Origin of the sequence: Candidatus Chloroploca asiatica, assembly GCF_002532075.1 — a bacterium.
Classification (GTDB): Bacteria; Chloroflexota; Chloroflexia; order Chloroflexales; family Chloroflexaceae; genus Chloroploca; species Chloroploca asiatica.
On sequence record NZ_LYXE01000090.1, the window covers coordinates 1 to 57,671 of the forward strand.

At 57.8% G+C, this 57,671-nt stretch carries 36 protein-coding genes (1 of these 36 running past the window's edge); 19 read left to right on the forward strand and 17 right to left on the reverse strand.

Annotation, left to right across the window (positions count from 1 at the left end):
• Positions 1 to 157 precede the first annotated feature (157 nt).
• From A9Q02_RS10785 to A9Q02_RS10805, 5 genes are all read right to left on the reverse strand, one after another.
• Entirely contained in the window at positions 158 to 1,228 is a 1,071-nt protein-coding gene (locus A9Q02_RS10785; protein ID WP_172450870.1) for a GNAT family N-acetyltransferase, read from the reverse strand.
• A gap of 162 nt (positions 1,229 to 1,390) precedes the next feature.
• The gene (purD, locus tag A9Q02_RS10790; protein ID WP_097652992.1) at positions 1,391 to 2,635 is read right to left on the reverse strand and encodes a phosphoribosylamine--glycine ligase; all 1,245 of its coding nucleotides are present in this window, start codon (positions 2,633 to 2,635) and stop codon (positions 1,391 to 1,393) included.
• Between the two features lie 15 nt (positions 2,636 to 2,650).
• Positions 2,651 to 6,370, reverse strand: coding sequence for a CHAT domain-containing protein (locus tag A9Q02_RS10795; protein WP_097652994.1), 3,720 nt, complete (start codon positions 6,368 to 6,370; stop codon positions 2,651 to 2,653).
• Positions 6,360 to 7,598, reverse strand: a complete 1,239-nt coding sequence (locus tag A9Q02_RS10800) for a diguanylate cyclase domain-containing protein (protein ID WP_097652996.1) — start codon at positions 7,596 to 7,598, stop codon at positions 6,360 to 6,362. Before A9Q02_RS10800 ends, A9Q02_RS10795 begins: the two co-directional genes overlap by 11 nt.
• Before the next feature lie 241 nt (positions 7,599 to 7,839).
• Positions 7,840 to 10,494, reverse strand: a complete 2,655-nt coding sequence (locus A9Q02_RS10805; protein ID WP_141508846.1) for a winged helix-turn-helix domain-containing protein — start codon at positions 10,492 to 10,494, stop codon at positions 7,840 to 7,842.
• 373 nt (positions 10,495 to 10,867) lie between these two features.
• Between A9Q02_RS10805 and A9Q02_RS10810 the strand changes: the two genes are divergently transcribed.
• The 7 genes from A9Q02_RS10810 to A9Q02_RS24220 all read left to right on the forward strand — a co-directional run bounded on the left by A9Q02_RS10810 (position 10,868) and on the right by A9Q02_RS24220 (position 19,627).
• Positions 10,868 to 12,544, forward strand: a complete 1,677-nt coding sequence (locus A9Q02_RS10810) for an MFS transporter (RefSeq protein WP_097652999.1) — start codon at positions 10,868 to 10,870, stop codon at positions 12,542 to 12,544.
• 15 nt (positions 12,545 to 12,559) lie between these two features.
• Complete coding sequence (locus A9Q02_RS10815; RefSeq protein WP_097653001.1) at positions 12,560 to 13,942, forward strand: dipeptidase; 1,383 nt, start codon at positions 12,560 to 12,562, stop codon at positions 13,940 to 13,942.
• Positions 13,943 to 13,954: 12 nt separating this feature from the next.
• On the forward strand, positions 13,955 to 15,199 hold the full coding sequence (gene pepT, locus A9Q02_RS10820; protein ID WP_097653002.1) for a peptidase T: 1,245 nt from the start codon (positions 13,955 to 13,957) through the stop codon (positions 15,197 to 15,199).
• 6 nt (positions 15,200 to 15,205) lie between these two features.
• Positions 15,206 to 16,666, forward strand: a complete 1,461-nt coding sequence (locus A9Q02_RS10825; protein WP_097653004.1) for a leucyl aminopeptidase — start codon at positions 15,206 to 15,208, stop codon at positions 16,664 to 16,666.
• A gap of 174 nt (positions 16,667 to 16,840) precedes the next feature.
• Positions 16,841 to 18,505, forward strand: coding sequence for an AbgT family transporter (locus tag A9Q02_RS10830; protein WP_097653005.1), 1,665 nt, complete (start codon positions 16,841 to 16,843; stop codon positions 18,503 to 18,505).
• Positions 18,506 to 18,721: 216 nt separating this feature from the next.
• Positions 18,722 to 19,453, forward strand: a complete 732-nt coding sequence (locus tag A9Q02_RS10835) for a ZIP family metal transporter (protein ID WP_097653007.1) — start codon at positions 18,722 to 18,724, stop codon at positions 19,451 to 19,453.
• A 9-nt stretch (positions 19,454 to 19,462) separates the two neighbouring features.
• On the forward strand, positions 19,463 to 19,627 hold the full coding sequence (locus A9Q02_RS24220) for a hypothetical protein (RefSeq protein WP_172450872.1): 165 nt from the start codon (positions 19,463 to 19,465) through the stop codon (positions 19,625 to 19,627).
• Between the two features lie 134 nt (positions 19,628 to 19,761).
• On the opposite strand, the gene A9Q02_RS10840 is transcribed toward A9Q02_RS24220, so the two are convergent.
• From A9Q02_RS10840 to argS, 4 genes are read right to left on the reverse strand one after another with little or no spacing between them, the layout of a single operon-like run.
• Positions 19,762 to 20,898 carry a methanobactin export MATE transporter MbnM gene (locus A9Q02_RS10840; protein WP_216361501.1) on the reverse strand — a complete coding sequence of 379 codons (1,137 nt, stop codon included), beginning with the start codon at positions 20,896 to 20,898 and terminating at the stop codon, positions 19,762 to 19,764.
• Between the two features lie 9 nt (positions 20,899 to 20,907).
• Positions 20,908 to 21,768, reverse strand: a complete 861-nt coding sequence (locus tag A9Q02_RS10845; protein ID WP_097653009.1) for a hypothetical protein — start codon at positions 21,766 to 21,768, stop codon at positions 20,908 to 20,910.
• A 29-nt stretch (positions 21,769 to 21,797) separates the two neighbouring features.
• Entirely contained in the window at positions 21,798 to 22,592 is a 795-nt protein-coding gene (locus A9Q02_RS10850) for an HAD-IIA family hydrolase (protein ID WP_097653011.1), read from the reverse strand.
• Between the two features lies 1 nt (position 22,593).
• Positions 22,594 to 24,321 carry an arginine--tRNA ligase gene (gene argS, locus A9Q02_RS10855; protein ID WP_097653012.1) on the reverse strand — a complete coding sequence of 576 codons (1,728 nt, stop codon included), beginning with the start codon at positions 24,319 to 24,321 and terminating at the stop codon, positions 22,594 to 22,596.
• A gap of 123 nt (positions 24,322 to 24,444) precedes the next feature.
• Between argS and A9Q02_RS10860 the strand changes: the two genes are divergently transcribed.
• Positions 24,445 to 25,548 carry a DUF4351 domain-containing protein gene (locus A9Q02_RS10860; protein ID WP_097653014.1) on the forward strand — a complete coding sequence of 368 codons (1,104 nt, stop codon included), beginning with the start codon at positions 24,445 to 24,447 and terminating at the stop codon, positions 25,546 to 25,548.
• 99 nt (positions 25,549 to 25,647) lie between these two features.
• Here the strand turns inward: A9Q02_RS10860 and A9Q02_RS10865 are convergent, their stop codons facing one another.
• From A9Q02_RS10865 to A9Q02_RS10880, 4 genes are all read right to left on the reverse strand, one after another.
• Positions 25,648 to 28,605, reverse strand: coding sequence for an ATP-binding protein (locus tag A9Q02_RS10865; protein ID WP_097653015.1), 2,958 nt, complete (start codon positions 28,603 to 28,605; stop codon positions 25,648 to 25,650).
• An 83-nt stretch (positions 28,606 to 28,688) separates the two neighbouring features.
• The gene (gene carB / locus A9Q02_RS10870; protein WP_097653016.1) at positions 28,689 to 31,970 is read right to left on the reverse strand and encodes a carbamoyl-phosphate synthase large subunit; all 3,282 of its coding nucleotides are present in this window, start codon (positions 31,968 to 31,970) and stop codon (positions 28,689 to 28,691) included.
• A 186-nt stretch (positions 31,971 to 32,156) separates the two neighbouring features.
• Positions 32,157 to 34,361, reverse strand: coding sequence for a Gmad2 immunoglobulin-like domain-containing protein (locus A9Q02_RS10875; RefSeq protein WP_172450874.1), 2,205 nt, complete (start codon positions 34,359 to 34,361; stop codon positions 32,157 to 32,159).
• A 96-nt stretch (positions 34,362 to 34,457) separates the two neighbouring features.
• A complete protein-coding gene (locus A9Q02_RS10880) occupies positions 34,458 to 36,803 on the reverse strand; it encodes a S9 family peptidase (RefSeq protein WP_097653019.1) in 2,346 nt (781 codons plus the stop codon).
• A 572-nt stretch (positions 36,804 to 37,375) separates the two neighbouring features.
• Between A9Q02_RS10880 and A9Q02_RS10885 the strand changes: the two genes are divergently transcribed.
• Entirely contained in the window at positions 37,376 to 38,719 is a 1,344-nt protein-coding gene (locus A9Q02_RS10885; RefSeq protein WP_172450876.1) for an LCP family protein, read from the forward strand.
• 43 nt (positions 38,720 to 38,762) lie between these two features.
• Here the strand turns inward: A9Q02_RS10885 and A9Q02_RS10890 are convergent, their stop codons facing one another.
• Entirely contained in the window at positions 38,763 to 39,800 is a 1,038-nt protein-coding gene (locus A9Q02_RS10890) for a phosphodiester glycosidase family protein (RefSeq protein WP_097653022.1), read from the reverse strand.
• A gap of 66 nt (positions 39,801 to 39,866) precedes the next feature.
• Between A9Q02_RS10890 and A9Q02_RS10895 the strand changes: the two genes are divergently transcribed.
• From A9Q02_RS10895 to proS, 4 genes are all read left to right on the forward strand, one after another.
• Positions 39,867 to 42,110, forward strand: coding sequence for a CapA family protein (locus A9Q02_RS10895; protein WP_172450878.1), 2,244 nt, complete (start codon positions 39,867 to 39,869; stop codon positions 42,108 to 42,110).
• A gap of 117 nt (positions 42,111 to 42,227) precedes the next feature.
• On the forward strand, positions 42,228 to 44,006 hold the full coding sequence (gene accC / locus A9Q02_RS10900; RefSeq protein ID WP_097653026.1) for an acetyl-CoA carboxylase biotin carboxylase subunit: 1,779 nt from the start codon (positions 42,228 to 42,230) through the stop codon (positions 44,004 to 44,006).
• Between the two features lie 168 nt (positions 44,007 to 44,174).
• Entirely contained in the window at positions 44,175 to 44,807 is a 633-nt protein-coding gene (locus tag A9Q02_RS10905) for a GNAT family N-acetyltransferase (protein ID WP_097653028.1), read from the forward strand.
• Positions 44,808 to 44,821: 14 nt separating this feature from the next.
• Positions 44,822 to 46,264, forward strand: coding sequence for a proline--tRNA ligase (gene proS, locus A9Q02_RS10910; protein ID WP_097653031.1), 1,443 nt, complete (start codon positions 44,822 to 44,824; stop codon positions 46,262 to 46,264).
• Positions 46,265 to 46,309: 45 nt separating this feature from the next.
• Here proS and A9Q02_RS10915 read toward each other — a convergent pair whose 3' ends face one another.
• From A9Q02_RS10915 to A9Q02_RS10925, 3 genes are read right to left on the reverse strand one after another with little or no spacing between them, the layout of a single operon-like run.
• Positions 46,310 to 47,485 carry a methyltransferase gene (locus tag A9Q02_RS10915; protein WP_172450880.1) on the reverse strand — a complete coding sequence of 392 codons (1,176 nt, stop codon included), beginning with the start codon at positions 47,483 to 47,485 and terminating at the stop codon, positions 46,310 to 46,312.
• Positions 47,475 to 48,341 carry a fructosamine kinase family protein gene (locus A9Q02_RS10920; RefSeq protein ID WP_245860495.1) on the reverse strand — a complete coding sequence of 289 codons (867 nt, stop codon included), beginning with the start codon at positions 48,339 to 48,341 and terminating at the stop codon, positions 47,475 to 47,477. The genes A9Q02_RS10915 and A9Q02_RS10920 overlap by 11 nt, the downstream gene beginning before the upstream one ends.
• Before the next feature lie 14 nt (positions 48,342 to 48,355).
• Positions 48,356 to 48,847: a low molecular weight protein-tyrosine-phosphatase gene (locus A9Q02_RS10925; protein ID WP_097653040.1), complete on the reverse strand. Its 492-nt coding sequence runs from the start codon at positions 48,845 to 48,847 to the stop codon at positions 48,356 to 48,358.
• A 336-nt stretch (positions 48,848 to 49,183) separates the two neighbouring features.
• Here A9Q02_RS10925 and A9Q02_RS10930 point away from each other — a divergent pair, with 336 nt between their 5' ends.
• From A9Q02_RS10930 to treS, 6 genes are all read left to right on the forward strand, one after another.
• Positions 49,184 to 50,416 carry a 30S ribosomal protein S1 gene (locus A9Q02_RS10930; RefSeq protein ID WP_097653041.1) on the forward strand — a complete coding sequence of 411 codons (1,233 nt, stop codon included), beginning with the start codon at positions 49,184 to 49,186 and terminating at the stop codon, positions 50,414 to 50,416.
• 115 nt (positions 50,417 to 50,531) lie between these two features.
• On the forward strand, positions 50,532 to 51,524 hold the full coding sequence (locus A9Q02_RS10935; protein ID WP_097653044.1) for an ornithine cyclodeaminase family protein: 993 nt from the start codon (positions 50,532 to 50,534) through the stop codon (positions 51,522 to 51,524).
• Between the two features lie 11 nt (positions 51,525 to 51,535).
• A complete protein-coding gene (locus A9Q02_RS10940) occupies positions 51,536 to 52,882 on the forward strand; it encodes a UDP-glucose dehydrogenase family protein (RefSeq protein WP_097653047.1) in 1,347 nt (448 codons plus the stop codon).
• A 154-nt stretch (positions 52,883 to 53,036) separates the two neighbouring features.
• Complete coding sequence (nadC, locus tag A9Q02_RS10945) at positions 53,037 to 53,885, forward strand: carboxylating nicotinate-nucleotide diphosphorylase (protein ID WP_097653048.1); 849 nt, start codon at positions 53,037 to 53,039, stop codon at positions 53,883 to 53,885.
• Between the two features lie 173 nt (positions 53,886 to 54,058).
• The gene (locus tag A9Q02_RS10950) at positions 54,059 to 56,092 is read left to right on the forward strand and encodes an alpha-1,4-glucan--maltose-1-phosphate maltosyltransferase (RefSeq protein WP_097653051.1); all 2,034 of its coding nucleotides are present in this window, start codon (positions 54,059 to 54,061) and stop codon (positions 56,090 to 56,092) included.
• A gap of 34 nt (positions 56,093 to 56,126) precedes the next feature.
• Positions 56,127 to 57,671, forward strand: the 5' portion of a protein-coding gene (gene treS, locus A9Q02_RS10955; protein ID WP_097653052.1) for a maltose alpha-D-glucosyltransferase. The gene runs 1,836 nt beyond the window's last position; the window shows 1,545 of its 3,381 coding nt (coding positions 1-1,545); the start codon lies at positions 56,127 to 56,129; its stop codon lies off the right edge, out of view.

Sequence of the window (57,671 nt, forward strand, 5' to 3'; positions counted from 1 at the left end):
GGATGCGGCCTCGCCCCGGTACGGGCACCCCTTGCGGGTGCCCCGCCCCGGTACGGGCACCCCTTGCGGGTGCCCCGTTGTATCCGATTTCGTATGATGCAATCGCCCTAGTGGTGGAATAGACACTCCTATGGCCTATCCAGATAGGAGTGCGATATTACACTACTGGATTGAGAACCTGCGCCTGCACGGGCTGGTCGAGCGGTGCGCCAAAGGTGGCTGACGTCAACGGAATGGCAGGAGCAACAGAACGCTCAAGCAGGACAAGACCAGGCTGTCGCTCGAAGCCGTGGTTGAGGTTAATCGCGAGCATCCCGGCATTCGTATTTTCTACCCAGGTGACAATGCGGCGAAAGCCATGCCGCTGGGCGTAGTCAATGGTCAACAACTTCATCACGCGGGCCAGACCCTTGCCACGATACGCGGGCAATGTCCCGGTCAATTCCTGATAGAGCGTATCGGGGGTATCGGCGCGACCTTGGAGAAAACTGAGGCCAACATACTGGTCGCCATCGCGAATGACAAAGAAGGCATCAAAGAGTGCCTGGGGTGATTCAATCGCAAAGGCCGCGAACTCCTCACGCGTCGTAAAGATTTTTTCAGGGATTGGCACCTCGCGGGTTAAGGCAGCGTGGAGCGTATAGATCTTCTCGAGCCAGTCGGGATCCTCAGCACGACACTCGTCCAGGGTCATCATCCGCAAACCATGGTCGGCCTGCAGGCGTTCAAGACGCGGGGCGAGAGCGACCGGTGCGGTGTGCGCAACCTCAAGCACAAAGGGATTGCTGCGCATCTGCTCGGTGAAGCCATGCCGCTCAAAAGCTTCGCTCAATTCAGGGGCTTGTTCAGGCACAAAAATCCAGAGCGCACGCCCGCCAAGTTCCGCCAGATCCGCCTCCATCTGACGAAGGAGCGCGGTACCGATCCCACGGCGACGCAGGGCGTGGTGTACCCGAATCACAATCCAGTAGGTCCCAGGGTTTTGCAGCCAGGTCACGGGGAAGAAGTGGCCGACGCCGATGGTGGCGCCGCTTGCATCCTGGGCGAGGTAGCGCCACGAATGGGCACCGCTGCGCTCGCAGGCGCGGTCGAAGGCGTGCAGATCATCAAGGCTCGGGGCCTCGTTGTCAAAGGGCTGTTCAACACCTGCCAGCCGATAGAGATCGGCAAACGCTTCATAGTCGGCAGGGGTCATCGTTGCACGCCGGATGGTCAAGCCAGGTAACATATAAGGCCTTTCTCGCTTTGACTGGGCGCGCCAACCGGCAAGCGGGTGAGGGTCGCACTCCCTTCCGCACATCAGCTGACACATCACGGCGACCAGTTCACAGAATAGGTGTGATGTCCACCCATACAGTAGCATGCGCACGCACGTCTGGCAAGAGGGTTTTTACTCTGCACCAATATCAGTGCGATAGTATTTGCCGTCAAACTTGATTCGTTCGGCATATTCATACGCACGTTTGCGCGCTCGGGCCAGGGTGGTACCTACACCAGTGACGCCAAGCACGCGCCCGCCATTGGTGCAAAGCCCGCGCCCACCCAGGGTCGTGCCCGCGTGAAAGATGATGACCTGATCATCGTCAATTGCTTCGACCCCGCTGATCTGGTCGCCCTTACGTGGTTTGCCGGGGTAGCCCTCGGCACAGAGCACAACACAGACGGCATAGCCCCGTCGGCGCCGTAGTTTCTCGGGGTTGAGCCCGCCCACCGCACAATCGTAAAGCACCTCAAGAAAATCGCCTTCAAGCAGCGGCAGGATCGCCTGAGCTTCAGGGTCACCAAAACGTGCGTTGAACTCGAGCACCTTTGGACCAGCATCGGTCAGGATCAGGCCACCATAGAGGACACCGCGGAAGGGAATTTCACGGGCAGCCAGTTCGTTCACCACCGGCTGCAAGCATTGCTGCACGATCTGATCAAGCAGCGCTGGTGGCACATCATCAACGGGGGCCATCACACCCATCCCCCCGGTATTTGGGCCTGTGTCGCCCTCACCAAAACGCTTGTAGTCACGGGCTGACGGTAGGGGCAAGAGCCGTTGCCCATCACAGAGGGCCATTACCGACACTTCCCGCCCAAACAGGCGCTCTTCAAGCAATAAATGGCTGCCCGCCGGTGTTGCGGCGAGGTGATGGATCGCATCAATTGTTTCGCCAATCGTTTCAGGCACGATGACACCCTTGCCCAAGGCAAGCCCATCAGCCTTGACGACCCAACTTCGCCCGCTCGCGAAGACAAAAGCCTCGGCATCGGCGGGGTTGGTAAAGACGTGCGACGCCGCTGTTGGCACACCAGCTGCCGCCATAATTTCTTTGGCAAACGCCTTGCTACTCTCGATGCGCGCCGCAGCGGCTGTTGGCCCAAAGGCCGGAATGCCCGCAGCAAGAAAACGATCAACAATACCATCGGCAAGCGGATTATCTGGACCGACAACGAGCAGATCAATGCCTTCGCGTTCGGCAAGATCAACGAGTGCCCCAATGTCGGTCAGTGGAAAGGGGACGTTTTTGCCATAGACGCCTGTGCCAGCATTGCCAGGCACACACAGCAGCCCGCGCAGATGTGGTGACTGGGCAATCTTCCAGGCCAGGGCATGTTCGCGCCCCCCCGAACCAATGAGCAAAACCTTCATAGCACAACCTAAGCCCTATAGACGTGAGCCTGAGCCAAGTATAACATACTGGCGTTGTTGGATCGTGGCAACGGTCTGATACCAATGTTCGCGTAGTTCGAGCGGCCAGCTAGGTACGCGATGGCCCAGATCACGCATGGTCGTCGCATCACCGATCCACGCAAGCGCCTCGATGGCTTTGCGTCGTAAGTAGAGGTCATGGTCGGCACGGTCTGGTCGACGCGCTGCCACGGTAAAGTCGCCCAGCGCCAGTGGTGGAACTGGCTCGGCAGCAGCAAGGGTCTGAATGAGTTGTTTGAGTGTAGGCCCCTGGCTGCCATCAACCAGCGGCACATGGCGTTCGGCAATGCCAACCCCGATCCAGGCCAGTGATTGCAAGGCTTTCGCTTTGATCACCTGCCCCGGATTGGTAATAAGCAAGCGGATCAACCAGTCGACAACCTCGCTGTCGGTCGCCCGTAGACGCCCCGCAAGATAGGCCAGTTGCTGTGCGGCACTGTCGGCAACCGTCGGGTTGTACCGAATCAAGACCCGGAGGAGCCTGATAACATCCTGTGGGTGAAAGAGGGTCAGCGCATCAGCCGCAGCCCACATCGTATCCTGCCAATCCTCGCTGATGACCTGCTCGGCGGTGTCGTCAGGGCTCAGAATAACCCGCAGCAAATGTCGCGCATCAAGCATCCGCTTTAGGCGGGTGTCAATCATGTCACCGAGCGCAAAGGCCGCCAGCGCCCGTTCTGGGGCCGAGGGCGAGGTATGCAACAAGGTATGCAACTCGTTGCGACCGGCACTCCCCTGTCGCCAGATCCCCATAAAACGGAGCAAGGTCTGGTCGTCACGCAACTCACGCAACGTCGGAGGGCTGACGCCTGCCCCAGGCAAGGCATTGGTGAACGATCCTGCTACGGTTGGCAACCCGGCTGAACGTGGCACAGCCGGTTCGCCCGCCACATTGGACGGTGCTTTGGCTTCATCAGCGAGCGCGGCAAGATAGATCGTGCGCAGGGCGCGCGCGGCGGCAATGCGAACATTTGTATACTCGTAGCGCGGCCCCGAGGCGCTCGGGCGTACCCGTTCAATCACGAGACGATGCAACTCGTGACGCACCTGGGGGTACTGCAAGCGTCCCAGCGCCACCACCAGTTGCTCGCGCCGCTCGGCTGACGGCTCACGCGTACTGCGTAACCTGAGCACACACGCATCTAGCAACTCCGAGCGCAAGGCCGGATCAAGCCGTGCCTCTTGCTGCGGCGCAAGCGCTTCGAGGCAACGTGCCGCCATGAGCGCATGGCCGTCACTGCCAGCGCGAATGGCCGAGGCAAGCAACCTGAAGAGTGGGGTGAGATCGTTGAGCATCCCAACTAGGGCATAGATGACCTCTTCCCACCAGAGCATAAGCTCCTGGTTGGCACACATCGCGATGATATCAGCGAGGCGTTCCTGGCGATCCGCACGGTTCGCCAGGGCGACGGCGGCACAGTAGGCTTGCAGGTGACTATTGACAAAGCGAGCGGCACTGCTGCCGACGCCGGTCAACAGACGCGCCGCCCGCAACAGGTCGTACAACTCTTCGAGGCTATAGTCGCGCTGATGGCGCACGCGTGCCAGCGTGCGAAAGATTGTTGCCAGACTCAGGTGCTCGCGATGCTCCCAGCAACTCTGCCAGGCCAGGGCGATCAGGCTCGTGCGGGCAGCGGCCCCCAGGCTAAACCGTCGATCAAGGGTGCCAAGCATGCGATCGAGGTAGCTCTGTACCAGTTGATTGCGGGTAAAGCCATCGGGTGTGGCACTCGTCAGTTGCTCGATCAGCAAGGTCAAGAGACTCGGGTCGCTTGCGAGATTGAGGAGCCGTTTGTCGCGGATCTGTCGGTAGAGGAGGGCGGCGTTTGACGCATCACGTTGCTGTAGATAGCCAAGGATCTGACGCTCGCCAAGTGGCTGGATCACCAGCACAGACGCCCTGCTGAGATGGGGGCCAGGATAGCTGTCTTGCGCCGAGGTGACAATAAATCGTTCGTTGGGAAGCCGCTGTGCCAGGCGCATCAGTTCACGGGCGGCTTCACTGCGCGCACGTTCGGGGAGCGTATCAAGGTCGTCGAAGAGCAGCACAAACCGTGGTGGGCCTTCAGGTTCGCGGGCAGTGTGAGCGTGACGCATCGTTGTACCGAGGAACTCGCCGAGGGCCGGTGTAAGCGCACTCACCTGCTCGACAATCTGGCGTTCCAGCCGCTGCTGACCGCGCTGCTGATCATAGCCAATCAGCGAAATGAAGATCCCAGGGGGCCGCGTGACATCCTGGGTCACCGCCTCGGCCAGTTGGTAGGCCAGGCGGCGCAAGACCGTTGTTTGTCCCGAGTGAGGCGGACCAATCAACGCGACGAGATTCGTGCTCGGTGACCTGACAAGCCTCCGTTCTGACCGCAGATGCAAGCCAAGGGTCTGGTCAAGCGTCTCGATCGCCCCCATTGCGGCTGGCGCATCTTCGGGTCGCACACGCAACAAATGCCAATCCTGCCCAGCGGCAACCTGCATCACCGCAACATCAATATAGGCGTCGCCACGCCAACGCGCAAACTCAGGCTCACGCAAAATGGCCGCCACATACTCCAATTGCGCATTAGGCAGAAAGATTTGCCCGCTGGCATACCGCATATAGAGCACCGGCGTACTCCACCCAGTTGCCTCGGGGTTGAAGATACGTCGGCGGGCACTATTGACGGCAAAATCAATGGTGCCATCACGCAGCAAAACGTCACTCAGGTGGTGGGTAAAACTCCGGGCCAACACCACCTCGATCAAGCGTTGCATCGCAAGCACAGCAGGCACCCCGCTCTCGATCAAAAGACGGGTTGCCAAGCTATGCAATGCTCCCGCGACGGCACTATTGCAGGCGACCATCAAGACCAGTGAAAGCCGGTGGCTCACGGGCAAGGTGCGGAGCAGGCGAACCAGCGTATTGCTATCATAGAGCAGAGCGCGTCGTGTCTGAGGTTCTTCAAGCACGAGCCGGGTGCCCAGTTCAGGGTGAAACAGACCGTGTCCATAATAGAGCAACACATCATACCCCGTCTCAGCAGCGGGGGCCTCGGCATCGAGGGTTCCACGAAGCAACGCCGTGCGCAGCGCTTCAGGCGTCGCCAGGGGCAAGACATCACAACGCAACTGACCAGCAGCTATCGCGGCACTAAAGCGCGTCTCAAAATCACGCTGCTCGGCCTCACGATCAAGCTCGGCGAGGTGCCAGCGGGCGAGATCGACGGGTGACGCTAGCACCATCAGCATGCGGATAGGGCGACGGGCCAGGGGGCGGCCTTCGTCCAGTTCGGCACTTTCGACATACCGTGAAAAGAGAATGCGTGGATCGACCGCCAGCGGCCGTGGAGGTTCCAGGCCGCTCGTATCATCAAAATGCATCAACTCCCAGGGGAGTGCGTGCAACGCGGGGGCTGCCGGATCGAGGGCCAGGCGGAGCCGAAGCTGGTCGTTCCGCGCATTGATGGCCGCCCAGGTCTGTTGAAACATCAGCGCCAGCGGCCCACTGAAGAGTTGATGAAAAAGGCGGAGCCCGGTCGCAACGAGGGTTTGCGGATCGGATGCATCAGGCACCGTCTCGGAGTCAAGCGTCAGCGTCGTACGCTCACGCCGACCACTGGCGAGCCAGAGGTCAACGGTATAGCGTTGCGGCGCACCATCGGGATGGCGCAGCACACGGACAAACATATCCTCAATTGCCATGGGCAACTGTCCTTGTGACTAGCATATGTTCGACATGGTTCTTCCCACCTGCTTTAGCCTTGTAGAGCGCGAGATCGGCCAGTTTGATCACATTCGCCAAAGACTTTTCATCGCCAGTATAGGTTGCAATACCGATACTAATCGTCACATACGCACTGGCCTCGCTTGACTTATGAGGAATGCGCAGGGCCTCGACATTTGCGCAGAGCAACCCACCAAGCTCGAGCGCACCCTCGACGCCAGTGTAGGGCAAGAGAATGCCAAACTCTTCACCGCCATACCGGGCCACCAGATCACCAGGGCGTTTCAAGACCTGCTTGAGCACCTGGGCCACTTGTTTCAGACACTCATCGCCTGCGGGATGACCATAGGTATCATTATACGCCTTAAAATTGTCGATATCACAGATCGCAATCGAGAGAGGTACCTTATTGCGTTTGCTATGCAAATATTCACGTTTGACCTGCTCATCGAAATAACGACGGTTATGGATACGCGTCAACCCATCGAGATCCGAGAGATCTTCCAGGATCTTGATCGTATGGCCTAATTTTGAGCCAAAAACACCGATCAGGCTACCCCCTACCACACCAAAAAAGAGGTGACTGAAGAGCAACGCCCACGGCATCGAAAAGGCAACCGGAAACGAGACACTGATCCCGCCGCGGATATCACCAACCTGATAGCCCTGCTTTTCATGGCACTGCAAACAACTCTGCTGCGTAATCAGGGGAGCCATATACTGAAAAAACATCGTGTCGCCGTCCTGGGCATAGCCTGTATACTCGGTCTTGACACGCTCTTCAAAGATCCGCAGCGCTTCGGCTTCCCAATCTTCAGGAGCATTCGCCGGACGAATCGGGTTCAGACTGGTAATATGCAGATTGATATTGTCTTGTTGATTCGCAAGTTCGGCAATCAAGCGGGTCATATAGGCTGGATTGATCAGGGTCAACATCGTGCCATCAGTCGTCGTCAGATCGCGATGGGCAACCTCAAGGTAGGGGTTCGGTTCCACCTCGTCTGAGACCGGCATATAGACCCCGCCGTGCTGTGAATTCCACGCACGGGTGGTGACAATCAGGTCGAAGATAACCCGGCCATTTTGCAGATAAATGTCGTGCTGCTTCTGGCGTACCTGGACAATATTCCAGGCCGCCGAAAGGCTGATCAGAACGAGCCACCCGATGACTCCGGCAATGATGTACGGTCTGGCTTTGCTTGTCATAGCGCTGCTCCGTGTGTGCGTGAACGTATGGCTCTGCTCTGTCCCTGCGTACGCGAGGAGGTGAACTAGCGGCCCTGTGGCCTCAGCTGTTTGGCATTCGCTAGAACAAAGCCAACTACGTTGGCTTTGTTCTAGCGAATGTAGCCGTGTTTCAGTCAACCTATTTGTTGGTATCTCGTTAAAAATAAGGATACCCCCAACGGATTACCACGCTATTACCAGCGCGGGGGGGTAACGGAGGCTAGCGCGTAGCAGGTGCATCCAACGCAAGCAGGCCCAGTGCGTGGGCCGTCATCACAGCTTCGCGGCGACTATGCACGCCAAGTTTGTCGTAGATGGTCGTAGTATGCTTCCGTACGGTATTAGGGGCAATCACGAGGTGCCGGGCAATTTCTTTATCGGACCAGCGCAAGGCGAGCAGACCGAGAATTTCGGCTTCGCGGGTTGTGAGCAACTCGGGGAGGCTGCCCCGGGCCAGCACCCGGGTTGCAGGTGTCGTTTCGTCTGGATGGGAGCCACTGGTGGCAAAGAGTTGCTGCAGATAGGGCCGCGCAAGGCCTCGCTCACGCAGGGCATCGAGGAGTGGCCTGAGGCCTGAGCCAAGATCGAGCAGCGTGCGGACAAAGCCAGCGGCAGAGGCACGCTGTAGAGCCTGTTCGAGCAGGGTCAGGGCCTGCTCGGTCTGGCCCTGGGCATGGCGCACGACGGCTTGCATCGCAAGACCACTGATCTGCAAGCGCGTCTGGGGCACCTGGGCAACTTTAGCAAACCATGACGCCAGGAGCAGATCGGCCTGCCTCAGGCTGACCAGATCACCCGCAGCCACCAATGCCTGAACCTTGCTCAGGCAGGGAATGCTGACCGAAAGCATAAATCCGGGATGCAAATGATCGACAGCGATCCCTGCGGCACTGCACAACGCCGAAGCCACATCACCCCGCGCCAGTGCCACCTGAACCGCACAACTCAGCGCCTGATGCCGCAAAAAGACCCCACCGACTTCATTGGCAAAGACGAGGGCTTCCTGCGCAAAGACCTCAGCTTCGGCGAGCGAGCCGCGGGCCAGCGCAATCAGGGCCAACCCGATCACCCCATTGCTATACCCAGGGTAAGACACTTTGTATTTGCGCCTGGCGAGCATCTGAAACTGAGCCTCTGCCGCAGCAAGATCGTTCCGTTCGTAGGCCACCATGCCCAGGCTATACGCCGCATAGCCGAGCCAGAAATCACTTGACTGGTTGCTAACTACAAAATCATATAACTGTTGCGCATAGTCCTGCTGCGCCGATAGATCGCCGATCAGATGGGCCATCCAGCAGAGCCCGGTCGCACGACAGAGAGGCTGTTGCGGGCGCAAGGCGGCGAGCGTAGCGGGCAGATCGGCTTCCAACAACGCAACCCCCTCAGCAAAGCGGTTGGCCCCTGCATAGGCAAGACCGAGTGCGAGCAGCACCTGCGTACCAAGGGCAGGTGTTGGGCCAAGCTTGAGCGCTACCTCGAACGAACGGATTGCCTTGGTAGCGTCACCCTCCCACAGGGCAAGGATCCCACGCAAGGCAGCAAGATCAGCCTGAAACCGCTCCGTCGAAGGCAACGGATCGTGCGTACCAGGTGTGGCAAGCAATTGATCAATCTGCGCCAGACGCCGCTGGAGTTGCAGGAGATCGCGGCCAAAGATTGCGAGGCGAGCCGCGATCAAGGTCAAGCCTGGGCGACGATCGATCACGTGTGATGGCAGGCGTTGCAACCAATAGTCTGGAGAAGTTGGCAACACATCCTGGCCCATTGTCGGCATCAACAACTGCTCAATCAGCCTAGCGGCCCCATCCTCATTGCCAGCAGCGAGCAAATGACGGAGGGCCTCTTCATCAAATCCCTGGGCCTGAAACCAGTCGGCAGCACGCTGGTGTAGCAGCGCAAACTGTGTCTCACCATATTGAGACTGGGCGTAGCGCACAAGCAGATCGCGAAAGAGATGATGAAACCGATACCACTGGTGGGCCTCATCAAGCGGAATCACAAAGAGATTGGCGAGCAGCAACGTCTGAAGACGACCTTCGGCAGCATAGATCGCCTCAGGTGTCCCAAGCAACGCCGCACACAACCCGGCGCAGAACCGCTCGGGAACGGCCAGGGCCAGCAAGGTCTGCTGCATCTCGGCAGGCTGATGTGCCAGCACCTCATCGGCCAGATATTCGGCGATCTGGCGTGTGACAACGGAAAAAGACTGGGCCGATGCCATCGAGTCGCGCTGGGCCAGGGCCGCCAGTTGCACCGCAATCGCCCAGCCGTCGGTCTGTTCTTGTAACGCATCAACATAGGGTGACGGTGGAGGCGCACCCTGCAGGTTGGTCAGCAACGCTGTCGTCTCGGCAGGAGTAAAGCGCAACGCATCGGCGCGAAGCTCAACAAGTTGCTGCTCAGCACGCAGACGGGCCAGAGACAGCGGCGGATCAGTGCGCGAGATCACCACCAGACGGCACGAGGGGGGCAGATGGCGCACAAAATAGGCCACAGCCTGATGGATTGGCTCAGACGTGAGCATGTGGTAATCATCGAGCACCAGGGTTACCTGGTCGGTGAGCGTATTCAGATCAACGAGCAGTGCCTGAAGGAGTACATAGGGCGGCGGGAGTTTTGGTGCGGTAAAGAGATCGCGTATGGTCGTAAGCGGTTGCTCGATGGCCTCTTCGATCGCACCGGCAACCAGGGCCAGGAAACGCTCACTCGCTTGATCATATTCATCGAGGGTTACCCAGGCAAACCGTGAACGAGCATGCGCATCCCGCGTTGCCTGCGCTTCCTGGTGGTAAAGCCACTGGGCCACCAGGGTTGACTTGCCAAAACCCGCCGGAGCCACGACCAGCACCAGTTTTGCATCAGGCAGAGCTTCCACAGATGGAAACAATCGTGTACGCTCAACCCACGCCTCGAGTCTCTGCGGAGGGCGCAGCTTTGTGGGTACGAGCAGCACGAATGGATTGACAGCCAATATCCTCGCTCCTCTGGCAGAGCATCACAGCCTATAATCTATACCTATTTATTATACCTGAGTTCATCATAAAACAATCTATCCTTTAACAGGTGAGATACCCAGAAAATACTGCACTTTGAGTGATGCAACTGAGAATCTGAGGTACTATAATCGGGATTGTCTCTAAAAGCGCTGTATATTGATGTTAGGTAGCAAGCGATGTGCATGGAACCTCATAGCTCATCGTCTTTTGCCGTGCGTGCCGTAGACCTGTTCAAGAGAGAAACAAACGTGTATGACTAGTTCTTTAGGCGCAACCACGTCAAGTGCCGAAGCAACAGCAAAAGCCTCGTGGTTTCCGATGTTGATCATCAGTCTGGCCCAGATCCAACTGGCCTTCAATGTGAGTGCCCTCCAGGTTTCCATTGGTGGCATTGTTGAGGATTTCAACACCTCGCCAACCAGTGTCAGCACCGCCCTTGTGGTCTACTCACTCGCCGTGGCTGCGTTTGTCATGCTTGGGGCCAAACTCGACAAGATGATTGGTTCACGGTTGATGTTCCAGGGTGGCATCCTGGTGCATGGTGTGGCGATGGGCATGATGGCCCTGAGTACAACGCCGAATCGGATGATCCAGATCCAGGGCCTAGCCGGACTGGTGGCGGCGCTGATGGTGCCGTCGCTGGTCGTCTTGATCGCAACCCACTATCGGGGCAAGCAGCAAGCGCAGGCGCTTGGATTGCTCGGGGCTGCTCAGGCTTCGGCAGGTGTGCTCGCCTTCTTGATTGCCGGTGCACTCGGCACATTCCTTAGCTGGCGGTATGCCTTCGGGTTGCTTGTCTTTGTGGCAATGGCGATCTTTTTCCTCAGTTTTCGCCTTAAGCACGTGCCACGGCAAACCGGCATGAAGATTGATTGGAATGGCGTGCTCCTCATTGCTTCTGCCGTCACTCTGCTCAGCCTCGGTTTCAATTACCTCAATGCCTGGGGCATCCTTGTTGCAACTTCCAATGCGCCTTTCAATATCCTCGGTCTTTCGCCCGCCCCAATCATGATTGTGTTTGGCATTATACTCGGGCAACTCTTCTTTTCCTGGTCGTATCTGCGTGGCAAAAAGGGCAAGCCAACCCTGATTGCTCTTGAAGTGCTCGACACTCCTGAAGAACGGTATACGACCTATGTCCTTTTGATCATTGGGGCGCTCGGACCGGCGATCAACTTCCTGATCCCGCTCTACATCCAGATTGTGCAGGGGCGAAGTAGCTTGCAAACGGCCGTCGCGGTGATTCCCTATTCGCTGGCGATCTTCTTTGGGACGGCGATGATCGTCCGCCTCTTTGATCGTCTGACCCCGCGCATGATTGCGCGCTATGCCTTCGTTACGATTGTGGTGGGCCTGATCATGCTTGCCTTTACGGTCTCGAATGACTGGGGCACGCCAATGGTCATTCTTAGCCTCGTCATTGTTGGTGTGGCCGAAGGTTCGCTGCTGACCCTGGTCTTCAATGTGCTCGTTTCAGCTTCACCCAAAGAACTGGCTGGTGATGTTGGGGCCTTGCGCGGTACCGTCAATAATCTCTCGACGGCCCTCGGTACGGCGATGGTTGGGGCGCTTGCCGTCGGCATCCTCGGGGTGCTCATCGCGGGCCTCGCGACGAATCATCCCTCCATTCCGCCTCAGTTGCTCGATCAGGTAAATCTCGACAATGTCAATTTCGTGAGCAATGACCAACTCGAGGCGATCCTGTCAGAGACGAATGCAACCCCCGAAGAGGTTGCCGCAGCCGTTGCGATCAATGAGGACGCCCGTCTCCGTGCGCTCAAGGCGTCCTTCCTGGCCCTGGCAGGGGTCGCAATGCTCGCCATTGTGCCCGCTGGCGGGCTGCCAAATGTCTTGCCTGGTGAAATGCCAGTTGATCAGCCGCAAAAAGGTGCCGCGAGCCGGAAGAAGAAGGCTCGTACCACTGCCTAGAAGAGGATAAGTGTTATGACCATTTCAAGTCAAGAGGCACGTGCTTTTTCACGCGCACAAGGGGCCAGGTTTGTCGAGGAGTTGTTTGCCTTTTTGCGCATCCCTAGCCTGAGTGGCGATCCGGCCTATGCCCCTGATGTCCGCCGGGCCGCCGAGTGGCTGGCCGAGCATATGCAGGGCCTGGGGCTCGCCAATGTCCAGGTGATGGAGACAGCCGGGCATCCGGTGGTCTATGGCGAGTGGCTCGGGGCTGGCCCCGATAAGCCGACGGTGCTGGTCTATGGGCATTACGATGTGGTGCCTGCCGAGATGAGTGATGGCTGGCAGACGCCGCCCTTCGAGCCGGTCGAGCGCGATGGCCGCATCTATGCGCGTGGCGCAACCGACGATAAGGGGCAGCTCTTCATTCACGTCAAAGCACTCGAGGCGTATCTGAAGACGAGCGGGGCCGCTCCCATCAATGTGAAATTTTTGATCGAAGGCGAAGAAGAAGTCTCATCACCGAATTTGCGGCCCTTTATCGAAGCGCATCTCGATCTGCTCAAGGCTGATGTCTGTGTGATCAGTGACTCGTCGATGCGCACCATTGATGAGCCGGCGATTACCCATAGCCTCCGCGGCATGACCTATCTGGAGATCGAGGTCACTGGGCCGACCGACGATCTGCATAGTGGCTTCTGGGGCGGCGCAACCCATAATCCGGCGCTCGCCCTCGTCGAGATCCTTGGCAAGCTCTATCATCCCGACAATACGATTGCGGTGCCTGGCTTCTATGATGATGTCGTTGCCCTCACCGACGAAGAACGGGCGATGATCGCGAAGACCGATCTCTCGGAAGCGCAGTTCAAGCAGTCAACCGGGGTTCCGGACGTCTGGGGTGATCGCACCTACACCATCCGCGAGCGCGTCTCGGCGCGTCCGACCCTCGATATCAATGGGCTCTGGAGTGGCTGGAGCGGCCCTGGCCCCAAGACGATCATTCCGGCGAAAGCGTCGGCCAAGCTCAGTTCACGCCTGGTCGCCAATCAGAATCCACACAAGATCTATGCACAGATCAAAGCCTATATCGAGTCAATCACCCCGCCAACGGTCAAGGTGACGGTCAAACTCTTGACCACGGGTGAACCGGCCCTGATTGATTTCAACCTGCCTGCGATGCAGGCGGCTGCGCGTGCCTACGAAAAGGGGTGGGGCGCGACCCCGGTCTTTACCCGCGGCGGTGGCAGCATTCCAGTCGTGGCCGATTTTGTCACCCTGATGCAGATTCCGGTCGTGATGATGGGCTATGGTCTTGACGATGACGGCTTGCATGCTGCCAACGAAAGCTATAGTATTGAAATGTTCCAGCGTGGCATCGAAACAGCGATTGTCTACCTGGAAGAATTGGCTGCACTCTAAAGGAGAAAGACCGTGCATACCGCATTTGCTGCCGAACTCGAAGAACGTCTTGTCCGTTATGCTCGCCTTGATACGCAGGCCGACGAAAGCTCGTCAACCACACCGAGTACCGCGAAACAGTACGATCTGCTCAACCTGCTCGTCGAAGAATTACAGGCGATCGGGGCCGAAGAGGTCACCCTGACCCCGTATGGGGCGGTGCTGGCAACCATCCCGGCAACGGTCGCTCATTCGGTACCAACAATTGCCTTTCTTGCGCACGTTGATACGGCCCCTGCCTTCAATGGCACCGGCGTCAAGCCCATTGTCCATCGCAACTACGCTGGCAACCCGATCGTGTTGCCTGATGATCCCCACCAGGTGCTCGCAACTGATCATTTCCCCTATCTCGAAACGAAGATCGGGGACGATATTATTACGGCGAGCGGCACGACCCTGCTCGGTGCCGATGACAAGGCCGGCATTGCGATCATTATGACCATGGCGCACCATCTGTTGCAGGAACGAACGGTTCCTCATGGAAAAATTCGGCTCTGCTTTACGCCTGATGAGGAAATCGGGCGCGGTGTGCATCCTGCTTTGCCCAAGGATCTTCAGGCCGACGTGGCCTATACGCTTGATGGTGGCCCGCTCGGCGAAGTGGTCTATGAGACCTTTTCAGCCGATAAGGCGACCGTCCAGATCACCGGGGTCTCGATTCACCCCGGCAATGCCAAAGATGAACTGGTCAATGCGTTGCATCTGGCGGCGAAGGTTATTGATACGCTGCCCCAGGTGACGATGACGCCCGAGACGACTGATGGCCGCCAGGGTTTTATCCATGTCTATCAGATGACTGGCACGGCTGCCGCCGCCGAGTTGCATTTCATTCTGCGCGACTTCGAGCGCGAAGGCTTGCAGGCCCACGGCGATCTGTTGCAACAGGTCTGCGCGACGATCCAGGCGACCGAGCCGCGAGCACAGATTACCTGTACCATCACGCCCCAGTATCGCAACATGCGCTATTGGCTCGAACACGATATGCGTCCGGTAGAGCTTGCCCTTGAAGCCTGCCAGCAACTTGGCATCGAGCCCTTCTCGCCGCCGACCCGCGGTGGTACCGATGGCTCGCGCCTCACTGAAATGGGTGTACCGACGCCGAATCTCTTTACCGGGATGCAGAATATCCACGGTCCGCTCGAGTGGATCAGTGTCCAGGATATGGTTCACGCAACCGCTGTGTGTATCAAACTCGCCCAACTCTGGAGCAAAGGCTAAACCAGCATGAAGATAACGCTTACAACTGGCAGTGTGATCAACGAAGCAGTTGATCTAGCTATTCTGGCATGCCTCGAAGATGCGCCCCTCGCCGAAGCGGTGGTCAGTCTGATCGAGGCGGCTGATTTCAGTGGCAAAACGAGTCAGACCCGGCTCCTCTATCCACGCGGGGCCGTTCTTCCGAAACGCCTGCTCTTACTTGGTCTCGGCCCAGCTGACAAACTCACCGCCGAGACACTGCGCCGGGCGGCGGCGACCGCAGTGCGTCAGGCCCGGGACTTGCAGGTTGCCAGCGTGGCCTTTGGGCTCAATGATCAACTGGAACTGGCGCCCGCCCTGATCGGTCAGGCCCTTGCCGAAGGGGCCGAGCTTGGGGCCTATCGCTATCTGCGCTACAAGACTGGCCTCAAGCCCGAGCAGACCTTTGCGGTCGAGGCAATGACCCTGGTGACGCCAGAGGCGAGCGAGGAAATGCAAGCCGGGGTTGCCCTCGGTCAGACCATTGCCCGTGGCGTTATGTTGGCGCGTGATCTCGTCAATGCACCCGGTGGCAGCTTGCCGCCAGCGGCGCTTGCCAATGAAGCCGTGGCCCTCGGTGAGCGCACCGAGGTCACGGTCACCATCTTTGACAAAACCCGTCTGACGGAAGAAGGCTTTGGTGGCCTGCTCGCCGTTGGTCAGGGTTCGGCCAATGAGCCACGGTTTATCGTGATGGAGTACGGCGAAGCAGCCGAAGGGCGGCCAACAATCTGTCTTGTTGGCAAAGGCCTCACGTTTGACAGTGGTGGTCTGTCGCTCAAACCGTGGGAAGCCATGACCACGATGAAGTCTGATATGGGCGGCAGTGCGGCTGTCCTGGGGGCCATGCAGGTCATTGCTGAACTGCAACTCCCGTTGCATGTCGTGGGTCTCGTGCCCTCGGCTGAGAATATGCCGAGCAGCACCTCGTACCGACCTGATGATGTGCTTACCACCTTGAGTGGAAAAACGATCGAGGTACTCAATACCGATGCCGAAGGACGGATCGTCCTAGCCGACGCGCTCTTCTATGCCCAGCGCTACAACCCCGCCGCGATCATCGAACTTTCGACGCTCACCGGGGCGATTGTGGTTGCCCTTGGTTCGCATGCAACGGGGATGATGGGAACCAATCAGGAACTTGCCGACGCGATCAAGCAAGCAGGGGAAACAACCGGCGAACGCGTCTGGCAGCTGCCGCTCTGGGAAGAGTATCACGAGATGATCAAGAGCGAGATCGCCGATCTCAAAAACATCGGTGGTCGCCAGGCTGGCTCGATCACGGCCGGGGCCTTTCTTGCGGCCTTTGTTGGTGACTATCCTTTTGTTCACCTCGACATTGCTGGCACCGCCTATGCCGAAAAACCGGCACGACCTTATGACGTCGCAGGTGGCACAGGGGTAGGGGTACGCTTGCTCACCGAGTTCTTACGCCAGTACACTCGATAAGTCGTTCTCTAGGTGATAGGGGGTCGTGCGTATGCTGGCGAGAAGAACCAGTTTTGCTGGTTCTTCTCGCTAGCATACGCACGAGTTTTGAGGGTGAAAGCCCTAACGTTCTAGAAGCATAGTGGCGTGCCACTACAAGCTCAGTGATCATCAGACGAACGCCAGGAGGCATCAATGGCTGCAGAAACGACCAAGTCAAAAGAACCAGGTGAGGGTGGATTTGTGCAGAAATTGCTGGATGGCATTGAAAAGGTGGGCAATAAAGTCCCCCATCCAGTCATTATGTTCCTCTATTTGATCGCGATTATTGCTGTGCTGTCGCAAATCCTTTACATGTTTCGCGTCAGCGTGACCGAAGAGATCGCGATACCGGTGCCTATTGAGATCTTGCGCGATGTACGTGATGCGCTCGGTGGTTCGATCGTTGCCTATGATGTGTATACGGGGCAACCTGCCTACATTCCCGAATTCATTATTGAAGAACAGACGATTCCCATCCAGAGTCTGCTCACCGTACCGGGTTTACGGTTTGTCTTCTCGTCGTTTGTCGCGAACTTTGCCGGGTTTGGGGTGGTTGCGGTCACCCTGGTCGCGATGGCTGGCGTCGGTGTTGCCGAACAGGCTGGCATGATGGCGGCGCTGATTCGCAAACTGGTCAAAGTGGCCCCGCGTAATCTGATCGCCTTCATTCTCATCCTCGTCGGCGTGCTCTCCAGTGTCGCTTCAGATGCTGGGTACTTGATCCTCATCCCGCTTGCAGCAACGGCCTTCCTCACCCTGGGGCGCCACCCACTAGCCGGTATGGCGGCAGCCTTCGCTGGCGTCAGCGCGATCTTTGCGGTCAATGTGCTCATTACGCCCATTGATAGCATGATCACCGAGATTACTAATGAGGCGATTGGGCTGGCCGGCGGGGCTCCAATCACCGTGACGGCCAACTACTTCTTCAGTGTGGCCTCAACGCTGATCTTGACCGTTGTCGCGGTCATTGTCACCGAGCGCATCATCGAGCCGCGGCTGGGCAAGTACGAGGGCGAAGGTTTGATCGGTGATGAGGAGCTCGATCCCGAGGCCGCCAAAGCTGAGGCGCGGGGCTTGCAATACGCCCTCTATGGCTTCCTGATTGTGTTCGGCGTTGTGCTGCTGCTCTCGCTGCCCCCGGGTGCCCCACTACGCCACCCCGTGACCGGCAATCTGATCGGCACCACGCCCTTTATGGATAGCCTGATCTTCATTATCTCGCTCATCTTTCTTATTTCAGGCATTGGCTATGGGCTCGGAGCGAAGACGATCAAGAGCAGCAATGATGTGATCAGTGCCGTTACCAAGACCTTTGCCGGTCTTTCGGGGCTGATCTTTATGCTGCTGATGATCAGTCAGTTCATCGCCTTCTTCAACTATACCAACCTGCCCCGCGTGATTGCGGTCGTGCTGGCCAATGCACTGGAACAGGCCAATATTGGGGCTTTGCCTCTGCTTGTCGGCATGATTCTCGTCATTATCCTGCTCAACTTTATCATTCCCGGTGTCGTGCCCAAATGGGCTATCTTTGCCCCGATCTTTATTCCACTCTTTATTCGTCTTGAAGTTGCCCCTCAGACCGTCTTGGCGGCCTATCGGATTGGTGACTCGCCGACCAATGTGCTCACCCCGTTGATGGTCTATTTGCCCTTCATTGTCACCGTGGCCCAGAAGTATCAGAAAGATGCCGGCCTTGGTACCGTGATCGCGTTGATGATCCCCTACACGCTTGTGATCGCCATCGTCTGGATCCTGCTCTTTGTGGTCTGGTTCTTGCTTGGTATTCCACTCGGCCCGGGCTACCCTGTCAATGTGTAGAAGCGTTGCCTCTCGTCACCCTTCGCCTGGGAGCGAGGGCTTCCCGCCCTCGGGGTGCGAGCGAGGGTGGAAGCCCTCGCTCGCAGGGTTGCCTGTTGCCCCTCATGTGAACAGTTACGCAGCTTTTTCCGCAGGGCGCAGTAGCCAGCGAAACTGGCTGCTGCACCCTGCGTTCGCTGCATGAGTCTCAACGGCCATCACAGATGTACGAGGATCATGACTGAATTTCAACTTGTCCTCATCATTGCCAGCATCGCCGCTTTCTTCACCTATCTGGGTGCCCCGCTTGCCGAGGCGTTCGAGGTTCCCCATCTGGTCATTAGTGCAGCCCTTCAGTTTGCGGCAGGCGTGATTATGGCCCTGGTCGCCTTTAGTCTGATGCCTCCCGCGATCCGTCTCGGCCCATTAACGTGGGTACTCGGGGCGTTTTTTGTGGGGGGCCTCCTCTACGTCATCCTTGAATATGTCTCGGTCTGGGCGCTTAGCAAACCTGATCTTGCCCAGGATAATTCTGCTTCGCTCGGTCTCTATATTGGCATTCTCGTTGATCTGCTGATTGATGGGATGGTCATTGGCATCGGCTCGACATTGACCATCAAGACTGGTCTGTTGCTCGCGCTTGGTATGTCAATCAGCACGGCACCGCTTGCGTTTGTCATTACGGCGACGGCGAAACGCCAGGGCGTTCCTCGTCGGCGCCGTCGTCTGCTCTCGTTTCTCTTTATTGCTGCCATCATTGGTGGTGCGGTGATCGGCTATCTGGTCTTGCGCAATCAATCCCTCGAGGTACGACTGATCCTAGTAGCCCTCGCTTCCGGGTTTTTGATCACGACGATTACCCAGGGGATGATCCCCGAAGCGAATAAAGAGGGCGAACCGGGTTTTGCTGGGGTCTTATTTGTCGGCGGTATTTCGCTCTATGCGTTGATGACGCTCGGTTTGCAATAAGGAAAAGATATGCGTCTCTATGTGCTCTATGCGCTTTTATTCGCTTCACTGGTGATCGCTGCAATTGAGGCGACCCCGGGCCTTTCTGATCGCCTGCGCCGGTTTTTGGTGATTGCGGTAGCATTGCTGGTGATGTTGCCGTCGGTGATCTATTTGATCTTTGGTGGCGGGTAGAACTATCAACCAGGCCAGCCACGCTGGCCTGGTTGATACGAGAAGGCTAGGGCTGGCACCGAGTATGCGCTGAAGTGACAGCAGGGGATGTCGATGCTGGCCTGGTCAACACCAGAGGTTGAGGGCTGGCACCCTCACTCAACAGGATCGCTGAAACGCGGATCGGTGACAAACGTTTCGTCGGTCAGCGCTTCGAGGAAGGCGATTAGATCAGCGCGCTCTTGATCGGTCAGAGCAAAGCCGGTGATCAGGCTGCTCTTGTAGGGGTTCTGGCGCCCGTCGCCAGCATACGGCCCTTCGGTCAGCTGCCGTCCACCGGCTTCATACAACCGGATGACCTCTTCCAGCGTAGCAACCCTGCCGTCGTGCATATACGGAGCAGTGAGGGCCACATTGCGCAGACTCGGAGCCCGAAAGCGGCCCATGTCTGCCGGGTTTCCGCTAGCCTCGGCGAGTCCGTGCTGTCCCTCCGGATACACCCCTGTGCCATCAAGGTTGTAGAGGCCGATGTTGTGAAAAGGAACGGCCCCGACCGACTCGCCCTGTACCCGCGTCGAGCCGGTGAAGTTGAAGCCGCCGTGACACTGCGCACAACCGAGTTCAGGCCCAAAGAAGCGTTGTGCCCCACGCAACGCCGCTGGTGAAAGGGCGGTTGCGTCACCAGCCTGATAGCGATCATACGGTGCGTCAGCCGTGATCAGCGTACGCACAAACGCCGCCAACGCCTTGTAGATCTGCTCCCAACCCATTGGGTCAGGGTCATGCGGGAACGCTCGCGCAAAACGCTGCGGATAGACGCCATCCTGCCTCAGACGCGCCAGGATCGTGGCCTGTTGACCCGCTACACCCATTTCATCCGGGGCCGTGCCCGCAAAGAGCCGCTCAAGATGCTGCTCAAGCGTCGTGAGCTCTGGCTGCGCCCACGTCAGCGTGCGTGCATAGGCGACATTGCCAAGTCCCTGTGTATTGCGGTGATGGAGCGTGCCAGTTGCATTGACGGCACGAGCGCGGCCATCAGTAAACGCCAGCGCCTGGATATGGCACGTTGCACAGGCAACCGTCGCTGGCCCCGAGAGACGCTCTTCATAAAAGAGGGCCCGGCCCAGTTCGATCTTCGCCGTCTCCATCGGGTTAGCGGCTGGTACCTCGGGCAACGGCCATGCGGCAGGCAGAGCCCAGTCAAACACCTGAGCCGTTTCAGGCACGGTCGCACGACATCCGCCTGCGAGCACGAGCAGACCAAGCACAACTGCAATAAGTGTTCTACGCATCAACATCATTTACGAACGCAAAGCACCAAATTGCTGCCGTACCACGTGCCACATCCCCCGTACCCGGCGATCAAGCCCAAGCAAGAACAAGCCCAAAAACATCAAAGGAAGGGCCGGCCAGAGCAATTCGAAGATCGGCGCATCATGATGAAAATTGGGTAAATTTGCGACCAGCCAGATGCAGACACCACCGGCAAAGCCCGCGAGGCCCGCACGAATGCCAACCAGCAGGCCCAGGGTCAACAGCGCCAGTGGCACGCCCGCTGGATGCTCGGGAATGCGCCCGATCAACAGGGGTATGCTCAAGAGCGCGACACCAGCCACAACCAACAAGAGAGCAATGCGGCGTCGCCAACCAGTTGGTTGCTCAAAGAGTGGTGCCGCATAAGGATCGGCAGGTGGCGGAGGAACCAGTTGTTCGAGGTGATCAGGGTATGGATAGCCCTCGGTTGCCTTGATCAGAGCAAGGGCCAGTCCCTGCGTGCAAGCCTCTTCCGCAATTGCTAGCATGGCGGGAAGCCCAGCCAACTCATCGGGCAGGGCCTTCAGTTCAACCGAGGTAGCAGGCAAACACGAGGCCAAGGCAACCGGCACCGGTTCATACGCAACCGTCAGATCAATGCATATCAGCGTATGCACCCGATGGCTACGTTGCGCATCAACCATCAATGCATCACGCAGTGGCATCGCGCCAAGCGCACGTTGCATCCAATCGGTCAACAGCCGATCAAGCTCACGGGCCTCAATGGCCGAGAGTGAACTACCAAAGGTCCCCGCCCGCAACGCATCACGTAACTGCCGGGGTGTCCAGTCGCGCAGCATCGTCAAGACCGTCGCACGATCATATGCGACGAGGAACATTGACGCCATCAACGAAGATCGTGTCCGCAACCTGCTTCTCACAATGCACACCAACTTGACAATAATGCAGGAAGATCGGCGATGATCACATCAGGCTTGATCGAACCTGTTGTGGCTTCTTCACGTCCACTGACCCCGGTCAACACCAGCACCGAGGGCATGCCTGCGGCGAGCGCACCGGCAATATCCGTATCAAGGCGATCACCAACGACCAGCGTCTGCTCCACTGTGCTTCCAAGCATGGCAGCCCCGATCGCAAACATCGTTGGTTGCGGTTTACCGATTACCACCGGTACCACGTCAGTCGCCGCAACAAGCGCCGCAGTCACCGCCCCTGCCCCCGGAATCAAGCCCTCTTCCGACGGAAACGTCTTATCCGGGTTAGTGGCGATATAGGTCGCCCCGCCCCGAATAAAGAGAGTCGCCTGCCGCAGGGTCTCATAGGTGAGGGTGAAATCGGCCCCCTGCACCACAAGTTCAGGCAAGACGGTATCTTCCACAAAATAGCCGTCCCCAAAGATCGCCTCACGCAAACCCTGCATGCCCACCACAAACACCCGCGTCCCCAGAGGATAGGTCGTGCGCAAATAACGACCTGTCGCCACCGCCGAGGTAATGACACGGTCGGGCGGCATGGTGATGCCCATGGCCGCAAGTTTATCGGCATACTGCGCCGGGGTCAGCGAGGCATTATTGGTAATGCAGCCATAGCCAAACGAGCGCTGATCGAGCCAATTCAGCAGTTCGTGTACCCCGGGCAGCACCTGCTTGCCCCGGTAGAGCACGCCGTCCATATCGAAGAGAACCGCACGGATCGAACGTAGAATATCCATATCACATCCGCTCTGGTGCTTGAATGCCAAGTAAGCTCAGACCATTGTGCAATGCCTGCGCAGTGGCAGCGACCAGGCTTAAACGGGCCCCCCGCAACAGCGCTGTTTCCGCCTTGAGGACAGGGCACTGTTCAAAAAAGACGCCGAACTCACGCGCCGTGGTATAACACCAATCGGCTACGACAAACGGCGCATAGCGCGCGCCTGCCTCGCGCACTGCCTCGGGGAGCCGGGCGAGATGTTTGATCAGACGTGTCTCAGAGGGATGCACCAGCAAGGAAAGCTCACCGCCCGGGCCTTCGCCGCCATCCTCACGTGCTCGCCGCAAGAGCGAACGACAACGGGCATAGCTATACTGCAGATACGTGGCACTATTGCCCTCGGTTGCCAGCATCCGCTCCCAATCGAGCGTAATATTGCGCTTAGGATCTTGATAGAGATCATTATAGACCACGGCGCCGACGCCGACCGCTTCAGCCACAGCATCCTTTTCGGCCTCAGGCAGATCGGGGCTCTTGCGTTCAACCACCGCCCGTGCCCGACTCACCGCATCATCAAGCAGCGCTTCGAGATAGACCATATTGCCCCGTCGCGTCGAGAGCGGCTGCCCCTGGGCATCAAAGACCGTGCCAAAGGCAACGTGGGTCAACTCCACCTCTTGCGCGTACCCCATCGCCCGCATCAACGCAAAGAGCTGCCGCAAATGCAGGGCCTGCGGTTCACCGATGACATAGACAATCTTCTGGGGGTTAAACTCACGCATACGAAAGACGATGGTCGCCACATCGCGTGTCATATAGAGGGTGCCGCTATCACTGCGCTGGAGCAAGAAGGTGGGCAGGTTCTGCAGGTTCTCGATCACCACCGCCCCACCCGCATCACGGTAGGCTACCCCGCAGTCAAGGGCTTCCTGGATCACCCCAGCCAGCATTGGCTCATAGAAACTCTCGCCGTAGGCATGGTCGATCTTGACGCCCAGCCGATCATAGTTGCGCTGGGCCGCCTCCATAGTCAGATCAACACTCCACTGCCAGAGCTCACGGGCCTGCGGGTCGCCCTGTTCAAGGCGCAGTGACCACTGGCGGGCAAGCTCGTCGAGGGCGGAATCATCTTTCGCCGCAGCGGCAAAACGGGCATACTGGGCCTCGAGTGCCTCCAACGCGGCTTCGCCAACACCCTCGGGCTTACCTTCATGCTCAATCGATGCCAACACAACCCCAAACTGTTTGCCCCAATCCCCCAGATGATTATCACCAATGACCTCGTACCCTAGGGCACGATAAAGATTGACTATCGCCTGCCCGATGATCGTCGAGCGGATATGACCGACATGCATCCGTTTCGCAATATTCGGGGCCGAATAATCAACCACAACGCGCTGAGCATGCCCATCGCGATGGGTGCCATAACACGTTCCTGTAGCGAAGATCTCGTTGAGCACCGTGACAGCCAGGCGTTCAGGGTGCATACTAAAGTTCAAAAATGGCCCGACAGCCTCCACCTTGCCAATCAGACTATTGTCGTCCACCCGGATCGCTGCCGCAAGATCAGTTGCTAATTGTGGGGCGACCAGGCCTTGTTCTTTCGCCAGACGAAAGGTCGGAAAGGCCAGATCCGCCGGAATATTGGGCCTGGGCGTCGTCAACTCGATCTGGCCCACTTCGGCCTGACCGGTTGCCGCAATCGCCTCGCGAACCTCAGTTGTAAAGCGTTCTAACGCATAATTCATGCTTGTCTCTCCAGTTGTACACACGGTGTCAGTATAAAGCCGCTCGCCATTTGGCGCAACCATTGCCGTGCGTAAGTAGGGGCGCAGCAGCCATCACAGGGGCGTTCCTTCAACGGGCGGGCCATGTTGGGCTGCTGCGCCCCTACACGCTACGTCGCCCCGTTGCTCGAACTGCTCTTCCCGGCGGTCTGGCGCACCGTGGATTGGCAGCAACCCGTCATCTTCCGGGATACCGAACTGCAGCAACTTGACCCAGATGTCAATCGCGGCAAGCACCGCATCGACAAACTCGTGCAGGTTCAGGCTCTCGATGGCACGCCACGCACGATCTTCATGCACCTGGAAGTCCAGTCCCAGCGCGATCCCACCTTCGCCGAACGCATGTTTTGTTACCACGCCCAGATCTTCGTCCGCGAACGCCACCCGGTGATCAGCCTCGCCGTCTTGAGCGATGACCAACCGGGGTGGCACCCGCGCTCCTTTGGCTACGCCGAGGCCGGGTGCGTGGTGCGGCTTGAGTTCCCCACAGTCAAACTCTTGGATCTTGACTTGACAATGCTCGAAGCCAGCCGCACCCCCATCGCGATGGTCATCCTGATCCATCGCGACGCGCAGGCGACTCGGGGGCAACCCGAGGAACGCCTCCGGCGCAAATTGGCCCGCTTTCGCACCTTCTTCCGCAACGGATACAGTGCCACCGATATGCGCCGACTCTATCGCGTGCTCGATCAGATGCTGCGCCTCGACCCGCGCATGCACGCGACGGTTCGTGCTACAATGCGCCTCATTGAACAGGAGGAGACCCAGATGGACACCTTTGTGACCAGTATCGAAGAACTTGCCTTTGCCGAGGGGCTTGAGCAAGGCATCGAGAAGGGGCTTGAGCAAGGCATCGAGAAGGGGCTTGAGCAAGGCATCGAGAAGGGGCTTGAGCAAGGCATCGAGAAGGGGCTTGAGCAAGGCATCGAGAAGGGGCTTGAGCAAGGCATCGAGAAGGGGCTTGAGCAAGGCATCGAGAAGGGGCTTGAGCAAGGCCGCCACCAGACCCTGCAAACTGTGGTACTGCGCCAACTGACTCGGCGTTGCGGGCCACTATCTGAGCCGGTGCAGCATCAACTCGTCACCCTGAGCCCTGAACATCTCCTGGACTTGAGTGAGAGCCTGCTCGATTTTACGAGTCTGGATGATCTCCAAAACTGGTTGGCCCGCATGTGCCCATCGGAATAAGCCGGCCTCCTGCAGGCAAAGCAACGTACGGGCACGGCGCCGCCCGGCCCCCACGCCCGGCCCCCACGCCCGGCCCCCGTTCGCGTCTACCGCCAGATACTACTCATTGGTGGCAAATGGGAGACAAATGCGAAAGCGACTCCCCTGCGCAGGCTCGCTCTCCACGCTTAACGCCCCATGATGCGCCTGCACGATGCCCTGCACCGCAGCCAGACCAAGTCCTCTGCCGGTGAACTTGGTACTGAAAAAGGGATCGAAAATACGACGAAGGGCCACTGCTTCGATCCCACACCCGGTGTCGTGAACCTCCAGGTAGGCATAGCGGCCCGGCTCGGCGGCATTGATACTGGCATGCCTTAGGATCGCGTCTGTTAGATCGCACTGGCCTGTGCTCACGGTAATCTCCCCATGCTCCATTGCCTCGATCGCTTCAATCGCGTTGGTCAGCAGACTCCGTAGCATCTGGCGGAGCTGGGTTTCATCGGCGTGGATCAGGGGCAGATCAGGTTCGAGACAGTAGTGGATCGCAATGGTATGTGGGAGCGTGAGCCTAATAAGTTCGCTCTGTTCGCGCACAATGAGGTTGAGGTCAACCGGGACAAGATGAAATGCCCCGCGCCCTGCATACGCAAGCATCTGTGCGGTCAGTTCGGCGGCACGGCGTGCCCCCAGCATAATTGCATTCAGACTGTCGTGAACCTCACTCCCCGGCGGTGTATCGAGGCGGGCGAGCTCGGCGTAGCCCAGGATGGTCGAGAGGATATTGTTAAAATCGTGGGCAACGCCGCCCGCTAGGATGGCGAGACTCTCGAGTCGTTGCGCTTCTAGCAGTTTGCGCTGGATGAGTTCGCGTTGGGCTTCACTCTCTTTGCGTGCGGTGATGTCGAGGGTGACAATGGCCGACCCCATGCCCGCAACGGGCAACGGTGCGGCGCTGATGCTTGCCCAGCGCCGTTTGCCATCCGGTCGGATGATGCCGATTTCGGCGTCACGCACGATCTCACCGTTGGCCGCACGGATCGTTGGAAAAGCGTCGAAGGGGATCGGCACGCCATCGGGGTAAAGATACTGGATCTTCCGGTAACCCCCGGCCAGTATTTCGCTCACCTCCATCCCCAGAATCTGTCCAACGGTACGATTAAGCTGAAGAGGCCGTCGTTTTGGGTCAACAATTGAGACGCCAACCGGCAAGATATCAAAGAGTGTCCGCAACAGACTTTCGCGCTCGCGTAGTTCCTCTTCGTGCTTCCAGCGTCGCAAGGTACTCCCGATCAGTCCGGTTGCCAGTTGCAACAAGATGTAATCCTGTTCTTGCCAACGCTGGGCTGTGGTGCAATGGTAAAAGCCAAGGGCACCGGCAAGCTCTTCTCCGGTCTGCATCGTCAAAAAGAGAAATGATGCGATGCCAAGTGGCTCCATCAACGCGGCTAACTCTGGCGCCTGGGTGCGTAGGCTCTCGATCGTGCCACTAACCGCTCTGCCCTGACGAGGATCAATCCGGAACTGCACCGGGATCTTGTTCCAGGGCAGGCGCGGCAACGGTTGATGCGGGGGCAGCAAAAAGGCAGGGCGCGCTATCGTTATCGTTTGATCAAGGCAAAGACCCAACTCGGGATCACGTACGCCTCGTAGCAAGACAATGCGATCAACATCAATCCCGTCAAGCAAGCTTCCCAGGGCTTCACGCAACACCTGCTCGCGCTCGACCGGGGTATTGACCGGTCGAATCAAGATCTGCGAGCATGCAAAGAGGACGGCTTGATAGCGCCGATCCTGTTCGACCTTGAGCTGCGACTGCTTTTGGCTCGTAATATCCATCTCGATGCCGTCCCACAGCACATGGTGGGCATCAAGTCGCCGCGGTCGTTGGCGTATCCGACTCCACCGCTCGCCCCACGGGGTCATTTTCCGCACCTCTATATCGAGCGGGGCAAAGGCGGCACGGGCCTGCTGCTCGGCCTCATGCAGCCGCTGACGATCTTCGGGAACCAGTAACTCGTAGAGAAGTTCTGGCTTCTTGAGCGCCTGCGCTGGCGTAGAGCCCGACAGTTGCTCGACACCAGCACTGACATAGGTGAAACGTCCGGAACCATTGTCAACGACGAGTTCTTGATAGAGCATAACGCCCGGCAGGTTGTCGCCAATCGCCCCAAGTTGCGCTTCGCGTTCCTCCAAGTCATCGGTACGCTCGCTCACGAGGTACTCCAGGTCGCGATTGAGCGCCTCGAGCCGCTTTTCAGCCTGTGTTCGTTCCTGATCGATGCGATCAAAGGCGTGCGCCACCTGATAAAAGAGGAACAGGTTGCCTATGATCACTATGATCAAGCCCAGGATCGCTCCGCTAAAACCTGTCTGCCAGGTAATCCAGGCCACGAGCCACCCAATCAGCAAGAGCACAAAGCTGCCTGCCACAAGCCGCCGCAGGATCTGTCCACCCTGACTTGCACGCAAGCTCAAGGCCATAGACCCACGGTCAGGGTTCATCGTGAGCCCGGCAAGCGCCAGTAACAAGACAGCCACTGAACCATGCAGCGACGTGCCACGCGCAAGTGGACGCAAACTCATACTGACTGGCAAAAAGCTCATAATGGCAATCAGCCCATACAGAGCCAACCCCAGGGCACAGAGTTGCGCCAGCCGAACGTTGCGCTCGGTTGGGTTTTCGCGTAAGAATATAGCTACCCCGACAAGCAGGATCGTCAAGATGACCATCGGCACAAAGGCAAGCGGCGAGCCAGCCGATCCCACCTCAAACACCGGCACTAGACCATCCCACAAGAAAGTGCTGAGATAGAGCACGCCAAGGACAACGGCACTGCCAATCATCACGCCTGCCAGGAGGCGCGTCAGACGTCCTGGCACAAGCAGCATCAATGTTGCAATCAGCAACATCCCAGCATTCAACGGTCTCAGTGGGGGTAAGGCCGGGTGCAATTGCGCCAGAAGAGGAAGATCGGCGATCCAGCCTACTAGCGCGAGTAGGCTGATGCTGATCGCAAAGGCAACAGCGCCGATCTGTAGGTACCGAAGATACCGAAAGATGGGAGACATCATCATCGGGCTTGTCTAAGGGTAGTCTGCGCAATGCCGTGGATCGCACGCATTGCGCAGAGATCTAGTAATAGTCAGACATAGCAAGCCTATATGCGCTCCTGCAAGCTATGAACTGTCCAGACATCGTCAGCCAGCGCACGGATAGCCTGCACAGCGGCAGCAGCCCCCGACAGGGTGGTCAGCATTGGTACCCCATAGGTGATCGCGGCACGCCTGATCGCAACTTCGTCAAAGAAACTCGCTTTGCCGAGGGGCGTATTGACAATCAGCGCAATCTCGTTATTCTTGACATAGTCAACCGCGTTCGGTCGCCCTTCGTTCACCTTGTAAATCGAAGTCACCGTCAGGCCGTGCTCGCGCAGAGACGCCGCCGTGCCTCCCGTCGCCAAGAGTTCGAAGCCCATCGCCGCAAGGTCGCGGGCAATCGGGAGCAACGAGGCTTTGTCACGATCATTGACACTCAAAAAGGCCTTCCCACTGAGCGGAAGATCCTGTCCACACCCTAGTTGCGCCTTGGCAAAAGCCTCGCCAAAGGTTGCTCCACTCCCCATAGCTTCCCCCGTCGAGCGCATCTCGGGGCCAAGCAGGGTGTCTACCCCAGGGAACCGCGCCCACGGCAAGACAACTTCTTTGACGTGGTATTTCTGGTTGTGTTCACCCGTGTCAAGCTTGTGACTGATCACCGGCTCGGTCTGACCCGGTACCATAACATGCAGGTACTGATCATCAAGCCGCAGCTGCGCCCCGCCTGCACATTGCGCCGCAATCTGCGCCCACGGTGTCCCCGTCGCTTTGGCGACAAAGGGGATCGTACGCGACGCCCGCGGATTCACTTCCAGCACATAGACAATGCCGTCTTTCATGGCGTACTGAACATTCATCAACCCGACGACTCCAAGCGCCCGAGCCAGTTGAACCGTATAGGTTTGCATCATGGCAACATGTTCCGGGGCCACCATATAGGTTGGAATAACACACGCACTGTCGCCACTATGCACCCCGGCAAGCTCGATCTGCTCCATAATGCCTGCAATCACAACTTCACTGCCATCGGCGACACAATCTACATCCATTTCGAAGGCGTCTTCGAGGAAACGGTCGATCAGGACGGGATGCTCAGGTGAGGCGTCAACCGCTTCGCGCATGTAGCGTTCGAGCGTTTCATCGTCATAGACAATCGCCATGGCCCGCCCTCCCAGCACATACGAGGGCCGAACAACCACCGGGTAGCTGATGGTGCGGGCAACTTCCAGGGCTTCTTCACCCGAGGTGGCACTGCCATGCGCAGGCGCCGGTATGTCAAGCCGCCCGAGCAGCGCCCCAAACCGATCGCGATCCTCGGCAAGGTCAATCGAGTCGGGCGCGGTTCCCCAGATGGGCACACCAGCAGCCTCGAGTGCCCGGGCCAGTTTCAATGGTGTTTGTCCACCAAATTGTACCAGCACACCATCTGGTTCTTCCAGATCAACAATGTTCAGCACATCTTCCAACGTTAATGGCTCAAAATAGAGCCGATCAGCTGTATCATAATCGGTCGAGACTGTTTCTGGGTTACAGTTGACCATAATCGTCTCGTAGCCGATGCTCCGCAAGCCAAAGACGGCGTGGACACAGCAATAGTCAAATTCGATGCCCTGTCCAATCCGATTCGGCCCCGACCCGAGAATGATCACCTTTTTGCGTGTGCTTGGCTCAGCCTCGTCTTCGCTCTCGTAGCTTGAATAGAGATAGGGCGTGAACGCGGGAAACTCGGCGGCACATGTGTCAACCCGGTGAAACGTAGGAAAAATCCCCAACTCTTTGCGGCGCGCTCGTACCGCAAGTTCAGCGTCCCACGCATGCCTCAGTCTCGGCGCACGCAGCAAATAGGCAAGTTGTGCGTCACCAAAGCCCATCCGTTTCGCCTGACGCAGCAGGTCAGCCGGGACATTGCTAAGATCAAAGGCGCGCAGACGGCCTTCGAGGTTGACGATCTGCTCGAACTGTTCCAGGAACCAGGGGTCAATATGGGTCAGAGCATTGATTTGCGCCACATTCATGCCACTCTGCAGCGCGTAGCGCAGATAAAAGTAGCGCTCAGGATTGGGCGTGATCAGCCGCTCGCGCACGCGCTCGGGGTTGATCTGGTCTTTGCCATCGGCCCCCCAACCCAGGCGTCCCTGCTCGAGCGAGCGCCAGGCTTTTTGAAAAGCCTCGGGAAAGGTACGCCCGATCGCCATCACTTCCCCGACCGATTTCATGCTAGTCGTCAGGGTCTGATCGGCTTGCGGGAATTTCTCGAAGGTCCAGCGCGGGATCTTTACCACCACATAGTCAAGCGTTGGTTCAAAACTCGCTGGGGTTTCCCGTGTAATATCATTCGGAAGTTCGTCAAGCGTATAGCCAATCGCGAGCTTGGCGGCAATTTTGGCAATCGGGAAGCCAGTCGCTTTCGAGGCCAGGGCCGATGAACGCGATACCCGCGGATTCATCTCGATCACATAGATGCGCCCGTCGGTCGGGCTAATCGCAAATTGCACATTCGAGCCACCCGTCTCGACACCAACCGCACGCAACACCGCCAATGCCTGATCACGCAGTTGCTGGTATTCACGATCCGTCAACGTCATCGCCGGGGCAACCGTCACCGAGTCACCCGTATGCACGCCCATTGGATCGATATTCTCAATCGAGCAGATGATCACCCCGTTGTCCATTCGGTCGCGCATCACCTCAAGCTCGAATTCCTTCCAGCCGAGCACACTCTCTTCAATCAAGACTTGATTAACTGGTGAAGCATCGAGGCCCCGTTCCACAATTTCTTTGAACTCTTCGAGGTTATACGCAATGCCGCCACCAGCCCCGCCAAGGGTAAACGAAGGGCGAATGATCGCCGGAAAGCCGACTTGACCGATCAGCGCCATGGCTTCATCAACGCTATGCACGGTGCCCGAGCGGGGCACCTGTAACCCGATCTCGATCATCTTGTCTTTGAAGCGCTGGCGATCTTCGGCAATGCGTACCGCTTCGACCGAGGCCCCGATTAACTCAACGCCATAGCGCTCAAGGACGCCAGCCTCGTGCAGGTCTACCGCCAGGTTGAGCGCCGTCTGACCGCCAACCGTCGGCAACAGCGCATCAGGACGCTCGCGGGCAATAATGCGTTCAACACTCGCCACCGTCAGTGGCTCAATGTAGGTTGCATCGGCTAGCCCCGGATCGGTCATAATCGTCGCTGGATTCGAATTGACCAGCACCACACGATAGCCCTCTTCCCGCAAGGCTTTGCACGCCTGAGCACCCGAATAGTCGAACTCACAGGCCTGACCGATCACAATCGGTCCCGACCCGATAATTAAAATAGTAGTAAGATCGTTGCGCCTGGGCATTCTGTGGTCTCGCTCCTCTCGCTGATCGTAGGCACACTCGAGTATGCCTCTGTCGAGGCCGATTATACCATTGCGTCTGCCTCGCTTGTCGCAAGCAAGGCCAGTGGTCTAACCCCTGGCTTTGCTTGCAAATTCTCCTCATCGCAAAAAATGCCAGCAAAGCTGGCATTTTTTTGCGACCATCCATCAAGGTGCCCGTGGCTGTGGTGGCGGGGCCACCACTAACCTGATGCTCGTTTCAGCAAACGGCACCAGCAATCGGTCATTCTGGTCAGCCAACCGTACCGTGATCTCGCCTCCCGCTGGTGGCACCGTAAAGAGCACCGGCCCACTAAAGACAAACCCGATCCCCGGCACCTCGCGGACACTCAATTCGCCTTTACCAAGCTCATTGCCCGCCGCATCTGTGACCGTGTAGACCAGGCGACTCTGAAAAGGTGCCAGCGCTGTCGTGCCATCAAAGATCGCCGGGCTACCCACAACGGTGTCGGTTACCGGTGAGGTGACATTGATGACCTGTTGATCCCCCGCTGGCCCGATACTCGTTGGCGTCGGCGGTTGCGCTCGTGGGTTGACCTGCAACTGCACGATGGCACTCGCGATGATCTGTCCGGCCCCATCGCGATCATAGATCTCGACCGCAATCGCCCCGCCCTGCACCGGCTCGGTAAAGTTCAATGAGGCGGTAAAGGGGACATTGACTTGCCCCGTCTGCCCCGCGACCGGGAAACTACCTTGCCCAAGCGTCTCACGGGTCAGGGTGCGCACGACATAGTAGAGCTCACGGAACTGCGGATAGAGCGCCGCCCGTCCGGTAATGACGACTGGACTGCCAACAGTTGTCCCGGTCGGCGGGGTCTCGATCGTGATCGCTTGGCGCGTCGGCGGTGGAACGGGTGTCGCTGTAGGGGCTGGCGTCGCTGTAGGGGCTGGCGTCGCCGTTGGTGTCGGTGGGCCGGCCACATTCAGCGGCAGCGTCACACTCGTCATCACCTGGCCGGTGTTGGGGTCAAGCTCAAGCAACTCGAGGTTGATCGAACCACCGCCCTGGGGTAGGTTAAAGAAGATCTGGCTATTAAAACGACCACCACCCTCTTGCGAGCCGCTAACGCCAAACTGCCCGGTACCAAGTTGCTGCCCATTAACATCACGTACCCGGAAGGTCAACTGACTGTTGGGTGGCAACTGCACCGTGCGTCCAGCAATCGTCATTGGGCTGCCCACCGTCGTTCCCGCAGGCGGTGACTCGATAATGATGGCCTGCGCTTGCGGTGCGACATTCAGGTCGAGCCGTGCCGAAGCAATAATCTCGTTGGTGCTTGCATTCTGATCGGCAATTTCAATCGTGATCCGTCCACCAGTCACTGGCAAATTAAACGTGACCGACGCATTGAAAATGGCCGGCCCTCCCTCGGCCCCCAGCACCGGGAAGAAACCATTGCCCAGATCACGGCCAGCCGCATCAAAGACCCGGTAGAGCAAGTTGCCCTGGAAGGGGAAACGCGCCGTGCGCCCGGTCAGAGTCACCGGGCTGCCCACAGTCGTCCCTGGTGGCGGTGACTCGACCACGATCGCCTGGGGCGGTGCAACCACCATCACCAACTGGGTACTTGCCACGGCTGGTGCCCCCGGTGCGCCTGGCTCAAGCACTTCGAGCGTCACCGCGCCACCCTCCAGGGGAGGATTGAAGCCAATCGAAGCCGTAAAGCTCCCCTGTCCCTCGGCGGTAACATTCACCGGGAAGACCCCATTGCCAATGATAGTGCCTGCCGCATCACGCATCACAAAGGTCAGACTGTTGCCCGCCGGGGGCACGGTCGTGCGCCCGGCAATTGTTACCGGGCTGCCAACGGTTGTCCCTGGTGGCGGTGAGTCAAGCGTAATCGCCTGGGCCTGTGGCTCAGGGGTTGGTTCCCCTTCCCCCGTCGCGCCATTTGACGGACTCAGATTCACCGAAACCGAGGCAATCGCCATGGTCGAACCATCAGCCGCACTGATCTCTAGCACCTCGATCCGCCCCGGCCCACCCTGCTCAAGGGTGTAGGGGATTTCACCAGCAAAGACGCCTGGGCCCCCCAGATCGTCCTGAAGCGCCTCGGCCGTAAAGAAGCCCTCGGCCAGCAAACCTCCGCCTGGCCCAAAGAGGCGGTAGTTCAGATTGGCCTCAAAGGGCATGATCGTCACATCACCAGTGACCACAATTGGACTGGTTACCGTAGCATCTGTTGTCGGACTCAGTATCGTGATCGTTCGTCGTGGCGGCACGGGCGTCGTCTGCTCAGGGGTTGGGGTCGGAGTGCTTCCCCCAAACCCACAACCACTCAGCAGCAATACAAGCCCCAGCATCACCATCGTCCATCGCCATTGCCACCAGTGTACATATTTGTGCACATGGCACATCGTAGTACCTCACAATCGACAGGTCAACTGCGAAACGACGCTCACAGTTGACCTGTCCTTCAACGTTTGCTCTCACTAACGACCGACTTAACGCAAGTACTGCCGGAACCAACTTACTTGCTCTTGCGCCGCATAGAGTTGATTCTCGTCATCAAAGAGGCCGTGACCCTCACCAAAGAACTTGACCATCCGTGCCGGCACCTTACGATTGACCAATTGCAGATGCAGATTCTCGTTCTGCACAATCGGCAGGAAATCACCCGTACCGTGGAAGGTCAGGACAGGCGTGCGAATACGGCTAACATTGTACGACGGCGAGTCGTTCTGATACTCTTGCGGGATAGTAAAGGGGGGCAACCCCATCAAATGTGGCATCAGCGAGGCATACCCACGGTTCCACTCGGTGATCGTATCAACCAGCGCACACTGCGGATTGGCCGCACTGTAGAGCGTTGGGTGGCGTACAATGCTCTGCAAGGTAAAGTAGCCGCCGTACGAGCACCCCGTAATGCCTACCCTGCCCTGGCGTGTCCACCCACGGCGGATCATCTCGCGCACAATCGCAGCCTGTTCGTCAATATCAATTGCCCCAAAATTGCTGCCATCAGCCAGGCTATTAAAGATCGCTGGCGTATACCCAGGACGCCCCGCTACCGGCGTGACGAGCAAGGCCAAGCCCATACTCGGCAGCAACGCATACGGATCTTCCACATTCGTCAACCACCGATTGATCATCGCTGACCCAGGGCCACCCTGTTGCCACACGATAATCGGCACATTGCGTGGCGGGAAGGCCGCTCCAGCCGGTTGAATCAGCACCCCAACCCGCGTTTGCCCATTTGGCAGCCGGAAACTCACCGGATCCTGGCGGAGATTCGCAAACACGCGCAACTCTTCGCCCACCCAGGTCAGACGGGCCAGACCGCGGCCATCCCAACCCATCCGATAGATGTCGGGCGGCTCGGTAAACGAGGTGTGCGTAAAGACGATCTGGCGGCTACGGTTCGTGGTAAAGACATTGTAATAGGCCCCTGCACGATTCGACAGGTTGCGCACTTCGCCACTGCGTCGGTTGTAGTAATAGACATGGCGATCCGTCCCACGGGCCGCACGGAAGATAAGCTCATCCTGCGAGACCATTTCACCGACGACACTCGCAAAGGCCGCACTGCTAAAGAGATTATTTTCAAACCGCCCTAGTTCACGGAGTTGACGGTCATAGAAACGGTACGAAAGCCGCTCACTGAACTGCAACGCATAGATCGGGTGCGTGCGCCCACGGATGCGTGCCGGGTGCCAAGCCTCGACAAGCAATACCTGACCATCAGGTGACCAGTCGCTCGCAAAGAGCACCGGCGGCGCGGCAGCACCTTTGTCGGGCTGCAAAAGCTGCACGGCACCGCTCACCGTATCCATCACATACGTGTTGTTATTCTGCAACACCGGATTGATCGACGGGGGCAGATTGCCGGTCACGTCACGGTAGACCTCTTCCGAGAGCAGGGCACCATCAAAGATAAAACGCTGATCCTCAAAATCGGCCAATCCATAAATCGAAAACGCCAACTGGTTGCCATCTGGTGTCCAGACGGCACTTGCCAACGCCGAGGCAATATCAATTGTGGTTACATACCGCGAACCCTGGTCAACGGTGTAGAGCAACAGATCAAGCGAGGTTGGCGTAACCGCCACCGTCTCGGTCTCATCACCCTCTTGCATCATCCACATCCGCTGCAACGCGACGGCATGTTGGCGCTGCGCCTGGGCAATCCGTCCCTGCATCGCCGCAGGTGCAACCGGACGATCCGTCACTATCGCACTTGCGGGTCGCGGGTGTCCAATACGCACCCGTACTGGCTTGGAAAAATCCTCCTCGCCCGCTGCTTCCTCAGGAAAGAGTACGAGCAAAAACCGGTTCAGGTCGGGTGAAATCGAGACAAGCCCTGTATCAACAGGCAACCGCAGCGGCATCACGCTCAACTCGAGGGTCGACCGATTGATCCCCAGTTTCACAAACGCATCTTCAGGCTCAAAGGCACGAAGATCAAGCGCGACTGAACCCAGCGTCTCGTTGTCGAGCCACGCAAAATCAGAAAAACCAAGCAAGGGGAGGGGGATAAATGGCCCGAAGAGTTCCGGATCAATAACGACGGTCGATCCATCCTGAATGTTCAAAAAGCCGATCGTCTCATCCGATGTATAAAGAATGGTCTGATCATCGGGACTCACTGGACTTGACGGTACGGTGTAGACAGTCTCACCCTGGAGTCGTGCGATACGCTCAACTTCTTCTTCACTCAAAAGATCCGGCGGACGTTTCTCATCGAAACGAACTGACACAACATTGTTGGGGCCTGTCTGGGCCTGGACAGGCGTCACACTGGCAGCCATTGCCACAATCAGCAGCACGAACATCCATGTGTGGAGACGCATATGCACTCCTTCTTGCACATCAGTCAGCATTGAAATGTGGCTATCATACCAGATTTTGTCAGAAAATGATATACTGAACAGACTACTAAGGTACCTTGCAACCTTGTCTAACCCATCCACGAACAGCAGGATTGTCAGTTATGGAGTGTCGTGAGGCGCAGAGCTTGATCGATGCAGGTGTTCGACCTGGATCTACGAATCAACAGCGAAAACAACTTGGTTTTCATATCGCTCAGTGTCCTGAGTGTCGTGCCTACCTTACAGATATCACGCCCCTAGTGAGCCCACGGCCCGCGCCCACCACCCTGGGCACATCAGTGGCTCACCTCGAAGCGCCGACAGCCCGCCCGCTCGAAAACCCGGCACCAGCCGCATCACCCCTCAGCCCCGACGGGTCGACAACCTACACGGACGTACCCGCACCTCACGCGGACGCGCCAGTGGCCCTGCCGCCCGCAAACCCGGTGCCACTATATGGCGTGACCCCAAACGAGCATGACGCTTCCGATCTCCTCACTTCGCTTCTAATGGATAGCCCTGAACCACCGCCACCACTCAGGCGCCGTCGGGCAGTGTTGTCGCCGCATCGGCGCCCGCCACCCTGGCTTACCTATGTCGTCATAAGTCTGCTTGGTGCCCTGGCCTTGAGCCTGGGCTTCACCGCCGGACGAGTGGCCCGTGCCGCGTATACGATTCGTGAGAATGTAGCGGCCATGCAAGTGGCACCTGCGGCTCCTCGTGCAGTCACACCTGCCCTCGTTGTCCCTACCGAATCTTCGGGCTTTTCAGTGCCAACGTCGCTTGCCACAACAGACGCTGTTGGCACCGAACTATTGCTTCCTTCACCAACGCCGACGCCAGCAGTTGCCATTGCGGCAACCGAAATCGCTATTGCAACAGCCCTGGCGCTGATGACCCCTTCGAGCCTCCCCATCGAAGCGACCGCTGTCCCTTATCTTGCGCCTTCAGTAGAACCAGATGCCGGGCTTGTGATGGTACCTTCACCAACCACTGATCCGGCCCCACCAGACCTGAGTCCGACCCCTATCAGGCTGCCAACCATTGATGGCACGGTGCCACTGCCGACCCTGATCCCAACGATCAATGTGGTGCCAGCAAGCACGCAACCACAACATATTTTGCTGCTTGGCAGCGACCGACGGCCCGGTGAGGGGTGGCAGAATCGGTCTGATGCGATTATGATCGTACGGGTTGAGCCTGATACCCAGCGGATCGCCCTGCTCTCACTCCCTCGCGATCTTATTGTGGAAATCCCGGGCTATGGCTGGGCACGCATCAATGCGATGACGGCCTACAGCGGCCTTGATCCTGGGGCTGGTTCGGGGATCGAGCTTGCCCGCAAAACGGTCAGTAACCTCCTCGATCTCCCCATCGACTATGTCGTACGCGCCGATTTCCAGGCTTTTATGACCGCGATCGATGCAATTGGCGGCATTGAGATCAATGTCGAAACTGAACTCTATGATCCAATGTATCCAACCATTGATTATGGTTATATGGTGGCCCATTTCTTGCCGGGCACACAATGGATGGACGGGTACTCGGCCCTGATCTATAGCCGTATCCGGCATCCCGACAGCGACTATGCGCGCTCACGCCGCCAGCAAGAAGTTATTCAGGCGATTATGAGCCGGGTGCGTGACCAAAATATTATTGTCCAGGCCCAGATGCTTTCTGATTTGAGTACCGCGTTACGCGATCATATGGTGACCGATTTTTCCCTTGAAGAGATGATCGGTCTGGCCTGGGCTTTTCGCAACTTTTCACCTGAAGATGTTGAGCGCTATACTCTCGACGAAAACCTGACCACCGTCGGGCTTCCCGGCGATCAGTATGCCATCACGACCTCATCCTGGGCGCTTCAACTTGTCCGTAGCCAACTCGTTGGGCAGTGATGTGTCAAAACGTAGCGTCTCTGCGTCTTTGCGTCAACACGGATCAACGCACGTACACCCCGATTGCATCAGGGACTGCTCGCGGCGAACCGGGCCAGATCGGTTGCCCGCGCCAGGTCGCCTGCGTTGAGGTGTCGTCGTCACCACCAAGGGCATCCCGGCATCCCATCGCCCGCAATGCCTGCGCCAGCTCGATCCCGGTGATCCCCCGGCTGTTCGCCAGCACGACAAACGAGTGCCCGTTGGGAAGATCACCTACACAGACAGCCGTTTTCGGATAGGTGCCCTGATAGATCATGATCCGCCAGTCGAGTTGCACAAAATCTTCGTTCAACGGGTTAAACGGAAGCTCGCCGTCACCAGGTTCAATGCGCTCAGGATTGGCAATCTTGCCCTCCCAGAGGATCACCGGCCCCCCACCGACAGCCTGCCAACAGGCGGCAAGTGCCGTCGCATCAAAGAGCCCGATCAACGCCCGCTGGTCATAGGTGAGACAGAGCACCCCTCGCCCTGCGTTGACCCGGTGGATCACCCCGTTGATCACAACACTTCCTTCATTGGACGTGCGGACAGCCCCGTGAAAGCCAAAGGCCATCGCGGCGAGCAGTTCCAGACCTTCACGCTGTGCATACGGGGCATTGGCCATCGTCGCCACCGTCGCAAGGTGGCGTTGCCGATCCAACCAGATGGTGTCACCATGCTCATCGCTGCCAGGAAGCGCACCATCGGCCGTAATCAGTTCGAGATGCACCATCTCATCAAGCCGCACAACAATGTAGGCCAGTTCGCCACCACCCACTGGCCGCCGGTACCATTCCACCCGCCCCTCAGCGACCCGCTCTTGTAGGCTGCTGTCACGGTTGAAGGCTTCAAGTTGCTCGTTTGCCGCCGGTTGCATCATTCCAACCACCGCGTTGGCTCGTCCCACCAGCGCGTCTGCCCCTCGCGAACCCTGTTCGGTTGACGCAAACCCCCACCGTGAGAGAGTCGCTCGGCTGCCTGAAAAAGCTTGCACAACCATGACGAGCACGGCAAGTGGGACAAGCAATAGCGCAAGGTACTGTACACGACGAAGACTCATGGGTGTATTATAGAACAAACGCGAATGAGCGGCCTTCCAGTTGAGCCTTGTGGTATTATAGCATGTATGTGCAATAAACACCCTCTCACCAGTCAAAGCCTTATCTTACTCGTCCTTCTTCTGCTGCTCGGGCCACATCCTGTGGCGGCCCAGCGCAGCGACGGACTGGATCTGCCCCTCACCATGGCCAATCAGTGTGGCCATGGTGACGAGATCCATTTCACCTTCGCGGCCACCGGTGATACCTTCCCCCACGAAAATATTCAGGCCGTCGGTGAGCTGCTGGGGTACGATGTGCTCTTTGATGCCGTGCGCCCCTTTTTGCAGGCCGCCGATCTTGCCTATACCAATTTTGATGGCGCGATGCTAGCTGGCGCTGGCTATACCGGCTATCCCGCTTTTAACTATAATCCGGCCCTCGCAACAGCCCTCCGCAATGCCGGGATCGATCTCGTCTCGACCGCCAATAATCATATCCTCGACCGCGGCCCCGAAGGTCTCGATGCAACCCTCGCTGTCCTTGATGCCAATGGTCTTGCCCATCACGGGGCAGTACCCAGTACGGCGACGGAACGCCCGCCCTATCTACCGCTGACCTTGACCCGTGATGGGGTGAGCATAACCATTGGTTTTATCGCGGCGACCTGGGGCACCAATGGCATTCCCGATTCGTTTCAACAAGTCAATTTACTCTATCAGCGCAATGCATATGGCGAACAGGGCGGGGTTCGCCAGAGCGTCCTTGATGCAGTGGCGCAGGCGGCCCGCGAAACCGATCTGGTCATCGTCGCCACCCACTGGGGCTTCGAGTATGAGTTCTATCCCCACGCGAGCCAGATCGAAGCCGCCCAGAGCCTCGCCGCAGCGGGTGCCGATGTGATCCTCGGGGCCCAACCCCATACGTTGCAACCAGTCGATCTGCTGGTCAATGGCGACCGTACAACCCTGGTGATCTATTCGCTCGCCAATTTCCTGGCATCACAGGGGGCCTTTCAGTCGCAGTCGTTTGCCGCAACGTCGGTCATCTTCTATGTCGGCCTCGCCCGTGCCAGCGATGGAACCGTCCGTATCACCGGGTATCGCTATCTGCCGACGATCCATATCGAGGCCGATACGCGACCGGCCCCATTGCGCCCCGGTGAAGACGAGCGGGTAATGAACCATGTGCGCACCATCATGCGCGATCCCACCGGCATACGCCAGGTTCCTGCATTGCCACCTGAACCCGGAACACGCATTGAGGTCTGCCCAGAGGTGCGTCTGGCCGAGGTGCCAAGACATCCCATCCCCGGCGATTTCGCGCAGCATTATCAGACCCTTGGAGGCCTCGCACCCCGCCCACTGACCGATGCCATTGCTGTTCTTGGCTTGCCTCTCGGTGACATCACACATGAGCCAGGAGGTGATTGCGCCACGACTGTGCCCGTGTTCTACACTGAGCGCCAACGCCTCGAATGGCACGCCCAACAGCCCTGGCCCTATCGGGTCGTCGGTACGCAGCTTGGTACCGCAACCTTCCAGCGGCGCTATCCTGGTCTGCCGGTCGAGCGCCGTACCGATCTTGAGGCCCGTGATGCGTTTGCTGATCCCCGTTTTCGTGCTTTTTATCTGGAGTATGGCGGATTGAATATCTTTGGCTATCCAATTAGTGGTTCGCTCAATGAAGACCATCCGACGACTGGGGTTCCGACAACGGTACAGTATTTTGAACGTGCGCGCTTTGAACTGGCAACCGGTGTGTCTCCCGATGCCCCGCTCTCTGATCAGGTGCGCGCAGGGTTGCTTGGGGCCGAACTTCGTGCCCTCGGCGGCGCTGCGATGCTCTGTCCACATCTCGGTCAACTACCGACCCCAGGAGCAGTGAGTCAACCTGTCGCCCCTGCTTCACCGTTACCAGACACGGCTGTGGTGCAACCAGGTTCTGATGGGCTCGTTGAAATCCTTGCTCAGGCAACCGCAGGTTCACCCGGCTGGTTTGCGTTTGTGGTGATTGCAGGGCTCGTCATTGCGCTCATCGCCTTGATCGTCATGGCTATCAACGATTGGCAGAACTACCGCCGCCGTCTGAGTCGGCAGGGCTATCGCCATCGCCGCACGGCCCACGAACGGTTTGCGGCTTCAACAGCACCTCCCGATCCAGCGCAACCTCTTGCTGAGGATGGCTTGCCCACCGTTGAGACTGGTACGACGCGCCGTGTTCCCGTGCGCCCATCCTCCCCGAAAGGCTCGACGCCACCCGCGCCTCCTCCTCACCCCAGGTCGGATGATGATGATGATGATCTCTTGAAGGAGTTGCTTGGACGGCAGTAGTTTCTGGTAACATGATCAGCGTCTTTTGTAACACGATCTGGTATGCTAACATTGGCCTGGCGTTGTGGCCTTGCCGTAGCGCCGGGGTAGTCGCATTGAATGCAACGGTCTAATCCTATGTTTGACACAGTACTGATTGCGAACCGCGGTGAAATTGCCATTCGTGTCATGCGTGCCTGCCGTGAACTTGGCATGCGTGCTGTTGCCGTCTATTCCGAGGCCGACCGTGATGCACCCCACGTGGCCTATGCCGATGCCGCCTATTTGCTCGGGCCCGCTCCTTCCTCTGAAAGCTATTTGAACATTCCACGCCTGATCGAGGTTGCGCGCGAAGCCGGGGCCGGGGCCATCCATCCTGGCTATGGGTTTCTCGCCGAGAACCCTGATTTCGCCCGCGCTGTCGCCGAGGCTGGTATGGTTTTTGTTGGTCCCCCCCCCGAGGCGATGGAACGCATGGGCGGCAAGACGGCCGCCCGCAGTGAGGCGACCGCCGCTGGGGTGCCCGTGGTGCCCGGTACACTTGAACCCCTCGATGACCTCGCCGAGATTAGTCGCCTCGCCGATGAGTTCGGCTATCCTATCGCAATCAAGGCGGTGGGCGGCGGTGGCGGTCGTGGCCTCCGTGTTGTCCGCGCCGCCAGCGAGATTAGCGATGCCTTCGCAAGCGCTCGCCGCGAGGCTGAAACGTCGTTCAAGAATAGCGCCCTCTATGTCGAAAAATATTTGCCTTCGCCTCGCCATATCGAAATTCAGATCCTCGCTGATACCCACGGCAATGTGGTTCATCTCGGCGAACGTGATTGCTCGATCCAGCGCCGCCATCAAAAACTGATCGAAGAGTCGCCCTCGCCTGCCCTTACTCCCGAATTGCGCCTCGAGATGGGCCAGGCCGCTGTGCGCCTCGCCAAAGCCGTCAACTATTTCAGCGCTGGCACGCTCGAGTTTCTCTTCCAGGATGGCGAGTACTATTTCCTGGAAATGAATACCCGCATCCAGGTCGAACATACTGTCACCGAGATGGTCTATGGCGTTGACCTCGTCAAGGCGCAGTTGCGCATCGCACGCGGCGAGCCACTCTGGATGCGCCAGGAAGATCTGACGCCCCGTGGCCACGCGATCGAGTGCCGGATCAATGCCGAAGATCCCCTCCATAATTTCCGCCCTGCCCTCGGGACCATCACGACCTATCACGAACCTTCAGGCCTCGGTGTGCGCGTGGATAGCGGCGTCCGGCCCAACTATACGATCCCTGAGTACTACGACTCGCTCCTGGCGAAACTCGTTGTCTGGGCTGAAACTCGCCCCGAGGCAATTAGCCGTGGTCTGCGCGCCCTCGCTGAGTATGACCTTGGTGGCGTTGCGACAACAATTCCTTTCCATCGCGCTGCCCTTGGTCATCCTGTGTTTGCTAGCGGCACCGATATCAGTGTCAATTTCATTGCCCAACATCCTGAACTTGTTGAAACCGCCCGTGCCCTCAGTGCCTCGCTTGAACCCGTTGAAGCCGATGCTGCGGCTGAGCCACGTACCTTTACCGTTGAGGTCAATCATCGCCGCTTCGGGGTCAAGGTCTTTGGGGTCGGCGCCCTCGCTGCTGCCCCGGCATCCGGTGCGGCACCGACTCGTACTGGCAAACCCGTCGGCAAAGCCAAGAAGGCTACCGGAGGGCCAAAGGTTGATGGCGTGATCAGCCCGATCCAGGGCCGTGTCGCTGCGGTGCGCGCTGAACCCGGCCAGCAGGTCGAGGCTGGTCAGGTGCTCTTTATTATTGAAGCCATGAAGATGGAAAATGAGATCACGGCCCCCCACGCCGGGACAATCGCAGAAGTACGGGTGCAGGTCGGCGCAACAATTGAAACGGGTGGGGTGCTCGCGACCTACGCAGCCCATGCATAAGCTGCCGGCTAGGGGTTTGGGGACCTACAGTCCCCGAAAATTCGCTTGTGCTGATGTAAATCGCGCACGAAACTGGCAGTTTGCGCCAGCACAAGCATGGGTTTTTCGGGCGCTAGCCCGTAACGTAAGGCATATGGGGCAAGCCCCATCTGGTAGGTTCCTGAACGTATGTTGCACGATCCTGTAACGCTTCAGGTTGCGACCATTGACGATCTTCAGCCGCTGGCCGAACTGGTCGCCCAACTTCATCAGCATGAACTTCCCGGTTACCTGCACAGCTCTCTGGCTGGGCAGGTACCGTTGTTCCGTTATCTGCTCGCCCACGAGTTTCAAGATGGTACACGGGGGCGTTTTCTCTTTCGTGATGAACACGGTACCCCAGTGAGCACGGCCAGTATCCGGCTTCCTGACGATCCGATGTTTTCGCCGCTGCCCTCGAAGCTCTTTTCGACAGCCCTGCATACGTTGGGCGTTGCCGATACGCTGCGTTTCTTCTGGACAATGGTGCGGGGTTCGCTCTTTGCCGATCCACCCTTGCAACAGGGTGAGAGCTTTATGTATAGTGTGGTGGTGAGCCAGACGATGCGCAGCCGGGGCATTGGTACCGCAATGATGCACCAGATGGAAGCCTATGCCCGCGCTGAAGGCGCAACGTCAACGATGCTCCGTGTTATTATTGGCAATACGCAGGCGCGCCATTTTTACCTCAAGCTTGGCTATGAGGTCGTGAGCCGTACACCCGCCTGGGCCGACCATGTGATCTTGCCAAGTGAGTTGCTGCGCAAAGACGTAGCCAGTTGAAGGAATCCAAACCTATGCCCAAAGAGACAATTACAACCCGTGCCCTTGATTATAACCAGTGGTACCTTGATATTGTCCGTGAAGCCGATCTCGCTGAGGCAGCCGAAGTCGTGCGTGGCTGCATCGTCTTTAAGGCGACAGGGTACGCGATCTGGGAAATGATGCAACGTGAACTCGATAACCGGATCAAGGCCACCGGTCACGAGAATATCTATTTTCCATTGCTGATTCCCAAGAGTTTTATTATGAAGGAGGCTGAGCACGTTGATGGCTTTGCCCCCGAGGTCGCTGAGGTGACCCGCGCCGGCGGTGAAGAATTGGCTGAACCCTATGTGATTCGTCCGACGAGCGAGACGATCATTGGCTATTTCTATAGCAAATGGGTGCGCTCGTACCGCGATCTGCCTCTGCTTTACAATCAGTGGTGCAATGTGATGCGCTGGGAGATGCGCACCCGTCCCTTTTTACGTACCGCCGAGTTCCTCTGGCAAGAAGGCCATACCGCCCACGTTGATGAGGCCGAGGCCGAGGCCGAGACGCTCCGTATTCTCTTCGATGTCTATGCCGATTTCGCCGAGCAGGTGATGGCGGTGCCCGTCATCCGTGGCCTCAAAACCGAAAAAGAGAAGTTCCCCGGTGCTCTGCGTTCGTATTGCATCGAGGCGATGATGCAGGATGGCCGCGCCCTGCAGTCCGGTACCTCGCATAACCTCGGCCAGAACTTTGCACGGGCCTTTGATATTACCTTTACCGATCAGCATAATACGATCCAACATTGCTGGACAACAAGCTGGGGCGTTTCGACCCGTCTCATCGGGGCGCTTATTATGACCCACTCCGACGACGAGGGACTGGTCTTGCCGCCTCGCCTCGCCCCAATCCAGGTCGTGCTGGTGCCGATCTATAAGAATGAGGACGAACGGGCCAAGGTGATGGAGGCGGTTGACCGCCTGACCGCCGACTGGAAGGGCCGCCTCCGCTTTAAGGTTGACGACCGCGATAATTTCACCCCTGGCTATAAGTTCAATGAGTGGGAACTCAAGGGCGTGCCGATCCGGGTTGAGGTTGGCCCGAAAGATGTCGAAAAGGGGAGTGTCGCGGTCGCACGCCGTGATATGCCCGGCAAAGCCGGCAAGCAGTTTGTGCCCCAAGTTGGCCTGACCGACTATCTGCTCACGCTGCTCGAAGCAATCCAGGTAGCCCTCTTCGAGCGAGCCCTTGCCTTCCGCAGTGACCGTACCGCCACGGTTACCACCTATGACGAGCTCAAAGCCCAGATTGAACGTGGGTTTGCCCTCGCCTACTGGGATGGCACCACCGAAGACGAGAAACGCATCCAGGACGAAACCCGGGCAACGATTCGCTGCATCCCCCTCGACCAGTCTGATGCCCCAGGCATCTGTGTCTATACCGGGCGACCAACTACACGCCAGGTCATCTTTGCCCGCGCATATTAACCGGTCGGGGCACGGCGGCGGTCGGGGCACGGCGCTGCCGTGCCCCTACGATCCCGCCAAAACTCGATACCCTTCGCACGCTGCCGCAACCGTTACCGTGTCAAAATGCGCCTGCATCACGCGCTCGTAGGGTAAAAAACGATTGGCAACAATCAACAAGGTGCCCCCTGGGAGCAGGACGCTCCGTGCCTCACGCAGAAATGCCTCGGCCATCGCGGTGTCAATCGTTTTGCCCGTGTGAAAGGGCGGATTGCTGAGAATGAGATCGTATGCGTTCCCCAAGACCGCTTCAAGCCCATCACTTGGACGCACCGCTATCTGACTCAACGCAAGGCGTTCCACATTCTCATGGGCCGCCGCAAGCGCCAGCAGATTCACGTCAACGAGATCGACCTGTTTCGCGCCAAGTTGTGCCGCCGCGATGCCGATCACTCCGTAGCCGCATCCGACATCAAGCACGCGCTTGCCGGTACACCGTGATCCGAGCTGGCTCAACAAAAAGGCCGTCCCTGCATCGAGGTGCTCAGCACTGAAGACGCCTGGCAAGCTGACCAGTTCGCAGGTCCCTCCTGGGAGATCGACCGTGAGCGGCATCCAACTTCCCGGCATAATCCCTGGCAACGTCGTCCAGGCCGGTGGCGCGGCAAGAGGCTGCATGCGATGTGCCTCAGCGACACGACACCCTTTCCCATAACCAAGAACATGCATCTTCCCGGTTAAGGCCTGCGCGTCGGCAATCAGTGAGCGCACGCCGCTCGCCTGAGCCCCGACGATATTCAGTATGCCCTCGGGCCGCAGGTAGGCTTGCGCTTCGAGCAACCAGCGCCGCCCCAGGGCGCGACTCTTCGGGCTGAACAGAATGACCCGGTCAAACGCCTCAGTCACAGCAGGGAGCGCATTGTTCGCACCACGTAGCTCAACTCCGCTGACTTGATTAGCTGCAAAGGTCAGCTGCGCCATCCGTAGCGCAATCAGATCGTTCTCGATGAGTACCAGGTGCCCTCGGGTGAGGTGACGGGCCAGCACAACACCAAGCGCGCCATGGCCTGCCCCCATCAGCAAGACACGTTCCGTCGCGGCTGGACGAATCAGGTTTGCCGCAAGCTCCGAGGCCTCAAGCAGCAAATGGGCCGCCGCAAGCCCTGGCTTGCTTGCCACCTCGACCATCGTGCCAGCCAGATCCGCCTGAAAAAAGAAGGGGGCGTGGTAGTTAGCCGACATAACGCCGTACAATCTGATCAACCTGAGTTGCATACCCCAGCCCAAACAGGTTCAAGTGGTTGAGCAAATGATAGAGATTATAGAGATCCCGGCGTTCGGCGTAGCCTGGTTCGAGCGGCCACGCAGCCTGATACGCCGCATAAAAGCGCGGCCCAAAACCACCAAACAACTCGGTATACGCCAGTTCCGCTTCACGGTGACTAAACGAAACCGCAGGATCGATCAAAATCGGGGTGCCGTCAGCCAGGCCCACGAGGTTGCCACTCCAAAGATCACCATGGATCAGCGCCGGTTCGCCAGGAATCGCAAGCCATTCTTCGATGCGCGAGACAAGGCGTTCGAGCGCAGCATGACGCGACGTGGTCAAGAAACCATTGGCTACCGCCAGTTTGATTTGGGGTAACAGACGGCATTCGCGAAAAAACGTTGGCCACGAAGGCGTCCAGCTATTTACCTGCGGCGTACCCCCAAGAAAATTGTCCTGTTCCAGCCCAAATGCCGCCTGGGTCGTACGGTGCAGTTGGGCCAGGTTGGTTCCAAGCACGGCCTGATCAGGTTCCATGCCGTTGCTCGTGATCCATTCACTCAACACAAAGGCAATGCCGCATGTGCCATCATCAGCGGCAACAACCTGCGGCACACGGACACAACCTGCGTCCGCGAGGCGACGCAACCCATCCGCCTCGGCAGCAACCATTGCCCGCGCAGGCCCACGGGTCGCCCACTTCAATGCATAACTCACACCCTGCGTATGCACTCGTGTGAGCTGCGCACCAAAACTTCCTCCCATTGGGGTCACGGTTATCAGCGGTGCCCCGAGCCGTTGCTCGATTACCGCCTGAAGTTGATCAGGCATATGCATAGACACCCTCAAAACCCTCGTTCAGCACGAATATGGACGAGCAGGGCGCGACAGCCTTTTTCAACAAGTTCATACACGTGCTCAAAAGCACCACTATAGTATGGATCGGGCACTTCACCCCCAGAAATATCAGGGCTATCGGTAACATAATCGAGCAAAAGACGGGTTCGTTCGCGCGCTGCAGGCTGACTTTGTGTGATCGTGGCAATATTTTCACGATCCATTGCAACAATATAATCAAAGGTCGTGCTATCTTCGTTCTTCAGACGACGTGCGCGCTGATCGCCAACGTCAATCCCGTGTCGCTTCAAGACCGCACTCGTTGCATAATGCGGGGCCTCACCAGCATGCCATCCACCTGTTCCCGCCGAGTCAATCACAAAAGCATCCTCTAACCCTGCTTCAAGAACAAGGTGGCGAAAGAGCGCTTCGGCCATTGGCGAACGACAAATATTGCCCATACAAACAAATAAAACCCGCACAGGCTGCTCTGAACTCATCGTTGACTCCTGCAAGATATTTGACAACCGGGAATATCTCCCCTATAATTGTCCGTATTGTAAAACATAGTTGTGACATCCGCTCTGGTTTGACCTTCCAGTATAATACATCATCTTTCTACATGATGAGGACGGAGAACCAGCCACCTGGTAAAGCCTGCATAAAGGCACTGGCGTGGAGAGCGCAAAGCTGTTGCTAACAGCTTCCTAGCGTATCCATGCTCATCTCACGCGATATACATTTCGCGCCTGCCTACATCAGGATGGCGTTTTTTTTTGGTCATGGCGTGCGGAATGCACACAGCTGTGTAAATCTCTTCGAGGAGGCTTTGAAGCATGTCGGTGCAATCGGATCAGATCACATTAGAGGATCAGGAGGATCTTGACTGGACGTTGTTATTAGATGAGTATGATTATGCCCGTCCGCAGCGTGGTGAGTTGCGTGAGGGTATGGTGATGCAAATTGAAGATAACGGCGTGCTTGTTTCGATCGGGACGAAGCGTGAAGGTGTTATCCCTTCGCAAGACCTGCGCCAGATGGGCGATGAATTCCTGAGTACGCTTCAGGTTGGCGAAACAATTCAGGTCTATGTCCAGGAACCTGAAAACCGAGATGGTGATCTTATCCTCTCCCTGACGATGGTTCAGGTGGCAAAAGACTGGGAATATGCCGAGCAACTCTTTAAGGATGGCGGTATTACCCGTTGCAAGGTAATCGGGTTTAATAAGGGTGGCCTTCTGGTGCAGTTCAACCGCATCCGTGGTTTTGTGCCTGCCTCACAGGTTGCACAGTTACACGGACGTACTGCTGCCGAGGAACGCCAGCAGGCGCTGCAAAAGATGGTCAATCAAGAGATCCCGCTCAAGGTGATTGAGGTTGACCGCGAGCGCAATCGGCTCGTGCTCTCCGAGCGTAGCGCAACTCAAGAGTGGCGCAAGGCGCAGAAGATCCGGCTCTTGACCGAACTCCAGCCCGGTGATGTGTTGAGCGGGCGCGTCAATCAGTTGACGAACTTCGGGGCCTTTATTGACCTCGGGGGTGCCGATGGGCTGGCTCATATTTCTGAGTTGAGCTGGCAGCGCGTCAACCATCCCCGCGAGGTGCTCCAGCCCGGCCAGGAAGTCAAGGTGGTTGTGGTCGAAATTGACCGTGACCGCGAGCGCATCGGGCTCTCGATCCGTCAACTCCAGGCTAATCCCTGGGATACGATTGATCAGCGCTATACCCTCGGTCAACTGGTCACTGGCCCCGTTACCAATGTTACCCCCTTTGGGGCGTTTGTGCAGGTCGAAGAGGCCGTCGAGGGGCTCATTCACGCTAGTGAACTTGATGTTGACCCCCAGACCCAGCCACGTGATGTGTTGCAGCCCGGCCAGGAAGTGACGGCAAAGGTGATTAGCCTTGATCGTCAGCGCCAGCGGATGGGTCTGTCACTCCGCCGCATCGCTGAAAATGATAAAGAAGGCGAAGAAGCCGCTGAGCCTGAGCCAGTTGAGGCCCAGCCTGCGTCAGAGACCGAGGCTCCGGCTGAGGTCAATGCGACCGCCGAAGCAACTGCAACTGAATAGCTCTATGCGAGCCAGAACAGAAACGGGTGAGAAGCGATGGATTGATCGCTTCTCACCCGTTTCTGTTGTATCATAGAGTGCGGTTGTCTGTGTTGAGCAAAGGTACTACACTACGATGCGCATCCTTTCTGCTGCTGATGTCCAGGCCGCTGTTTCGATGCCCGAGGCGATCAATGCCGTCGAGTCAGCTTTTGTGCAGCTTTCAGCTGGGCACGCCGAGGTTCCCATCCGTACCCATGTTGATACGCCTGCATATCAGGCAACCAGCCTCTTTATGCCCGCTCGACTTGACCATGCCACCCACGCAGCCCTGGGCATGAAAGTGGTCTCGATCTTCCCCCAGAATGCAAACCATAGTGCGCCGACGATTTATGCGCTGGTAACCTTGCTTGATCCCGCTACTGGGCGTCCGGTGGCCCTGCTTGATGGTACGTATCTCACCGCGCTGCGTACCGGGGCGGCGTCAGGCGTGGCGACCCGGCATCTGGCACGTGCTGATGCACACGTGCTCGCCCTCTTTGGGGCCGGTGCGCAGGCCCTCCCCCAGGCACTCGCCGTCTGGAATGAACGCCCACTTGAGCGGATCTGGCTGGTCAATCGCCGTCGTGAACGCGGCGAAGCACTGGCAAGACTGATGCATGAGGCTGGGATCACCTGTGAGCTCCAGCTTGCCTCAACTGCTGACGAGGCCCTCGCCGAGGCTGAGCTTGTGTGTACCGCGACTTCGGCGACCGATCCACTCTTTGCTGATACGGCCTTACGCAAAGGTGTGCATATCAATGCCATCGGGGCCTATCGCCCGACAATGGCCGAAATCCCCCTCGCCACGGTGGCCCGCGCCCGGGTTGTGGTTGATCAGCATCAGGCCGCATGGGCCGAGGCTGGTGAACTGGTGCGTGCCCGTGATGCGGGTCTGATCACGCCTGAACATATTGTTGGTGAACTCGGCGCAGTGGCCGCCGGGATCGTTGTTGGACGTACGACTGACGAGGAAGTAACGCTCTTTAAGTCGGTTGGCAATGCCGTTCAGGATCTTGCTGTTGCGCATCTTGCTTGGCAGCGTGCCTGTGAATTAAATCTTGGCGTTGAAGTTGCGTTGATGGAATAAGGAGGAGTCCCTTGAGCAATATCTGTGTGGTGGGCACGGGCTATGTCGGCTTGACCACGGGAGTCTGTTTCGCTGACCTCGGCAATACCGTGAACTGTATCGAGATCGATCCCGCTAAGCTGGAATTGTTGCGGAGCGGAAAGTCCCCGATTTATGAGCCGGGCCTGGAAGAATTGCAAGAACGCAATATGCGCGCCGGACGGCTCCGCTTTACCGATAATTACGCGCTTGGCCTCGCTGATGCCCGGTTGATCTTTATTACGGTTGGGACACCAATGGGTGACGATGGCGCGGCCGATCTCTCCTATGTCAAAGCGGCAGCACTGGGCATTGGGCAGCATCTGACCCGCGATGCCATTATCATTGATAAGAGTACGGTGCCCGTTGGTACCGGTGATATGGTCTTTTCGATTATCGCTGAACATGCCGCCCCGGGCATCCACTTCTCGGTTGTTTCGAATCCCGAGTTTCTGCGCGAGGGCAGCGCACTGACCGATTTCTTCAAGCCCGACCGGATTGTCCTTGGCTCAACGGATCAGAAGGCCGCCGAAGAGGTCGCCGAGTTGCATGCACCCCTTGGCGCACCGATCATTATCACTGACCTCCGTACCGCCGAGATGATTAAGTATGCGTCGAATGCGTTCCTCGCAACCCGTATCTCGTTTATCAATGAGATCGCCCAGATCTGTGAGCGCCTCGGGGCCGATGTCCGCGAGGTGGCCCGTGGCATGGGGGCCGATAAACGCATTGGGCCCCATTTCCTCGATGCGGGTATTGGCTATGGGGGCTCCTGTTTCCCCAAAGATGTCCTCGCGCTTCACCATATGGCGGCTTCCGCTGGCTGCCATCCGCAGTTACTTCAGGCCGTGATGGAGATTAATCAGTCGGCGCGTGAACGGTTTGTCCAGAAGGTCGAGACGTTGCTTGGTGATCTGGACGGCAAGTATATCGGGGTGCTCGGCCTGTCGTTCAAGCCGAATACCGATGATATCCGTGAAGCTCCGAGCATTGATATCATTCGGGCTCTCCAGGCGAAGGGTGCCCGCGTCAAGGCCTATGATCCGGTTGCAATGGAAAATGCTGGCGAGGTCATGCCCGAAGTGACCTTCTGCGCCACGGCCTATGATGTCGCCAAAGAGGCCGACGCACTCCTGCTTGTGACCGAGTGGAATGAGTTCAAGCAGATCAACTGGGATAAGATCCGCAGCTTTATGCGCCAACCTATTGTCGTTGATGGACGCAATCTCTATGATCCTCAGGAGATGGCAAGCCGTGGCTTTACGTATTGGGGCGTCGGTCGCGGGAGTCGTGATGATCTCGATCTGAAACCAAAAGATCACGGCCTGCTCACAACATAAACGCCCGTCGCTTGGGGGTGTGAGGGCGCAACCCCCAAGTATCACGCTTGTGCTGGCGCAAACAGCCAGCACAAGCATAGGTTTTGAGGGCGCTAGCCCGAAAGTTCATGCGCATGGGGCGCAGTCCCCAGTCCTCTCGCTTGTGGAGCTCTCTATGGAACTGCCCACCACCCTGGTCCGCGAATTGCTTACGCGTGCGCTGACCGAGGATCTTGGAAGTGGTGATCTGACAACGCAGGCCGTGATTCCTGCGTCGGCACACGTGGAAGCAGCCTTTGTCTTCCGCGAGGCCGGCCTTGTCTGTGGCCTCGACGTCGTCGCCGCCACCTTTACGCTCGTTGATCCCACACTCGTTGTGATGCCCCTGGTGCAAGAAGGCGCCCAGGTTGCCCCCGGTACCGTGGTGGCAACCGTGAGCGGCTCAGCCCGTGGGGTGCTGACCGGAGAGCGCGTCGCGCTCAATCTTTTTCAACGCATGAGTGGCATTGCAACCCTCGCAGCACGCTATGTCGCTGCAGTCGCTGGAACGAAAGCTCGGATTCTCGATACACGCAAGACAACACCCGGCCTGCGCCTCCTCGAAAAGTATGCTGTGCGGCTTGGTGGCGCGACAAATCACCGCTTCGGGTTGTATGATGGCGTGATGCTCAAAGATAATCACCTCGCCATCCTCGCCGCTCAGGGCATTGGTCTGGGGGCAGCAGTGCAGCAAGCGCGTGCAGCGGTTGGGCCAATGGTGCGTGTCGAGGTCGAAGTTGAAACGGTGGCTCAGGCTGGCGAAGCCGCCGAGGCGGGTGCCGATCTCATTATGCTTGATAATATGCCCCCTGAAGCGATGCGTGCCGCCGTGAGCCTCGTGCAAGGACGCGCCTTGCTTGAAGCCAGTGGAGGTGTTACGCTGGAACGAGTACGGGCAATTGCCGAGAGCGGAGTCGATTATATTAGTGTCGGTGCGCTGACCCATGCAGCGCGCGCGCTGGATATTGGGCTTGATATTGGGTAATATGTTTGACATGCAAAGAACGCTCCTGTAGAATAGCAGTATTACATAAACCTGAAAGTGATCCTGAATATTTTGAATGAGCCGGGCGCATGGCGCCAGTCATGCGCCCGACTCATTCCGTTGTTTTCGCCCCTACCCAATGCGGGGAAGAGGCGGAATGAGGGGAGCTGGAGATGCCAGCGAAGCTAAAAACGCCCACGAAGGGCACAACGGTGGCCGAAGCCGCCACACATAATGGGTTGGCCGCCTTTGGTGAGGGACGGCAGCGCGTCTTGATTGAACACGTTACCCCCCAGGTTGATGCAGGGCATTATCCGATCAAACGAGTTGTCGGTGATCTCGTGACGGTCGAAGCTGATATCTTTGCCGATGGGCACGATGTGCTCGCTGCTGTGTTGCGCGTGCGCGGCCCCGCTGATCAGTCCTGGCACGAGATGCCGATGACGCTTCTCGGCAATGACCACTGGCGCGGTGTCTTCAGTGTTGAGACGATAGGTACCTATACCTATACCCTGGTCGCCTGGATTGATCGTTTTGCCACCTGGGAACATCAGTTGCACAAACGCGTTGAGGCGGGGCAAGAGGTGCAGGTCGATCTGTTGATCGGCGCAGCCCTGGTCGATGAGGCAGCAGCACATGCACCTGATCCGGTGGCCGCAACGCTGCACGGTTTCGCCGCAGCCTTGCGTGCGGGTGACGCCGAAGCTGCCTTTACCCCTGAACTGGCCCGCCTGATGAGCCTACACCTGCCACGCCAATTTGCGACAGCCTTTGAGCGCGAATTGCATGTCACAGTTGATCGCCCGCTGGCACGCTTTTCGGCATGGTATGAACTCTTTCCCCGTTCGGCTGCGCTTGAGCCAGGGAAGCATGGGACATTTATGGATGTAATTGCTCGCTTGCCCTATGTGGCCGAGTTGGGCTTTGATATCCTCTATCTGCCCCCGATTCACCCGATTGGCCGCCAGTTCCGTAAGGGCAAAAATAATAGTGTCACGGCGCTGCCTGGTGAACCTGGTAGCCCCTGGGCGATCGGCGGACCTGAAGGCGGCCATAAGGCGATCCATCCTGAACTGGGTACCCTTGAGGATTTTCACGAACTTGTCGCTGCAGCACGAAGCTATGGCCTCGAGCTTGCCCTCGATATTGCCTTTCAGTGTTCGCCTGACCATCCCTATGTGCGTGAACATCCCGAATGGTTCCGCGCACGACCCGATGGTACCATCCAGTATGCCGAGAATCCACCGAAAAAGTATCAGGATATCTATCCCTTCGACTTTGAAACCAGTGATTGGCAGGGTCTCTGGTATGAGCTCAAGAGTGTTTTTGAGTACTGGATTGCCCAGGGCGTAACGGTCTTTCGCGTTGACAACCCCCACACCAAGAGTTTTCGTTTCTGGGAGTGGTGCATTGGTAGCCTGAAGCGCGACCATCCTGAGTTAATCTTTCTCTCTGAGGCGTTTACCCGCCCCCGAGTGACATATAATCTTGCCAAGCTTGGTTTTACCCAAAGCTATACTTATTTTACGTGGCGCACCCAGCGTTGGGAACTGGCCGAGTATCTGCTCGAGTTGACCCAGACCGAGATCAAAGATTATTTTGGCCCGAATTTCTGGCCCAATACGCCTGATATTCTGACGCCTCAGTTCTATCCCGGGCACCGCTCGGTCTTTCTGACCCGCGTGGCCATGGCAGCGACAATGATGGCAAGCTGGGGCATGTATGGCCCCGTCTATGAACTGATGCAACACGTGCCTGCACAGGGCCGGGAAGAGTATCTCAATAACGAGAAGTATGAGATCCGCCACTGGGATCTCGACGACCCAAACAGTCTGCGTACCTTCATTGCACGCCTGAACCAGATCCGTAAAACGAATTTGCCGCTTCAGCGCAATGCGAACGTGCGCGTGCATCCGGTCGATCGCAACTTTGCGCTGAACGAACAACTCTTTGCCTATAGCAAAACAACCGATAATGCCACTCACATCATTCTCGTTGTGGTCAATCTTGACCCCGAGCAGGTACAGAGTGGCTGGGTGCAGGTACCAGTCGATGAGTGGCACCTCGGAGCAACTTATCTTGCTCACGATCTGTTGCGCAACGAACGGTATGTGTGGCAGGGAGAATATAATTATGTCTCACTTGATCCTGCGACGATGCCCGTCCATATCTTCCGGCTAGAACGCCAGGAGGAACTGCCTAGATAGCGTGCTGACCGTTTTTGATGCCCTTTAGGAGAACATGGCGACAGTAAAGCAGACCCGACCGAGCCGGACGCCGCAGGTTTTTGCGCATGATCCGCTCTGGTATAAAGACGCGATTATTTACGAGGTACACGTTCGAGCCTTCGCTGATAGTGATGGCGACGGGATTGGCGATTTCAAGGGGCTGACGAGCAAGCTCGATTATCTGCAGGAACTAGGCGTGACCGCCATCTGGTTGTTGCCCTTTTATCCTTCGCCCCTCAAAGATGATGGCTATGATATCGCGGATTACACCGATGTTCACCCATCATATGGCGATATCGCCGATGTACGCCTCTTTATTCGTGAGGCGCATCGGCGTGGCCTGCGGGTCATCACCGAATTGGTGTGCAATCATACCTCTGATCAACATCCCTGGTTCCAGCGTGCGCGCCGTGCCCGTCCCGGTACCTCCCAGCGGGATTTCTATGTCTGGAGTGATACGTCCCAGAAGTATAGCGATGCGCGCATTATTTTCAAAGATTTCGAGACCTCAAACTGGACCTGGGATCCGGTTGCCGGGGCCTACTATTGGCATCGCTTCTACAGCCACCAACCTGACCTGAACTTCGAGAATCCGGCCGTGCATCGGGCGATCTTTAAGGCGATGGAGTTCTGGCTTGATATGGGGGTGGATGGTCTTCGCCTTGATGCCATCCCCTATCTCTATGAAGAAGAGGGGACAAATTGCGAAAATCTGCCCCAGACGCATGTCTTTCTGAAGAAGTTGCGCCAGCAACTCGATGCCAAATATCCGGGACGTATGTTCCTCGCCGAGGCAAACCAGTGGCCGGAAGATCTGATTTCCTATTTCGGGGATGGCGATGAGTGCCATATGGCGTTCCATTTCTCGGTGATGCCCCGCCTCTATATGGCGGTACATCAAGAGAATCGCTTCCCGATCATTGATATTATGCATCAGACGCCGACGATTCCTGAGGCATGCCAGTGGGCGATCTTCCTCCGTAACCACGATGAGTTGACCCTCGAGATGGTGACCGATGAAGAGCGCGACTATATGTATCGTTTCTATGCCAAAGATCCGCAGGCCCGGATCAATCTTGGCATTCGTCGCCGCCTCGCCCCGTTGCTCGGCAATCATCGGCGCAAGATCGAACTGATGAATGGCTTGCTCTTTTCGTTGCCCGGCACGCCGGTGCTCTATTATGGCGACGAGATTGGCATGGGTGACAACATCTATCTCGGCGATCGCAATGGGGTGCGTACCCCCATGCAGTGGGCCGGGGATCGCAATGCTGGCTTTTCACGCACGAATCCACAACGCCTCTTTCTGCCGGTCATCACCGACCCCGAGTATCACTACGAGATGGTCAATGTTGAAAACCAACTTGCCAATCAGCACTCGTTGCTCTGGTGGACGCGACGGCTGATCGCGCTGCGGAAACGCTATAAGGCGTTTGGCCGAGGTACACTCGAATTTCTCCATCCCGAAAACCGCAAGGTGCTCTGCTTTATTCGGCGCTATGAAGAAGAGACAATCCTTGTTATTGCCAATCTCTCGCGGTTTGTGCAAGGGGTTGAA

Bases quoted from the DNA above. Each gene is read 5' to 3' on its own strand.
- A9Q02_RS10860 (WP_097653014.1), top strand. From the start codon at position 24,445: ATGTTGGGCTGCTGCGCCCCTACACGCTACGTCGCCCCGTTGCTCGAA.
- A9Q02_RS10835 (WP_097653007.1), top strand. From the start codon at position 18,722: ATGACTGAATTTCAACTTGTCCTCATCATTGCCAGCATCGCCGCTTTC.
- A9Q02_RS10795 (WP_097652994.1), bottom strand. From the start codon at position 6,370: ATGGCAATTGAGGATATGTTTGTCCGTGTGCTGCGCCATCCCGATGGT.
- A9Q02_RS10915 (WP_172450880.1), bottom strand. From the start codon at position 47,485: ATGTCGGCTAACTACCACGCCCCCTTCTTTTTTCAGGCGGATCTGGCT.
- A9Q02_RS10830 (WP_097653005.1), top strand. From the start codon at position 16,841: ATGGCTGCAGAAACGACCAAGTCAAAAGAACCAGGTGAGGGTGGATTT.
- proS (WP_097653031.1), top strand. From the start codon at position 44,822: ATGCCCAAAGAGACAATTACAACCCGTGCCCTTGATTATAACCAGTGG.
- nadC (WP_097653048.1), top strand. From the start codon at position 53,037: ATGGAACTGCCCACCACCCTGGTCCGCGAATTGCTTACGCGTGCGCTG.
- A9Q02_RS10850 (WP_097653011.1), bottom strand. From the start codon at position 22,592: ATGGATATTCTACGTTCGATCCGTGCGGTTCTCTTCGATATGGACGGC.
- A9Q02_RS10815 (WP_097653001.1), top strand. From the start codon at position 12,560: ATGACCATTTCAAGTCAAGAGGCACGTGCTTTTTCACGCGCACAAGGG.
- A9Q02_RS10800 (WP_097652996.1), bottom strand. From the start codon at position 7,598: ATGACAAGCAAAGCCAGACCGTACATCATTGCCGGAGTCATCGGGTGG.
- A9Q02_RS10880 (WP_097653019.1), bottom strand. From the start codon at position 36,803: ATGCGTCTCCACACATGGATGTTCGTGCTGCTGATTGTGGCAATGGCT.
- A9Q02_RS10845 (WP_097653009.1), bottom strand. From the start codon at position 21,768: ATGGCGTCAATGTTCCTCGTCGCATATGATCGTGCGACGGTCTTGACG.
- carB (WP_097653016.1), bottom strand. From the start codon at position 31,970: ATGCCCAGGCGCAACGATCTTACTACTATTTTAATTATCGGGTCGGGA.
- A9Q02_RS10825 (WP_097653004.1), top strand. From the start codon at position 15,206: ATGAAGATAACGCTTACAACTGGCAGTGTGATCAACGAAGCAGTTGAT.
- A9Q02_RS10925 (WP_097653040.1), bottom strand. From the start codon at position 48,847: ATGAGTTCAGAGCAGCCTGTGCGGGTTTTATTTGTTTGTATGGGCAAT.
- A9Q02_RS10810 (WP_097652999.1), top strand. From the start codon at position 10,868: ATGACTAGTTCTTTAGGCGCAACCACGTCAAGTGCCGAAGCAACAGCA.
- purD (WP_097652992.1), bottom strand. From the start codon at position 2,635: ATGAAGGTTTTGCTCATTGGTTCGGGGGGGCGCGAACATGCCCTGGCC.
- A9Q02_RS10895 (WP_172450878.1), top strand. From the start codon at position 39,867: ATGTGCAATAAACACCCTCTCACCAGTCAAAGCCTTATCTTACTCGTC.
- A9Q02_RS10890 (WP_097653022.1), bottom strand. From the start codon at position 39,800: ATGAGTCTTCGTCGTGTACAGTACCTTGCGCTATTGCTTGTCCCACTT.
- argS (WP_097653012.1), bottom strand. From the start codon at position 24,321: ATGAATTATGCGTTAGAACGCTTTACAACTGAGGTTCGCGAGGCGATT.
- A9Q02_RS10930 (WP_097653041.1), top strand. From the start codon at position 49,184: ATGTCGGTGCAATCGGATCAGATCACATTAGAGGATCAGGAGGATCTT.
- A9Q02_RS10865 (WP_097653015.1), bottom strand. From the start codon at position 28,605: ATGATGATGTCTCCCATCTTTCGGTATCTTCGGTACCTACAGATCGGC.
- A9Q02_RS24220 (WP_172450872.1), top strand. From the start codon at position 19,463: ATGCGTCTCTATGTGCTCTATGCGCTTTTATTCGCTTCACTGGTGATC.
- accC (WP_097653026.1), top strand. From the start codon at position 42,228: ATGTTTGACACAGTACTGATTGCGAACCGCGGTGAAATTGCCATTCGT.
- A9Q02_RS10935 (WP_097653044.1), top strand. From the start codon at position 50,532: ATGCGCATCCTTTCTGCTGCTGATGTCCAGGCCGCTGTTTCGATGCCC.
- A9Q02_RS10785 (WP_172450870.1), bottom strand. From the start codon at position 1,228: ATGTTACCTGGCTTGACCATCCGGCGTGCAACGATGACCCCTGCCGAC.
- A9Q02_RS10950 (WP_097653051.1), top strand. From the start codon at position 54,059: ATGCCAGCGAAGCTAAAAACGCCCACGAAGGGCACAACGGTGGCCGAA.
- A9Q02_RS10920 (WP_245860495.1), bottom strand. From the start codon at position 48,341: ATGCCTGATCAACTTCAGGCGGTAATCGAGCAACGGCTCGGGGCACCG.
- A9Q02_RS10840 (WP_216361501.1), bottom strand. From the start codon at position 20,898: ATGCGTAGAACACTTATTGCAGTTGTGCTTGGTCTGCTCGTGCTCGCA.
- A9Q02_RS10905 (WP_097653028.1), top strand. From the start codon at position 44,175: ATGTTGCACGATCCTGTAACGCTTCAGGTTGCGACCATTGACGATCTT.